This window comes from Parabacteroides goldsteinii DSM 19448 = WAL 12034 (assembly GCF_000969835.1).
In the GTDB taxonomy this organism is placed as follows: Bacteria; Bacteroidota; Bacteroidia; order Bacteroidales; family Tannerellaceae; genus Parabacteroides; species Parabacteroides goldsteinii.
Genome location: NZ_KQ033912.1, coordinates 1353961 through 1411631, shown reverse-complemented (window position 1 = coordinate 1411631; position 57671 = coordinate 1353961). Strand labels below are relative to the sequence as shown.

The window sequence follows — 57671 nt, the reverse complement described above, 5'->3', positions numbered from 1 at the left end:
AGATAAATCCGGTCGGCATCTTTGTGAAATGAGTCATAAGTCATTTCATAATGAATCCATAGAGTCCCTAAGGCAAAACAGGTAAACCCGATTGCCAGACCGAGGATACTGATAAACGATTGTGACCGGTATTTCAGCAAATTGCGTATTGCTATTTTGAGATAATGTTTTAACATACCTATTTTATTCCGATTTAATAACTTCCGCCGGATTCTGATTGGCTGCTCTCCATATTCTCCAACCTGTACATAAAGTGATGAGTGCTGCTAATACCAGCCATATTACCGGATAAATCCAGAAGTCTATCCGGGTTTGAAGTACATAACTTTCCACCCACGGTTTCATGATGAGGTAACCGGTCGGGAAGGCAATGGCAGAGGCGACCAATAATAAAAGCATGTATTTCAACAGGAAAGACTGCATGATATGAGGTGTTACTGCGCCGTTCACTTTCCGGATGGCAATCTCTTTGCGGCGTTTCTCACAGTCGAGGGTGACGAGTGAGAAGACTCCGAACAGGGAGATCAATACACAGACCAGCGTCACGAAATCCAGCATCATCAGCAAAGCGTTTTCCGATTTCAGGAATTTACCGTATTCTTCTTCCATATTGTTGATCCGGCAACTTCTGACGTCCGGATTTAGTTTTCTCACTAATGCGTCCAGCCGTTGTTTGCAGTTAGTCCAGGTCCCTTCCTGATATTTGAACAGGATGGAACTGTCGTTAAATTCGGCTTTTTTCTTGAATACCATAAAGCCAGGCTTGCATGGTACTGTCGGAGGTGCAATATAGAAGTCTTTAATGACACCGGAGATTATCCAGGGATTGTCGCCTCCGATTGTTTTCCCGATCGGGTGATCCATATTCAACTCTTTGATTCCGGCCTGGTTGATTAATATATGATCGCTGTTCCCATCGGCAGGGATCTCTCCTTCAAGAAGTTGGAATTCATAAAATTTGAAGTATGCCTGGTTACAGTCGAACATCTCCAAGCTGACGGAAGCAGTGGAATCCTGGCGTCCATCCCATCTGTCTATTGTACTATAAGAACGGGCATAGCGAGGGAAGATGGCTGATATGCTATCGGGAAATATTTCGGTTATAAATGGGACTTTCGCCATTTCTTCTCTTAATCCGTCGATGGACGGATATGTATTAATGCAGGCCCGGTTTGTCCGTTCGAATCCAAAGTCGGCCTGGTTCAGATGGTGGATTTGTTTCATCAGGATTACCGCGCAGAAGATAAAACAGATACTGATCACGAATTGTGCTATCATGCTGACTTTCTGGAATATATTTTTGCTTTTGCTTCCGGTTGAACCTTTTAGCATGGCATTCAGTGTCTTTTGCCTGAAATAATAGATTGGGTATAAGGATAATAAGAAAGAAAGGGAGGCTACGATTGCGGTATATTTAATGGCAGCCAGGTAGATATCCATATTATCCAGTTTTATTTCTGATAACTCCCTGAATGTCGGCAATGCTAATTCTATCAGGATTAAACCGGTGAATAAAGCAAGCAATAAGGTGATCGAATATTCGACTCCAAATAAAACCATCTGGTTTTTATCAGACGATCCGCAAACTTTCCGTAAGGCAATTTCGCGGCTACGCATCCGGATCCGTGTAATAAATAGAGTCAGATAATTGAATAAGGCACATAATATGACCAATCCGCCTGCCGAGGCAAACAGGAGGATATGTTCGTATTTGACTGTTACAACCCGATTGGGACGGTCATAGCGCATGGAGGTAATAGGTGTCAGTACGATCTTATCGACAGAAAATGTTTGGCCGGGTTTCGTCTTATATTCATCGAGTTTTTTTCTGAATGCCTGAATATCGGCACCTTCCCGCAGTCTGATAAATGTTTGCCAGGCAGAGGCATTCCATTCTTTTCCGAAACTGTTTGATTCAAGAAAATCGAACGGCAGATTACTATGCGTATCCCAGGGCTTAACGACTGCACAAATGACCTTATCTCCATAGATATCGATTTCTTTTCCGATAGGATCTTCTGCGCCGAACAATTGTTTGGCAAACCGGTCGGTGATAGCCAGTTTATTATTATTCTGAAGCATAAAATCCCGACTACCGCTGATTAGCTGAAAATCGAACATGTTTACTGTCGCAGAATCGACTCCGATCTTAAATGAAGTATATTCTTTTCCTTTATATTTGAATGCCATCCCCCAGGCTTGCATATTGCAGGCATCTTCCACTTCCGGAAATGTCGCTTTCAGGAAACCGGCTAACGGATAAGGCGTAATTTCCGATATGCCGCTGCTGGACATATATGATTCAACGCGTACCAGATAAATCCGGTCGGCCCCTTTATGAAAAGTGTCGTAAGTCAGTTCGTATCGTATCCACAAGGTAGACAGGGCAAAACAGGTAAAACCGATAGCCAGGCCGATGATGCTGATAACGGATTGCGATTTGTACTTTATCAGATTACGGAATGCGAGTTTGATATAATGTTGTAACATGCTCATAATATAATCGTTGAATTTATTCGGATTTAATCACTTCTGCCGGATTCCTGCCTGCGGCTTTCCATATGCGCCAACTTATGCACAAGGTAATAATAAATATGAGACAGATCAAAAGAACCGGATAAATCCAGGCGCTTATCTCTGTTTGTATCACATAATTCTCCAGCCAGGGCTTCATGATGAGGTAACCGACTGGCAAGGCGATACATGCTGCCAGGCAAAGCAACAACATATACTCCTTAAAGAACATGCGTATAATCATTCGGGCAGTAGCACCGTTTACTTTGCGGACGGCTATTTCCCTACGGCGTTGTTCGCAGTTGAGGGTTACCAGGGAGAAAATACCGAACACAGAGATGAGGATGCAGACTACCGTAACGAAGTCGAGCAACTTGATCAGGGCATTTTCCGATTGGAGGAATTTGTTATACTCTTCTTCGGCGCTGTCTAAACTGTAGAAGGTAAATTCCGGGTGCTTTTCTTTGATCAACGCGTCGATCCGTCGTTTGCATTCCGGCCATTGTCCTTCATGGAATTTGAAAAGCAGCACTCCGCTGGAACTGATCGAATAATAGTATTCCTGAACGGTGAACATAATCGGTTTCACCGGTATGGTAGGCGATTCTTTACAGAAGTCGCGTATAACACCGATAACCTGTAAACGGGTTGAATCGAACTTTTGGAAATATTTACCGATCGGGTCCCGCCATCCGAACTCCCGGACTGCTGCTTCGTTGATCATCACTTTGTCCTTTTGATCGTCGTCCTTTAGCATTTTACCACTCAGAAGTTTCAGGTTATAGTAATTGCATATTTGTTCGCCACTGGGGATAAGTTCCAGGCGTATTTCATTTGTTGATGCCGGTTTTTCATCCCATTCCTTCGTTGTCATATATTGTTTTCCTGTGAAAGGTATGAATGCATTATGATTGCCCGGGAGAATAGTTGTAATCATAGGTATTTGTTTCAGTTCCTCCCGCAGACTGGCTTCGGACGATTTGGTACTGAATACGAAAGATGCCCTTCCGGCCCGTTCCACGACACGGTCGGAATGTGAAAGGAAATGTATCTGTTTAATCATTACGACCGTACAGAAGATAAATCCGATACTGATGATAAACTGGAATACCAGGAAGAACTTCTGGAAATAATTCTTTCCGTTCCCTTTCTCCGTCCCCTTGATTGCAGCGTTCAACGACTGGCGGCGGAAATATTGGATCGGGAATAAAGAGATAAAGAATGACAGTACTGCCACAAAAAGCGAATAAAGGATAGCTTCCAGGTAGATTCCGTTGGTGGCCGTATGGATTTCGGATAATTCCCGGAAAGTCGGTAGTATCAGTTCGATCAGCAACATGCCGATGAAAATGGCGGCTAGCAAGGTCAGTAGATACTCTATGGAGAATAAACCCATCAGATGCCGGTCTGAGGAGCCGCACACTTTACGTAAGGCAATCTCTTTTCCGCGCATTCGTATCCGGCTGACGAACAATGTCAGATAGTTGAACAGCGAACAGAGGATAACCAGGCCGCCCGATAATGCAAACAGCAGGATATGATTGAATTTAACGGTCGCTTCCTCTATCGGATGATCGTAACGCAGCCGGGTGATCGGTGTCAATACTAAATGTTCCAGTAGCGTATGATCTTGTTCAATCGTATGTTCATATAGTTTTTTGCTGAAAGCCTTGATGTCTGTCCCTTCCCTGACTTTGATATAAGTAGACCAGTTGAGAGCGCCCCAATATGCATATTGATGATTGGCTTCTATTATATCAAAGGGGATATTGGTATGTGTTCCCCATGATTGGACGACTGCACAGACCGGTCTTTTCTCATTATAGATCATCAATTCTTTTCCGATCGGATTCTCTTTACCGAATAGTTTTTCGGCAAGTTCTTCGGTGATGGCTATTTCTTTATTATCAGGTAACAGGAAATTGGTGTTTCCGCTTATCAACCGGACCGGAAATGTTTTCATCAGGGCGGAGTCCATATCTATTATACAGGATGGATGGGTAATTCCCTCATATTTGAATTCAAAATCGCCACCCCGTGTATTGCCGGCCTGTTCTATCTCTGGAAATGTCTCTTGCAGGTAAGCCGCCAGCGGGGAGGGGGTGACTGTCGATAAACCGTCTTTGCTGTTTTTGTCTTCGTTCCTGACAAGGAAGATACGTTCGGCTCCTTCACGGAAGTTGTCGTAAGTCATTTCATATCGTATCCATAATGTTGCCAGTGCAAAACAGGTAAATCCCATCGCCAGGCCGATAATGCTGACGATCGATTGCGTTTTGTATTTTAATAGGTTGCGTATAGCAATCAGTAGGTAATGTTTTAACATGGTTTCAATTGTAATTGTATATTGAAAAATACAAAAGATGTGCCAAACGGGTAACTTCTTAGTAACTATGCTGTTATCGGATGTGGGGCGTTGGGGACTGTGTGTGTATCCGCACGAATTACGTTCGTTTGCGCACGGTGTTGTGCGAATGGTACGGAATAATTAACGTATCCTTCCATCTACTTTGCCGTAGAAAATGTAAAGCGGATTGGTTATATTTTATAGTTTTGTGGTTTATAACTCTATAAGTATGCAGATACCCGTATCACGATATATCTTTTTAGTGGCTTTTTGTTTGTTTGCCAGCCTTCATATGCAGGCTCAGTTTCTGGATTACGGCTCCGATCCGGCACGGTTCAAATGGAACATTGTCAAGTTGCCCCATTATAACCTGGTGTATCCGCAGGGTAACGATTCGATGGCTTATAACTACGCCCTCTATCTGGAAAATGCTTATCCGCATTTGCAGAAGACGATCGGGACAGGGATGCAGAAGAAATTTCCGGTGATTCTCCATCCGGCTAATATGTCGTCCAACGGATTGGTATCGTGGGCGCCTCGCCGTATGGAACTGATCACGACACCTTCCTCCAAACTCGATGGGGTGAGTTGGGACAAACATCTGGTGCTGCACGAGTCGCGGCATGTCCTCCAGACCAGCAAGGTGATGCGTGGCTGGTTCAAACCTTTATACTATATAATCGGTGAGCAGGCGGCGGGTGTTGCTGCCTTTTTCATGCCGAGCTGGTTTCTGGAAGGGGATGCTGTCGGAACAGAGACTTCCATGTCGAACGGCGGGAGAGGGCGGTTGCCGGAATTCAGTATGCCTTACCGTGCCCAGATGCTGGGAGAAGGAAAGAATTACTCATTCGATAAATGGTACCTGGGTTCTTATAAAGATTATACGGGCGATTATTATGCATTGGGTTATAACCTGACTTCTTTTGCCCGCCACCGTTTCGGGGCGGATATATGGGATAAGACGACCACCCGGTATGTGAACCGTTTCTTTGCGATCCCGATGTTCAGCAATGCCTTTAAACATAATGCCGGGATAAGTATTGACGGACTGTATAATGAGACGTTCGACTTTTTGCGTAAAGAATGGAGGAAGATGGACACTGCTGCCGTTATTCCTGATTATCTTTCGCCGAAACCCGGAAAATATACTTCTTACCGTTATCCGCAGGCGGTGAACGACTCGACGGTTATTGCCATTAAATCAGGTTTGCAGGATATCAATTCGCTGGTTTCGGTAACAAACGGAAAGGAAAAGCGATTGTGTTATCTCGGAACGATCAACAGCCGTTTGAACCTGGCCGGCAACAAGGTGTACTGGACAGAAATTGTCCCGGGCCTGCGTTGGACACATGAAAATTATTCCGTTATAAAACAATATGATTTAGAAACGGGAAAGGTGACGATACTTACTCCCCGTGGGCGTTATCTGGCTCCGGCTATCGACAAGGACAACCGGACGGCAGCCGTTTCCCGTTTTACGGTAAGCGGTGAAAACCAGTTGGTGCTGGTCGACCTGGCAACGGGAAAGGAACAGCGTTATTTTACTGTTCCGGATAATGCCTTCATCAAAGAGTTAACCTACGATGATAATGGAACGATTACTGCCGTAGCCGTAACCGCTACCGGTATAAGTCTGCTGCAACTGGATACGCAGACCGGTGCATGGAGTGAAATGCTGGCAACCACTTCCGTAAATATTACCGCCCCGCTTTGGAGCAACGGCAAACTGTTTTTTGAATCGGGAGCCAACGGAACCAATAATATCTATTATCTGAATCCGTCGGATACGGCCACTTACCGGTTGACATCTGCCCGTTTCGGGGCTTTCGATCCGGCTTTTACTCCCGGTAAAGACAAACTGCTTTATTCGGATTACCAGGCAGACGGGTATCGTATCGGTTCTTTGGCGGTGGATAGCCTGGAAGCGGAAAAGGCGGACTTGGGCGATCCTTATCATTCTCCGCTGGTTACTTCGCTGGTTGAACAGGAGCAGTTCAATCTGGATTCAGCCAAACTGACTCCTATCGAGTTTAATCCGCGTCCTTACCGCAAAGGAGCGCATACGTTTAAGTTACATAGTTGGGCCCCCTTCTATTATGATGTGGCGGAAGCGATGAATACGGGGGCTGACGATCTGAGTACGATCGTGAAACCGGGCGTTATGGTCCTTTCGCAAAACACGTTGAACACGGCTATCATGCAAGCTGGATGGTATTACAATAAGGGTGAACATCATGGCAAATTATCATTTACCTATAAAGGTTGGTTTCCGGTCATCGATATCGCTGCCGATTATGGCGGTAAAGCATTCGATGTAACCTGGGTGATCAACGACAAGGATAAGGAAGTGGCACAGGCGGCAACCGTAAGACGTACCTTGCTGGAGGCCGAGGCGCGTGTCTACCTCCCTTTCAATCTTACCCGCAACCATTATATCCGGGGAATACAACCGGCGGTTGCCTATTATTTTACCAACGACAGGTATCAGCAATATGAAAGCCGTACATACAGCAATTTCCAGTATATCCTGCCGGAAGTATTGTTTTACAGTTACCGCCGGAAAGCCCAGCGTGATATCCTGCCCCGCTGGGGATATCAGTTGCGGTTGCAGTATCTCCAGTCTCCTTTCAATAAGGAAAACTACGGAAGCCTGTATGCCGGACGCCTGACGACTTATTGGCCGGGTATCCTGCGTAATCACGGATTGATGTTGCGTATGGGATACCAATACCAGAGTGTGGACAATAAAACCCTGTATTTACCCAAACATTTGATAGATAAGCCTCGCGGATATAATTTCATGTATCAGACCCGTCAGCAGATTGCCTTTAAGGCTGATTATGCTTTTTCTGTCTTTTCACCGGATCTCAGTCTCGGGCAACTAGCTTATATCCGCCGCCTGCGTGCCAACCTATTCTACGACCTGAACCGTAACCAGGCTGCCAAAGGGCGTGACTGGACAACACAAAGTTCATTCGGTACCGACCTGATCTTCGACTGGAATGTCTTCCGGATGAGCTTCCCGCTGACAACTGGTGTGCGGTTGATACAACCGATCGATTATGGCAAGTTCCAGGTCGAGGCACTGTTTTCTATAACATTTTAGGAAATAATCGTTCACCCTTCACCCTGATTGGTGTAAGTTGTTGTTTATTTGTTATTTGTGTTGTTGTAAATCGGGTGAATGGTTTGCCTGAAAGGTGAATGGTTTATCCGAACCCTTCACCTAGCTTCCTACCGAGGTTTTATTTGTTAATTGGAAATAGGCTTTCGCGGTCATATTAGAAATAATTGAGCTATAAACTAATAGCTCACATCTGATAAATTCTGAACTATACCTTTATATCCTACTATCATTCATGTAATAGGGAACTAATCGGAAAGTAATATATAACTAATGGAAAACATACTATCCGGTCGTTTTTTGACTGCCATCGTTAAGCTTGCCGACGTAGGTGGTTAAGCTTAACGACGGTGGTCGAAAAGCTTACCGGGCGTGGTCGTTAAGCTATTGGGTTATTTCTTTTGTGTTAATACACTATTGTTGGCGGGTTAATGGGTTATATGATAATTGGTAGTAGTTCAGGGTGAAGGGTTTGTAGTAACCATTCACCCTTTTGCTAAACCGTTCACCTGGATATTGTATTGTAATTGTCATTATATTAGTTATATACGACAGAAAGGTGAATGGTGAACGCTTTTTACCCGAATTATATAGGTGTGCTTGTTTGTCTCCCTGATTTATTCCGTCTTGATAGCTTTTGCCGGGTTTGTCCGTGCCGCTTTTCGGATTTGCCAGATCAGGGTGAGCAGGGAAATACCTGCGGTGATCAGGAAAGCAATAGCGAAAATCCACCAGGATAACGGAGCTTTATTGGCAAAGTTTTCCAGATATCTCGTGATTGCCAGCCAGGAAAGAGGAGTGGCTATCAGGAAAGAGAAACCGAGTAGCTTGTAATATTTCCGCAATAACAAATTCATGATGGCTCCTGTCGTTGCCCCGTTCACTTTGCGGATCGCTATCTCTTTGTAACGCTGTTGAATGTCGAAAAGGGAAAGGCTGAATAATCCCATCGAAGAGATCAAGATGGAGACGAGGGTAAAAACGGAATAGATCCGGGCAACCAACCGGTCCTTTTCGTACATGGCACTGATCTCGTCTTCTACAAAAGTGTATTCAAATTCTCCTCCGATAGTCTTGTCATGGAGTTCTTTCAGAAGTTTGATCGCTTCCGGTCGGCGTCCGGGGACAATGGATGCCATGAGTTTCCCAGGATAGTATAGTTCATTCTGCACATCTTTGAAAGTCATGATGACGGGAAGATTACGCTGGGAGAGATGCACTACCTGAAATTCGGGAGTAAAACCTTTTACCAGAAGCGAACTGATGCCATCATACGAATCTTTTTCCAGTTCCGTAGGAGGGATTCCTCCTTTACTGAATAATTTTTTAGCCGTTTCATTCATCAGGATTTCTTTTTCGCTCTTCGGAAAGCCGTCTGCGAAAACTGGTATTTGGTATAAATCAAAGAAACTTTTATATAGTTTGACATGAAGCACCTCCTGCCATTCTCCTCCGGGGATGCGCATACTGACCTTATCGTAGTTATCAGTTGGTAATTCATACGGACTTTCTCCATAAGAGAACGACTGGAACAGAGGGGATGCTTTGAGTGTTTCCTGTATGGCGGAGGAAACGCTTTCAGTCTGTTTCTGTTCTTCTTCACCATAGAACATCTTTGAAGAAGGACGTATAAACCAGGCTTTTATAATGTCTTTAGTCCGGTATCCCAGGTCTGCATGCAACATGAAGTGCAGTTGCTTCATAAAGAAGATGGATGATATGATCAGGCAACAGGTGATAACGTATTGCACGACCAGAAACAACGAACGGGTAGCCATCTTGTTTTTTCCGGGGGGGACTCCCTGAAGTGAACGGATGGTTTGCCGGAAGCTATAGTTGAAAAATGGATATAACGTAATAATCAGTGGAAGTCCCAGCAAAAGAATAACGGTTAATATCATATTGAAAGAAGAGCCGACGGTGGCAGTGATACCTAACTGGTTTTCTTGTATAGGTAGGGTGATTTCGATAATCATCCAACTGAGAAAAAGGGAGATAGTTGTCAGTACCAGATTCTCTGCGTATAGCTGGATGAATAATTGTGCGGGTCTTGCCCCGAATACCTTTTTCATTCCCAGTTCCCGGCCTCGTTTAATGATAACGACCGAATTGATATGGATAAAGTTGAACAGTCCGATCAATAAAAGCAAGATCGCAACGAAGGAAAGGATTTTCAGGCTGTCCGGGTTTCCTTGGCGGAATGTATTTACTCCTTTGTCGACAGCTTTGTCCATGTATAGTTTATCCAGCGGGATGACCCGGAAAGAGAACGTTTTTTGGGCGGCTTTATGGTTTTCTGCTTTGAGTTTTTCGTTAATGCGATCCGCATCGATACCGGGATAGGCTAAAGCAACACTAAAGTAATTAACCGGCGGCCAACGCCATTGCAGTTCTTTAGATATCAACAGGTCGAAGGTCAAAGAACTGGGTGTCTCCGTTTCTCCGATAATTCCCTGGATAGTCAGTATATTTCCGTTATAGTCGACGTTCTTACCGATCGGATTTTCTTTACCGAACAGTTTCCGGGCGAATCGGTTTGTGATAACGGCTCCTTTAGGGTCGGCCAACAGTTGTGTACGGTTCCCTTCTACCAGCGGAAAATCCAGTATCTGAAGGAAAGCGGTGTCTGTAGCCAATACATGTGCTTTGAATTTGTTCTCATCTACCTGTATTTCGACATTACTGAGGGAGACAAAGGAGGTTCTTTTCTCTATTTCCGGTATATCCAGCGGATTGATATAGTTCTTTTTCAGGACCACATTATCTGTTGTAAATAAAAGAGGTATCCGTTCACCGCTTTCCCACTGACGTACACTCAGATATATCCGCTCATGATGGGTATTGAAATGGTCTGTTGTCGCCTCACTATAGACATACCGGCTGATAATGATCACACAGGCCAGGCTTAGCGCCAAGCCAAGGACATTAATAACGGTGTATAAACGGAAACGCATCAGTGAGCGTATGGCTAGTAGGATGATTTTCATATACATTGCTTTTATTGTTTACGATCCCTAAACAAGCTTGTTTGCGATGCCTAAACACCTTTGTTTGTGATGGGCAAACAGGTGTGTTTAGGCATCGCAAACAGATTGTCTTATTCTGCTTTTATCGCCTCCGCCGGATTGGTCCGTGCTGCTTTCCGTATCTGCCAGATCAAGGTTGCCAGCGATATTCCGGCAGTTATGAGCAGGGCGACGGCGAATATCCACCAGGATATAGGGGCTTTGTTGGCAAAGTTTTCCAGGTATTTGAAAATAGCCAATAATGAAACCGGAAGAGAAATGATGAAAGCTAATCCCAATAGTTTGAAATATTTGCGTAGCATCATTTGCATAACTGTACGGGTGGTTGCTCCGTTCACCTTGCGTATGGCAATTTCACGGTATCGCTGCTGAACATCGAAGAGAGACAGACTGAATAACCCCAGTGAAGAGATCAGAATGGCTATGATTGTAAATAAGGAATAGATGTAAGCCGCCTTTTTATCATCTTTGTAAAGAGCACTGACTTCGTCTTCGACAAATGAATATTCGAATTCGCCGCCAACGGTATCGTTGTGGAGTTTCTTCAGAAAGGCGATCGCTTCCTGTTTCTTCCCAGGGACAATCGAGGCCATTAGCTTTTGGCTGTTGTAACTTCCGGAGTTGGAAATGACCAGCGGGGCGTTGGGCTTGGACAAGTGTGTGAACTTGAAATCCTTTACTACTCCGATAATATGGTAGGGAGGATTTGTTTTCCTGTCATCCCGGCTGGTAAACCATAAACGGCTATCCGGCTGTAATAATGCTGTTTCTATATTGGTTATGCCAAACAGTTTTTGTGCCGTCTCGTTAATGATGAACTGGTAACCATATGTATTATCAATGGAGTCGTTCCAGAACCGTCCTTCTTTTAACTGCAAACCGTACATCTGTATATTTTCTGCGGACATGTAGGCTGAGCAAACCTCTTTATATTCCCCTTCCGTAGTTTTCAGGCGGATACCGCTTTCCTGTATCGTGTGAGGGCTGTCTCCATATACCCATTGAAGGAAAAGGGGACTGGCATTCATTTTCTGCTTTATCTCACCATCCAGCCGGTTAATGTTATTGAAGTATTTGGTCCGGTCTTCATCCGGCATGCTCCATACGTTGCTGGGGTGCTTGATGAACTGAGCTTTTATAATATCTTTGGTTTTATATCCCAAGTCTGCATTCAGCATAAAATGAAGCTGTTTCATAAAAAACAGAGAAACAATGATCAGGCAGCAGGTGATAATATACTGAAAAACGATGAAGACAGCACGTGAAACCACTGAATTACCGCTGGTATTTACAGAGCGAAGTGAGGTTATGGGCGGTGTGTAATTATATTTGATAAAAGGATACACGGAGGTTATGGCCGGTAAGAGTAACAGGATACCTATTGAAAGCAAAAGATCGAATGTCAGGTTATTTACCTGCGAGATACCCAGGGTCGATTCGATAGCTCCTCCGCTTATCTCGATTAATATCCAGGCAATAAAGAGGGCACAGCCTATCATTACAATGTTTTCACCGACGAGTTGAACCAGCATTTGGAAGGCTCTTGCTCCAAATACTTTTTTCATCCCCAGTTCGCGTGCCCGTTTCAGCATCAGGACAGTGTAGATATTGATAAAATTGAAGATGCCGATAAGTAAAATTAAAAAAGCGACGCCGGAGAGCACCAGGACATTGTTATAGTTTCCTCGCAGGTAAGTATCATCAAACATATTGACGGTCTTGTCGAAGTACGATTTGCTGAGGGGAAGCAGTTGGTTGGGTGTTTCCTTATTTCCTTCTTCCCTGCTACTGATAAATTCCTTATTCAGTTTATCGATATCAGTACCGGGAGCCAGTAATACGAGAGCGTTGAAAGCGCGTCCCCATCTTTCTTGCAGTTGCAAGGAAACGAGCAGGTCAAACTGGATAGAACTTTTATCGACAGGTTCGTCGAGAACCGTGGTGATCGTAATTGTTTTACCGTTGGAATGCTGTATGCTTTTTCCTACTATATCTTTGTCTGTGCCGAACAGTTTACGGGCAAAGTTTCGCGTAATAACAGCTCCTTGCGGGTCTTGCAGCGGAATTTGTTTATTGTCGGATACTACCGGATAATCCAGAATCTGCAAAAAGGCAGTATCGGCAACCAGGATACGTGCATTGTATTTTTTATCATCGACTGTTATATAGTCTTCTGTAAAAGAAGAGAACGGGGCCACTTTCTCGACAGACGGATTATTTACCAACCGAGCGTCTCCTATGCCTGTTCCGGGATTGAAATTGTAATAAAAACGAGGCATTATTTCTTGTTCGAAATGCTGTGTGACCAGACATATACGATCCAGGTTTTTATTGAAATGGTCTACTGTCAATTCCCTGTACACGTGCCGTGATATGATCATGACACATGTCAGGCTCATTGCCAGCCCTAATATGTTGATGACTGTATAGAGCCGGAAACGTGAAAGGGACCGGATAGCAAGTAGTAATATTTTCATGGTAGTTCTTCTTCTGTCTTTTTTATTTCAAAATCAACTCTTCCGCGTCGCCAAAAGTACTGTATCCGGTGACAATAACCTTATCGCCTGCTTGTAATCCGCCGGTGATCTCATACTGCTGTGGGTTCTGTCGGCCGATGCTGATGTTTACTTTGCGGGCTTTTGTCCCGGTCTCGTTCAGCTTATAGATCCATTGGCCGCCGGTCGTCTGGAAGAAGTCGCCGCGCGGGATGACCAGTGCCTCTTCGGGTTGTCCCAGTTCGACCTGTACGCGGAAGCTCTTTCCGATGCGGACATTCTCGGGTGATTCTTCGGTAAAGACAAGATCCACATCGAAGTTACGATCTTTTACTTCCGGTACGACCTTGGTGATGCGTAGCGGATATTTCTTTCCCTGCCAGGTGATGGTGGCGGGAAGGCCGGTTGTGATACGGTCGATATAATATTCGCTGAGTGACGTATGTATCTTGAACTGGTCGAGTACCTTGATCTCGGCGATGGCTTCGGTGCTTTGCACCTGCTGGCCCGGAGTTACCTTGACAAAACTGAGTTGTCCTGCCAATGGGGCGCGGACGATCAGGTTCTCCATGCGTTCCTGGGCGCGGTCGTATTTCTTCCGTTCACGTTCCAGGTCATTCTTCATCAACTCACGGCGGAGGATGGTGGCAGCGCTGTCGTGGCGCAGACCTTCCAGTTGCAGGGCGGTGCTTTGCGTTTTATATTCGAATTCATCCCGCTGTACTTCCAGTTGCGCCTTGCTCTTTACACCCATGCGGAACTCCTCTTCATCGAGGGCGAAGCTCTTTTTCAGGCGGTTGAGTTCATAGGTTGTCTGTAATGTTTGTTTTTGCAGGTCCAGGCTTTTCTGTTCCATTTCGATCTCTTTTTCCTGGAAGGAGATCAATTGTTTTTCCCACTCGTCTCGCTGGTCGTCGATGGTACGTATCAGGTCCGGATTGGTCAGGGTAAGGATGGTGTCGCCCTTCTCCATCATCGTTCCTTCTTCAGCTACGATACGTTCGACGCTACCGGCTTCACGTGCGTTTATTTTGATGGTGAGGATGGGTTGAACCACACCTTCCACATCCACATATTCCATGAATTTATCGGCTTGTGCTTCGCCGATGATGAGGTTGTCCGCTTCGGTGCGCAGTTTGCGTCCGCCTGATGCAACGATCGATACATACACCAGAAGGATGACAAAAGCGATACATCCGGCGATATGCCAGCGGTAACGGTAATATACGGGTTTCTTTTCAATAGGTCTGTCCATTATTTATTTCATTAATTGTTCATAATCGAATGTCAGTTCACGGTTCCGTTCGAAGTCGTAGCCGGTCATGCTGCGCAGACCGTAGTACAGGCTCCAATAATTATATAAGGCTGTTATATATTCTCTTCGTGCCCGGTCCTTTTCGCTGATGGAGGCATTGAGGTCGAGGATAGTCGATTTACCCAGCAGGTACAGTTTTTGGGCAACATCGTTCCTGCGTTGGGCAGTCTGGTCGGTTTTCTGTGCGATCATCACTTTATCAGCCTGCAGGTTGAACTGTTTGACCATTTTGATGACATTCAGTTCGAAGTCGTTGCGTGACTGCTCCACCTCGGTATATACTTTGTCGCGGTTGCTGAGGGCAACTTTTACCTTCCCTTTACCGACACCCCAGTCCAGGATCGGGATGCGTATGCCAAGGCTGACTAATTGTTGATCCAAAGGGTCCCGGTAAGCCTCTTTCAGTTTTTCGTTTGTCTGCGTCAAGCCGAATTGCATATAGAGGTCGGCTTTGAAGCCGCGGGATGCTTTCGCCTGTGCTACGGCACTTTCGCTTTCCAACCGGCGGCGCTGGAGGTATTCCGGTTCCGGATTATTCTCGTAAGCCAGCTCGAGCGCTTGCTTTACTTCCACATTGAAACGGGGGATTTCTTCGTTTAAACTGGCGATCAGTTCTGAAGCATTGGTGATACCCAGGTAGCTACGCAATGATTGAATACAGTCGTCTACTTCAATACGCGCGTTCATCATATTAGTCTGTTCGGTCAGGAGGTTCAGTTCCAGTTGTAGCATTTCATTTTCAGTGATCGTCCCGATATTATACCGTCCCTGGGCATATTGATAGAGGGTATCGGCATTTGCGTAATTATATTGTGCGATTTCCCAGTTGGTCTGTGCGGTGGCCAATTGGAAAAACTGTTGGGTTGCCTGTGCGGCGACCAGTTCGAGTGTTTCTGTCAGGTTCTTTTTTGATTCGGTATAACGGAGAGGTTCGATTTTCCGATCCCATTTGAACTGGTTGTATCCGAACAAGTTTTGTTCGTAGCCGAGCACGATGGGAGTGGTGTTATACGAACTTGTCTTTTCCGAAAACAAATCGAGTCTTTGCAAGGCTGTTTTCACGAAAAGGCTTCCTCCGGTGAATGGTATATTCTGATTGATCGTGAGTCCGGCATCCACCATCAACTGGTTGCGGTGTACGAAACTTTCGCCTCCGTCGGGCAAGGTCACCGAACTGATCGACCGGTTCAGTGAAGGACTGGAGGTGAAAGTCAGACTGGGTAGCATGTTTGCACGATAGGAACGCCAGTTCCAGTAAGCCGCCCTGAAAGAATGTCGGGCAGCGATGGCCTGTGGAGATTGTTCCTGGGCCATGCGTACGGTCTCAGATAAGGTGAGGCGTAACGTATCCTGCGAGTAAGCCGGGAAAGCGGCCAGTGCAGCAAGGATTATCGATAATATGTGACTTCTCGTATGTTTCATATATTATTAAAAACAAATAGTATGCCATGTTTTTAATGTCTTGAATATTAGATAGTAAGTAGTGTGTTCGTTTTTGTGGTCAGTGCGTCAGCGCACAAAAAACGTTCGTATTCGCACGCCCTGTTTATTGTTTTAATGCTTATCTTTACCCCCACATATTTAATATACGCATACGATATGAAACAAGGGAAAATACTGATCATCGACGATAATGAAGATGTGCTTTTTGCACTGAATCTGCTGTTGGAACCTTATGTAGAGCAAATCCGTGTGACCACACAGCCGGAGCGTATCGAGCATTTTATGGAAAGTTATGTGCCGGATGTGATCCTGCTGGATATGAATTTCCGGAGGGATGCCATTAGCGGACAGGAAGGTTTTTTCTGGTTGGAGAAGATAAAGAAGGCGGATCCGGATGCCGTTGTCCTTTTTATAACAGCTTATGCCGATACGGAAAAAGCCGTGCGTGCCATCAAAGCCGGTGCGACGGATTTTATCCCTAAACCCTGGGAGAAAGAGAAGTTGCTGGCCACCTTATCTGCCGCCTTGAAACTTCGTGAAAGCCGTACGGAAGTGCGGTCGCTGAAACGCCAGGTAGCGGCTCTGGAGAGTTCGGATGAGGAAGGTTTCGAGATTATCGGTGAGAGTAATGCCATGCAGGAAATCTTTGCAACGATCGAGAAGTTACGTCATACGGATGCCAATATCCTGATCCTGGGGGAGAACGGAACAGGTAAGGATCTTGTTGCCCGTGCCCTGTATCATCATTCGCCGCGTAATGGACAGGTCTTTGTGGGTATCGACCTGGGAAGTATTCCCGAATCGCTTTTTGAAAGTGAACTGTTCGGTTATGAAAAGGGGGCCTTTACGGATGCTCGTCGTGATAAGCCGGGGCGTATGGAGGTGGCAACCGGCGGGACTTTGTTTCTGGACGAGATAGGGAACCTGAGTATGCCGATGCAGGCCAAACTGCTTACTGCGATAGAGAAGCAGCAGATCACCCGGCTGGGGGCTACCCGTCCGGTTTCGATAGATGTCCGCCTGATCTCCGCTACCAATATGAATATTCGTGCAATGGTGGAGGAGGGGACTTTCCGCCAGGACTTGCTTTACCGTATCAACACCATCGAACTGCATATTCCTCCTCTTCGGGAGCGTGGGAATGATATCCAGTTGCTGGCGGATTATTTCCTGATACGCTATGCCCGTAAATATAAGAAAGAGATAAAAGGTTTATCCCGCGAAGCCCGGAGCAAACTGCAAAACTATAACTGGCCGGGGAATGTCAGGGAGTTGCAACATGCCATCGAGCGGGCAGTGATCCTTTCCGACGGATTGATGCTGAAACCGGAGAATTTTATGCTCCAGCCTTCCGTTACCAAAAAGAAAGCGGAACTGGAAGAACTCAACCTCAGCATTCTGGAGAAAGAAGCGATTGAACGTGCTTTGCGGCGTGCCGACGGGAATGTGACCCGTGCCGCCGAGTTACTGGGTATTACCCGTTTTGCCCTTTATCGGAAATTGGATAAGTTGGGCCTATGAAACGGTATACCATCCTGATAAAGATCGTCCTGATCGTTATATTGTCGCTGACAATTGCGTTCCTGATACTGAAAAGCCTCTATTTTACTTCGGTAATGATGAGCGCTATCCTGATCGTATTGGCTTTCTCATTGTATCTGGACCAACGTAAAACGATTCGCCGGATGGAACATCTGATTGCGAATATTCATTACGGAGACCTGAATCTGTCTTTTCCGGTTCCTACTTCCGGAGGGGCGGAAGCCGAGTTGACCCGTTCGATGAATGAGGCCCTGAATGCTTTTCGTTCCCGGCTTTATAATTCGGTGGTGGCGGAGGCTGAGACAGAAGCCTGGCAGAAACTGATCCGCGTATTGACGCATGAGATTATGAACTCGATAGCCCCTATTATTTCCCTGTCGGAAACGGTGACGGAGCGTGCCGAATTAAACGGAATGAACGAGCGTGACTACGCAATCATGTTGCAAGCCATACAAACGATTCACCGTCGGAGCAAAGGGTTGCTCGACTTTATCGAAAACTACCGGAAGTTGACCCGTATCCCAACGCCGGCCATGCGGATATTTCCTGTTTCGGCCTTATTTGACGATTTGCAGAAGCTGGTTCCAATGGATGGAGTCAATGTTGTTTATTCTATCAGGCCGTCCGAATTAAGATTATATGCAGACCGGGGGATGATTGAACAGGTACTGATTAATCTATTGAAGAATGCGGTAGAAGCCTGTGGCGACAGTATCCGTCCCGAAGTGCGTGTAGAGGCTTTCAGACAAGATGGGATACCGGTGATAACCGTATCGGACAATGGTAGCGGGATTGTACCCGAAGCATTGGATAAAGTATTTGTCCCATTTTTCACCACTAAACCGAAAGGCTCAGGGATTGGACTTAGTGTATGTCGTCAAATCATGAACCGTCATGGAGGAAATATTATGGTCGCTTCCGAAATCGAGAAAGGGACGACTTTTACTCTTCAGTTTCTTGATACGCGTATTCTTTAAAAGTTTTTTTGATATTCCAAATATTAACAAATATCCGCGTAGTTCCCGTAGGACTATGGTTTAAAATGTTTTCAAAGGGAGAGAAATAATAACATATATTACTAATAGAAATAAGTATATTCCACATGATAGATAGTTCCTCGCCGGAAAGTAGATAGGCTAAAAGTGCCTGGATAACACTAACAATCTATTATCTCTATTCATTTAGTTAGCTAACAGAATCGGCAATTTTTCATTAAGTTTTATCCGTGAGAATACTAGGATCTGCACCAGCTGTGAATTCGTTTAGAATCAGTTTGTACCATCGTAAACATCGGGAATAAAGTATCGGATATGCGTTGTCTAACCCCTTCTTAGTTAGATTGTGTAAATGTATTTTAAACGAACTTACAACTTGTGCAGATGCTAGGCATCTAGGAAGTAAATGTGAATGAACAAGTGCTCATTTTGTTTATTTTCCCATAGTGTACACACAATTGGTTGTAATTTTTATTCATGCACTTTAAGTCTATATACTATCCGTCAAAGACTTATTTAATATGTGATATATACTGGTTATTAAAATTAATATATGTTATTATTTCTCTATCTTTGCAACCTCTTGTTACCATAGTCCTACGGGAACTACGATTTCTAGTGTTAATATTATTATCTGATTTAATACATAGTGTCTATGAAGAAGAAGCTAACATTTATCTTGCTGTACCTGGTTATAGGTATCTGTACAGCAATGGCTCAGTACACGAAAGTGACGGGTACCGTCACTTCGGCGGACGATGGAGAGCCGATTATCGGCGCCTCTGTTATGGTTAAGGGTACGACTATCGGTACTGTGACCGATATAGACGGTAAATTTACTCTTAACGTTCCGCAAGAAGGGAAAATCCTACAAATCTCTTATGTAGGTATGAATTCACAGGAAGTAGCCGTAAAGCCGGTCGTGAATGTTTTTTTACAAACCGATACGCAGAATCTGGATGAAGTGGTTGTTACCGCCATGGGTATCTCGCGTTCGGAAAAAACGCTGGGTTATTCGGCAACAACCGTAAAAAGCGATGAAATTATCAGTTCGCGTACTACTAACGTAGCAGATGCTTTGTCCGGAAAAGTGGCCGGTCTACAGGTTAGTTCTACATCTGCTGATCCGGGTGCCGTAAGTAATATTACGATTCGCGGATTTAGCTCCATTAATGGTGACAACCAGCCGCTTTACGTAGTAGACGGTGTGCCTTTGCAGAACAGTATGGGTTCGGGAAGCGGTAAAAACGTAGCCCTGGGCGGTATCAGCAACGTGGCTTCCGAAGATATCGAGTCGATGACGGTTTTGAAAGGGGCGGCAGCAACTGCCTTGTATGGTAGCCGTGCGGCAAATGGTGTGATCGTAATCACTACCAAGTCGGGAAAAAGAGGCGACAACCGTAACTTCTCGATCAATTATAGCGGTAGCGTACAGGCTCGTATGGTGTCGCTTTTACCTGATTTCCAGAATACCTTCGGACAGGGATGGAACGGCGCACAGACCTTCATCGAGAACGGTTCGTGGGGTCCTGCAATGGATGGCTCTATGCAAGTCTACGGTCCGGTATGGAACAATCAGCAGCTTATCCACGAATACAGTGCAAAGAAAGATAATGTGAAAGAATTCTTCGAACCGGGGTGGTCACAGAATCATACACTTTCTTTAAGTGGTGTGACGAACGATGCGAAGATGGATTATTATCTGTCTTATTCATATACGAATGATGATGGTATCATGCCTTATGATTATGATACGTATGAACGTAATACGATCGCTTTCCGCGGCAGCTATAAAGCAAACGATTGGTTGAAGGTTTCTTCTTCTGTTAACTTCGCACGGAGTAGCACGGATGCCGTAGGTAGTTTCCAGGGTACTTCCGTAATTGACGGTGTGCTCGAATTGCCGCGCGACGTCTCTGTTGTGGATATGAAGAATACAAGCTCGGCATTCAATACGCCGGAGGCTTATTTCACTCCTTATGGCATCACCAACCCTTATTGGGCATTGGAAAACAATTATAACCATACGGCTTCAAAACAGGTATACGGAAAGGTTCAGTTGGATGTAAATCCGATCAAAGACCTGCGCCTGTCTTATCGTATGGGATTCGACTATACGGATTACGACCGTAAGGTGGGCAGTCCCCAGATCGCTCTTGACGATGCTTTGATTAATAACGATTATGGATATGCCCCGTCGAATATGAACCAAAGCGGTTATGTGTATGCTGCATACGGACGCCGTTATGAGTTCAATCATGATTTCCTGGCAAACTATGCCAAACGTTTCCTTGATAACCGTCTGGATGTAAACGTGAATGCGGGTGTCAATATGAATGAACGCAGCGCAACTTCTATGACCGGTCAGACCGACGACTTGACTTTCTACAGCGGGTTCTGGGATCTGAGCAACGGTGCGACAAAGACAACTTTGTCCGAGAGCCAGAGCAAACGCCGCCTGGTAGGTCTTTTCGGTGATGTTACCCTGGGATGGGATGATATGATTTATTTGAACGTGACAGCCCGCAACGACTGGTCGTCTACATTGCCTATCGACAACAATAGTTTCTTCTATCCGGGAGCTACGTTGAGCTGGATTTTCACGCAATTGATTCCTGAAAACAAGATATTGACTTTCGGTAAGGCTCGTCTGGCGTATGGTAAAACCGGTAATGACGCCTCTCCGTATCGTACGGGTGTGACTTATGTACAGGGTACGGCTCATGGATATTATGGTAGCGATGTGGCTAAGTTCCCCATGAACGGAGTGAATGCCTTCATGTCGTCCAACACAAAGGGTAGCAATACGTTGAAACCTGAAATGACTTCGGAGTTTGAAGTCGGTTTGAACTTGCAGTTCTTCAACGGACGTTTCGGAGTGGATGCCGCTTATTATAACCGTAATACGAAGGATCAGATCTTTACCCTGCCGACCGATCCGTCGACGGGTTATAGCTATATGGTAACCAACTTCGGTGAAGTAAGTAACAAGGGAGTCGAATTGGTGATCAATACGGTACCCGTACAGACGAGAGATTTCCGTTGGGATTTGAGCTTCAACTTCTCAAAGAATAAGAATGAAGTAATTTCATTGCCTGAAAGCCTGGAAGGTGGTAAAGTCTCCATATATGATTTCTCAGCAGGAAATGATGCTGTTTATATGTATGCCGAACAGGGTAAACCGATGGGACAGTTCTATACTTATTTGCCTAAATATACAGCCGATGGCAAGCCTATCGTGGATACAAACGGTCAGCCCGTTTTAGGTACAACGGTTGAAGATACCGGAAAGAATATGAATTTCGACTGGACAGGCGGTATTAATACGGCTTTCACGTATAAAGATTTCACGCTGAGTGCTGCTTTCGATATCCGTAAGGGTGGCTACATGTTCTCCCGTACGAAAAACCTGATGCAGTTTACCGGTAACGGTATCGTGACTTCTTATAACGAACGTCGTCCTTTCATCATTCCTAATTCGGTGCGCGAAAATGCCGATGGTACTTATACGGAAAACTCCACCCCGATTTATTTGGGCAACGGAAGTTATCAAACTTATTTTAATGATTACGGTTACGGTTTTGGTGGCGAGGCTTATTTGCTGGATCGTTCGTTTGTCAAGTTGCGTAATATCAGCCTGACTTGGAACGTGCCTAAGAAATGGGTTCGTAAGATGTCGTTGAGCAATCTTTCCGTGACGGCATTCTGTAACAATGTCTTTACTTGGACTGCCTCAGATAACTATTATGTGGATCCGGAGTCGACTACAGTGTCTCAGGCTTCTTACGGTGATTTGGCAACGCAATTCGGTGAGCTTTATACCAATCCGTCTTGCCGTGTATTTGGCTGTAACCTGAGTGTTAAATTCTAAAATTAAGGAGAAAGAAGATATGAAAAAAATAATAGTAGCATCTGCCCTGGCATTGGGGTTGGGTTTCAGCTCTTGTAACAGTTATTTGGATATCAATACCGATCCGAATTCGCCGGCCGAAGAGAATATCGAAACCTATATGTTGATGCCTGTCATCGAGATGAACATGGCTTCGAGCTATGGTAACTTTTTGCGGATTGCCGGCGGTTTCCATGCACAGCAGTATGCCCACCTGTTCGGTACCAGCAACTATGTGGATTATTCACAGTTCAATATGTCGGCTACGCGTAGCAGCGGTACCTACACACAGTTCAATCAGAAGGCCCTCTCTAACTTGAAAACGCTAATGAATAAGTCGGCCGCCGAAGAAGATTGGGGAACTTATCTTGCCGGTACTGTATTGAAGGCTTTTGTCTATGAAGCTTTGGTAGACTGTTATGGCGAAGTGCCTTATACGGAGGCCATGGACTTGGATAACTACCCTACGCCCAAGTACGATGACGGACAGACGGTGTATGAGGGGGTGATTGCAGAGATCAACGCAGCTTTGGAAAATGTGGTTGCTTCGAGTCCTGTTTGTACGAACTTCCTTTTCCCGTCGGCAACGGCTGGCAAGTGGATTCAGTTTGCGAATGCATTGAAATTAAAAATGCTGATGCGTATGTCTACGGTGAAGGATGTGAAGTCTGAAGTGGCTGCTCTGATCGCGGAAAATAATTTTCCTGACGAGGATGTTAGTTATAAAGATTGCTGGAATAATGTGCCGGGAGCCATGAATCCGTTTTATTCGGAAGAATTTGCTACGACTTGGGGATCTACTCAGACTAATATTGCGGCCAACCTGGCTATCATCGGTACTATGCGTATAGAAGACAGCGAAGGTAATGTTGTGTATGAAGACCCTCGTTTGCCTAAATTCTTCGATAAAAACAAGGCCGGACAATATATGGGCGGTATCTCGGGTACTAACTATCCGAAATCGACTACTAAGTTACAAGATTGGTGCCGTCCGGTGGCCAGCTACGATATGCCGGTTTATTTGATTACGTTGGCAGAGATCGAGTTTTTCAAGGCTGAGTATTATGCCCGCTACGGTTCGGCCGTTGAGGCTGCTTCGCATTATGCAGCTGCCGTTGAGGCTTCTTTTGCTTCGGCTGGTGTAGGAGGGGCAGCTGAGTATGTGGCCCGTTATCCTTATAATGCAAGCAATATGGAACAGAGTCTGGGTATTGCCAAATGGGTAGCACTGTCTGGTGTGAATCCTTTCGAAGCCTGGTGTGAAATGCGCCGTCTGAATTATCCGGCATTTGGAAAGGCGAAGGGTAGCGATTTCTATACTGAAGGTGATCAGGATTCTTATAATGTGTCGGCTTATGTTCCCGGTACGTTGTATACTCCGATCCTAGTATTCGGACAAGTGGGAGAAAATAAGCTGTTGGAACGTTATCCGTATGCAGAAAGTTCTTCTTCGCGTAATGAAAACACGCCCGATTTCCCGGGTTATACATCACCTGTGTTCTGGGGTAAATAAGTAATCATTCAATATAGAGAAATATGACGATGAAAAGTAAATTAACATATATGATAATATCCGTACTGGCTGTTTTTTCGTTGGCCGGTTGCGGGGATGATAGTACGGAGGGAATGACCTTTATAACCTACTATCCGGAGTTGACTTTGGAAAATTCGGCGGATGGAGGTACAACACTTTATTGTGCCAAGGGAGGTACGTTTACCGATCCCGGTTATACAGCGATTCTGAATGGTGAAGATGTGACCGATCAGGTGCAGGTGGATTCTAATGTAAATATGGACAAGTCAGGCATATATACAGTGGCTTACTCGATTGTGAATGCCGACGGATTCGTTACAACTGCCAGCCGTAAGGTGATCGTGACAGATCAGAATGATCCGGTAGAAGGCGTATACTACGTTGATCCGGCAAGTTATCGTGTCAGCAGTGCCGGCGAAACGCCTTATGGTGCCAGCTACGAAATGACTGTGTTCAACAATGGCAACGGTACGTATGCAGTGAGCGACTTGCTGGGCGGTTGGTACGACAAGCGTGCTAATTACGGTATCGCCTATTCCATGCCGGGCGATATTAAAGTCTCTGAAGATGGTTCTATAGAGATGCTTTCAAGTTCAGTTGCCGGCTGGGGCGATTCGGCCGACTATATGAAAGAGGGTAAGTTCGATTCGGCTACAAATACGCTTTCCTGGCAAGTTGGATATGCCGGTTCCATGGATTTCTATGTAACAATGACTAAACGATAAGGATATGAAGAAAGTAATATATTTATTGATGATGTGTGCAGGAGTCTTGCTGTTTTCCTGCGAGAAAGACGAAATCGGCGGGACAGCTACCGAGGCCCTTGCCGGTGAATGGACTGTAACGGTGGATGCTGTCGACGGAAGCGGTAATGTGGTTGAAGAGGATTTCTTCGGATTGGGACGCGTTATGCTGAATACTTACAATACAGCAGCTAATCTGCCTACAGAAATGTATGTGGATGATCTGGGGAACTTCTGGGAATATAAAGTAAAGGTTCAGTCAGATGTAAATACGTTGACTTTTGCCACATCGGGAGCTGCAACAAATGAGGTCGGCGATCCGATCAATGTAACGATCGACGGTGGCAAGATTTTGCCGGGAGCAGCTACGACGCCTCATGGTACGCCAGCTGACAGTATCGTATATTACGTCTCATTCAGTGACGACGAGTATCCGGCTCAATACGGCTATGCCAAATACAAAGTGTCCGGATATCGTTATACAGGACTTGCCGTTGATGATTAATAGGGACATATACAATATATCAAGCTAACCGAAATTTTTTACTAGACACACAAGTTGGCCGGAGTGAGTAGGGATACTCGTTCCGGCCTTGTTTTTAATTGTACTATTCATTGTGTCTGATTATAATTACCCTGCAATTTCCGGGTACACGTTCCATATAACAATAGTCTACAAAAGCTCTGTTATCTTCTTTTTCAGATCGTTGGGTTTGATCGGTTTGGCTACATAATCGTTGAAGCCGCTCTGTTTCACCCGTTGTTCGTCTTCGGCAAAGGCAAAAGCGGTCACGGCTATGATGGGGATAACAGTATTATCTTTGCGTATCTCTTTCGTTGCCTGGTATCCGTCCATAAGCGGCATTTTTAGATCCATGAGGATCATGTCCGGATGATATTTTCTGTATAAGTCTACTGCTTCCTGACCGTTCCAGGCATGTACCAGGTTATATTCCTTGAGGATTGCTTTTATATACGTGTAGTTGCTTTCGTTGTCTTCGGCAATCAGTAAGGTTGACTTTTTATTGTTATTCTCAGTAAAGGCATTATTCTGTATTTCTATTTGTACAGGTTCTGCCGCAGCAACGTGCGATTCTTCAATAACCGTATCGGGTAGGGTGAACCAGAAAGTCGAACCTTGTCCCAGTTCAGATTCCACGCCGATCTCTCCTCCCAGCTTCTGTACGATCATCTGGCTGATAGACAGTCCGAGCCCGGTTCCCTGAGCGAAACTGTCTAACTTGACAAAGCGCTGGAAAACGCTGTCTTTGATCTTTTTATCGATGCCGCATCCGGTATCGGAGACAAAGAATAGTAATTTGCCGTCCTTATGTTGATAGCCGAAACGTATTCCGCCTTCTTTGGTGAACTTGATGGCATTGTTGATAAAGTTGGTTATTACCTGCGACAAGCGGTTCTTGTCTGTCCGGATGATACAATGAGACATCTTTTCGACAAATGAAACCTGCACGCCTTCTGCCGCTTTCAGGCGGGAGGTCTGTTCTATATCACATAATAACTGATTGATATCGACATCTGAATAAACAAATTCGAGCGTATTGGCCTCGATCTTGGACAGGTCCAGAATATCATTGATCAATTGCAACAGGAGTTCATTATTGTTATTGATAATATTGATGTATTCTTCGCGTTCCTCCAATTCTTCGGTCATGGCAAGCAGGCCGGAGAAACCGACAATCGCATTAAGCGGCGTACGTATCTCATGGCTCATATTTGCAAGGAAGGCCGATTTCAGGTGATCCGATTCTTCTGCTTTTTCCTTAGCCAGTCTCAATTCGTTCTCAGCTAGTTTCTGCTTGGTGACATTTTCTTTCTTGAATACTACACCCAAAAGATTTTCCTTTGCATCGAGTATTGGGTTGGCAAATACATGTGTATATTCACCCGGGGCACATTGCTTGACAAGCTCGAAAGGCTTCCGGCTTTCCATGGCGGAAATCAGCGCACATTCATCGCAGAATGGTTTCAGCCCGTTTTTAACCAGGCAGCAGTTTCTAGGACCATATTGCGGACTGCAAGGCATTTTTATCTGATTCTCCCATTTGACCGAATAGTCCGGTTTTATGAAACGGATAGAAGACTGAATGTTATTCATAATAATAACATTGTCTTTCTGCAGGTCCATCAGTTCGTCTTTCAACCGGTTGGTTCTGAACAGGAAGAACAGGATCATTATCAGGAAAAGTAACAATACGCATGCAACGATCAGCAAGATCTCAAATCTGTATTTGATAAACAGATTGCCCTCCACATTGATCAACGTGGAATCGGCAGGCAGACAGTCTCTTTCTATATTGAACTCTCTTAGTTTTTTGGCATCGAAAGTATATCCGTTGGGAATACTTACTGCCTTCATCTCTTTTTGGAGTACTTTCTTTGTTTGGATATCGATAGCCTGTTTGGCAAGATCTTTACCGATGGAACGGTATTTAGGCATGTAACCGCCTATTGCCCAATGGCTAAGTCCGATAGAAGTCAGTGTGATAGCCGGAAGATTCGGGTTGCCTGCCATCATGGTGTAGGTTGCGTTACCTACATAATACCCGTCGTTTACATCTACACGCCAGGTTCCCAGTAGGATTACGGTTTCCTTTGGAAGTCTCTTTATTTGTTCGACAATGGTGTAGATATTATTTTTCCGGCCGTCCAGCAGTATGAGATTCTGGTCCGGGAACTTTTTCATTTCCTTTTTTACCAGTGCCTGCAAAGAGATACCTCCGTAGCTGTTATCTGTTATTAAAGCAAAATGCTTTGTTGCGGGATAAAGATTCAAAGCCAGTTCTATATTCTTTTTTATATCATAATTATAGATAAAACCAGACAGATAGAATCCGTTGTCTATGTAACTTTGGATATCAATACTCTCCGGGTCCCAGTCTGCCATTACGGTATTGGAGTCCGGCAGAATGACCGCATTTCGGCTAACCATCCCACACAGGATAGGAATATCTTTTAGGATCGGTTCATCCTGCGACAGGTAAGAAGACCATCCTTCCTGGCCTAGAATGACTATGGCCTGCGGAGTGTTCTCGTTGTTATATTTTTTTAGCAAGGTTGCCATTTTTCCTTTCCATAAAGGAGCCTCCGGCAAACTTTTACAGTTCATGTTTTCTATGATGACCGGAGCTGTACCTCCCAGACGTTTGTACTCCTCCATGAATTCGGAGATATTTTGCGTGGTATTACGGGTATCCGGGTTATAGGAGCTGATAATAAGGATCGGATGGGTGTCTTCAGCATGGGCCGGGATAGACATAATAATACATACAAGTATGAATAGTATTTGTATGTGGCATATAATATTTCTTAGAATCACTTTCAACATTGATATCTTCTCTGTTACTGTCTGTTTCCCGGCTACAAAAATAGGAATTATTTGTGATCTATGTAGAACTATGGTCAATAAAAACAGAAGAAAATCAAGGGTATTATATTTCTATCATGATTCCTATACTGGGCAACATCGTTCCGGTCATGCGTTCTACCGGTTTCAATTCATATCGTTGTTCTCCTTTTGGGGCATCGGGGTTCAGTATTTTACCTGTTTTTATATAGACGTCCTGTTCTTTGTATTTCGAATTAAGTACGTTCTGAAGATCGATATAGAACCCGAGCATTACTTTTTTCAGATAAAATGTTTTATCTATGCGCAGGTCCAGCTGGGTGAATGGTTTCAGGCGTTCGCTGTTGAAGCGGCTGTAGTCGTAGTAAAGGCTGCCGCTGGCATCCCAGGCTTCCACATAACTGCTTTTCTCCACATCGTAAGGTGTGTATGGTGCGCCGCCTACTACCCGGAGTTTGGCGCCTATATCCCAGTTTTTGGGGAGTGAATAGGTACCGCTGAAGGTGAACAGATGTTTGTTATCCCAGGCGGAAGGAAGGTATTTACCTGTATTTCTTCCGTCTTTATATTCACTGCGGACATAAGTGTAGGAAGCGATGAAAGTGAGCCCTTTGTAATTATACCAGCGCCCCATCAGTTCCATACCGTAAGCTCGTCCGGTAGCGGTGGAGGTGACGGCTTCATTTCCCAGAACACCGTAGTCGGTTCCTTTCGAGGCCAAAGGAATGCTGTCGATGACCGACATCGGATAGCGGTTATAATGTTTGTAGAACCCTTCGGCTGTGAATTTAAGGAAAGAGGAGGGACGATATTCCAGTCCCAGTCCGGCCTGGTCGCTACGGATATATTGAAGGGCGTTTCCCTTGTTGACATAATTCCCGTCGTTATCCTTAAACCCCATAACGGTGTACGGAGGTAACTCATAGTAACGCCCGGCGTTGGCGTTCAGGTAGATATCGCCGGCTATCCGGTAAGACAACGAAAGGCGTGGCGAGAGTTGGTCAAGCATATTCTTCATTTTAGATGAATAATTGTTGGCATCGGCACGAAGTCCCAGCGAGGCGGTAAAACGCTCATTGTCGCTTTCGTAGATGGCGGTGGCATACAATCCCCATTTCCAGATTCCCAGGTCGGTCTGATAGGTGATCTCCCGGGGAATAGTGGTAAATTGTTTCTGGAATGTATGGTTTGTGTATTCCGAATAATCGATGTTGCCACCTGTCTGGAGTTGTATGTAAGGGAGGCGGAAGATATTTTCGCTACGGAGTTTGTTCTCTATCTCGTCCGAGCGGTAATTGAGCGTAAGATTTTCCGGCATGCTTTCGTCGTTATCCCGGTATTTGATGTTTTTGTTGTTCATCTGGCTACGGCTGACGATAACTGAATAGATGTTTTTCCCGGTATAATGCTTGTAGACGGCTCCCAGGGTATAGGTCTTTTGTTTTACAACCGGCAGGTAAGCCAGGATATATTGGTTCTTTTCGCTCATATCTTTCATCCCGGTATTCAGTTTCATATCGTCTATGGCTCCTAATCCGAGAAAAGTGAGTTCGTTTTTCTTGTTGAAAGCATGTTTGATCTTGAACTGGGCATCGGTGAAAGTCGGTAGGAACGGCAGTCCGATCATGTCGAACAGAAATTGCAGATATGAACGCCTGATGGAGACCTGGTAGGTTGTTTTGTCGCCCATCGGTCCGTTAACCGACAGTCCGACATCGGAGGCTCCGACCACTCCGCGCAGGGAGAACTTTTCTTTATTCCCGTCCTGTAGTTTGAAATCCAGCACGGAGCTTAATGCATTCCCTCTGGCAGCGGGAAATGCTGCCGAATAGAAGTTTACTTCGCGTATGAAATCAGGATTAATGATTCCGACCGGTCCGCCCGAAGCGCCTTGTGTTGAAAAGTGATTGATATTCGGAATTTCTACTCCATCCAGGAAGAAACGGTTCTCGGAAGGACCGCCGCCTCTTACCATCAGGTCGTTCCGGAATGCAGCCGTGGAAGCGACTCCGGGAAAAGATTGTACGACACGCGATATGTCACGGTTACCTCCGGCACTCTTTTCTATCTCTTTGAAGCCTATAACGCGCAGTCCGAGCGGACTTTCGGCTGTTTTACGAAACGGGGAAGCCACAACACTGACTTCCTGCAGGTTTTCGCTACCCGGCTCCAACTCGATCGGGAAAAATATATCTTTATTGGCAACGCGGAACTCGGCGGTTACTTCCGGCTTATATCCCAGGAAGGAGGCCTGAAGACGATAACTGCCGGGGGCGACTCCGGTGATCTCGAAATTGCCGACGGAATCGGTTGCTGTTCCTTGTGTTGTGTTCCAGATCACCACTGTTGCGTAAGGCACCGGTTCACCACTTGCAGCTTCCTTTACGATCCCTTTTATGGAATAGCTTTTCTGGGCCTGCATGAACTGGATGCAGACAATAAATAATACCAGGAAGATATATGCTCTTTTATACATCGCTATCGGTTTTTTGGCAAAGATACTATAATATTAGGGAAGGATTGGTTCTAATAGGATATGAACTGTAATTATTGCATCATTACCGGGCGCATACTAGGATTCCCCAAGTTCTTATCTGGTGAAGGATGGAAATATCATATATTATGATACTGTATTTTCATATATTATGCGAATAGAGTATTATAATATATGAGAAAGTAATATCATAATATATGATACTAATGTTCTCAGTATAGGGTTGACTTTGCCTGAAATAGGGGTAATGCATGTCTCTGCCTAACTCTGTTTAATTTTCCTTACCTTTGCGGTCAAATGCAAGTATAGTAGTGCAGAATCAGATGAAACGAGAATTACAGCAGACGGCTGACGGTAGCCATACATTATTTATTCCGGAGATGGATGAACATTACCATTCGGTAAACGGGGCGGTACAGGAATCGCGCCATGTATTTATTGAAGCCGGATTGCATCATCAGGTAAAAAAGGATATTACAGTTTTTGAGATTGGTTTCGGGACGGGGTTGAATGCTTTCCTTACTTTATTGGATGCAGAAGAGAATAATCGCTCTGTGAACTATTATTCCATAGAACTTTATCCGCTTGGAGCCGAACTGGTCCGGGCGCTGAATTACGGCGACGTGATCTGTCCGGAAAAGAAAGAATGGTTTGAGGCCCTGCATGTTGCCACCTGGAATGAAGCTGTAAGAATAACCGATCGTTTCATTTTGCATAAAATACAGGGAGATAGTAATCACTGTGAATTGCCGGAAGGAATAGACCTCGTTTATTTCGATGCTTTTGCTCCGGATAAGCAACCGGAAATGTGGAGTCAGGAGATATTTGATAAATTATATGCGCATATGGCGGAAGGAGGAATCCTTACCACCTATTGTGCCAAAGGAGTAGTCCGCCGTATGATGCAGAAGGCCGGGTATTCCGTTGAAAGAATACCCGGCCCTCCGGGAAAACGCGAAATGCTCCGCGCTATAAAGTCTTCATTATAGAAGTGCGTCGATTTTAGCAACGAAAGCCGATTTCTGTGCTGCACCTACCTGTTTGTCTACTAATTTCCCGTCTTTAAAGAAAAGAACGGTCGGAATATTGCGGATACCGAACTGGGCAACGACATCGTTGTTGTTGTCTACGTCCATTTTACCGATTGTAACCTTACCTTCGTATTCGGTTGCCAGTTCGTCGATGATCGGACTTACCATGCGGCAGGGGCCACACCATTCAGCCCAAAAGTCAAGGACCATAGGCTTGCCTGCGTTTACTAACTCTTCAAAATTTGCATCTGTAACTTCTAGTGCCATAATTATATATCTAATTTAAATTGTTCCCTTTTGAGGTGCCAAAAGTAGTAATTCTTTCCACACCGTACAACTTTACCCGTTAATTTTGAAATCAATAGTTGAATTCTCCTGCAGGAACTCAATCAGCTTGCCTGTTACGTTTAACCGGATATTCTGTGAGAAGAAATTTTGTGAAATATTATGTTCGCCATCTACCACTTTGAAATATAACAAGCTCTGTCCCGGATTGTTTTTGATGAGCACAGATAATTCATTGACTGTAGGCTCGTCGAGATCGTGGATCGGCAGAGTGATACTGATTTTTTCGATCAGCTTATCCTTTTCGTCTTGCAACAGGCGGATGGAACCGATATTGAAATCGAGTTCGTTTTCGTTCCAGCGGCGAGGCTCTACGCGGGCTGTGATGAGCAGGTACATACCGGGTTTGCAATATTTGCTGTATTCGATATAGTTATTACCGAACAAAGCGATCTCTCCACTGCCGGTGAAATCTTCTATTTTAACTACTCCGTAAGGCTTTCCTGTCTTGGTCATTCCCTCACGGAAATCGGTTACGATTCCGCCTAACAACATTTCGCGCCCTTTCAAGCTTTCCCGGTCGTTGATCTCTGCCATGCCCGTATTGCATACGTATGTCAGAACGATACGATATTCATCCAGCGGATGGGCGGAGAGGTAAATACCTATCAGTTCCTTTTCTTTATTCAGGCGTTCCAGATCACTCCAACGCTGGCAAACCGGAATTTCGGGTTTGGCGATGGCTACAAGCAGGTCATCTCCACCGAACAGGGAGTTTGCTGCTGAGTTTTTATCCATCTGGAACTTATTGCCATAACGCACCAGCGTATCCAGAAAGACTTCGCCTTTGCCTGTCTCGGCAAAGAACTGTTCGCGTTGGATACCGAAATTATCGAAGGCACCGGCCAATGCAAGCGATTCGATGTTTTTCTTATTACATGCTGTCAGGTTGACGCGTTCCACAAAGTCGAAGATATTTTTATACGGACCGTTTTTCTTCCGTTCCTCGATGATATTCAGTACGGCCGATTCGCCTACGCCTTTCACGGCGCCTAGCCCGAAACGGATGTTCTTGTTTTTGTCTACGCTGAACTTCAGGATGGATTCGTTGACGTCCGGTCCTAATACCTGCATACCCATTGCTTTGCATTCGTCCATAAACTTCGTGATATCGACGATGTTGGACAAACTTCGGCTCAGAACGGCTGCCATATATTCGGACGGATAGTTCGCTTTCAGGAAGGCCGTCTGATAAGCAACCCACGAATAGCAGGTGGCGTGGCTCTTGTTGAAGGCGTAGGAAGCAAACTTTTCCCAGTCGGACCAAATCTTTTCAAGCGTTTTTGCCTCGTATCCATTATCCTGTCCACCTTTCATGAACTTCGATTTCAGGTGGTTCATCTTGTCGATCAACTTCTTACCCATCGCCTTACGCAGAGCGTCACTCTCACCACGGGTAAAGTTTGCCAGCAAACGCGACAGAAGCATGACCTGTTCCTGGTAGACGGTAATACCGTAGGTGTCTTTCAGGTATTTCTCCATGACCGGTATATCATATTCGATCGGCTTGCGTCCGTGTTTACGGTCGATAAAGTCGGGGATATAATCCATTGGTCCCGGACGATACAGGGCATTCATGGCGATCAGGTCTTCGAATTTGGAGGGTTGAAGCTCCTTCAGGTATTTTTGCATACCTGCCGATTCAAACTGGAATGTACCGGTCGTTTTACCGTCGCAATATAATTTATAGGTTGCCGGATCTTCCAGGCTGATATGGTCGATATCGAGTTCGTGTCCGGTAGTCAGGCGGATGTTTTCAATAGCCTCTTTGATGATGGACAACGTTTTCAGTCCCAAAAAGTCCATTTTGATCAATCCGGTTTCTTCGATCACCGAACCTTCGTATTGAGTAACCAGCATTTCCTCGCCGGTTTCTTTATCTTTTGCCGTACTGACAGGCACGACGTCCGAAATATCATATCGTCCGATAATGACACCACAGGCATGTACACCGGTGTTACGCACGTTGCCTTCCAGCATTTGTGCATATTTTAATGTATCGCGTGCCAACGGATCGTTACCGGTCGCTGCTTCTTTCAGTTCAGGAACGTAGTTGATCGCATCTTTCAGTTTGAACTTCTTCATATCCGGTATCTTATCCGGTACCAGCTTAGCCAGACGGTTTGATTCGGAAAGCGGAAGTTTCTGTACACGGGCAACGTCCTTGATGGCCGATTTGGTAGCCATTGTACCGTAGGTAATAATATGTGCCACACGGTCAGCTCCGTATTTTTCCGTTACCCAACGCAATACTTCGCCACGACCGTCATCGTCGAAGTCGGTATCGATATCGGGGAGGGAGATACGGTCCGGATTCAGGAAACGTTCGAACAGCAGGTCATACTTAATCGGGTCGATCTTGGTGATTCCTAGGCAGTATGCAACTGCCGATCCGGCAGCCGATCCACGTCCCGGTCCCACCGATACGCCCAATTCTTCGCGGGCAGCGGCGATAAAGTCTTGCACGATAAGGAAGTATCCGGGAAAACCCATTGTTTTCATGATGTGTAACTCAAAGTCCAGACGTTCCCTGACTTCATCATTCAGGTTGTCTCCATAACAAATCTTTGCACCGTCGTATGTCAGTTTTCTCAGGTAGTCGGCTTCCAGCTTGATACGGTATAATTTATCGTATCCGCCGAGTTTCTTTATTTTGTCTTTGGCATCTTCTTCGCTTAATACTACGTTGCCGTTTTCATCACGGGTGAACTCTTCGAACAAGTCCTGTTCCGAGAATTTTTCGCGATATGACTCTTCTGTCCCGAAATCTTCAGGGATGGCGAAGGTTGGCATGATAGGACCACTGTCGATGGAGTAGAAATCTACTTTGTCTGCTATTTCAAGCGTGTTGCTGAGTGCTTCCGGGATGTCTGCAAAGATGGCATTCATCTCGGCTGTCGTTTTCATCCATTCCTGCTTGGAATAACGCATACGTGTCGGGTCGTCCAGATCCTTTCCGGTACTGAGGCAGATCAGGCGGTCGTGTGCTTCGGCATCTTCCTGATTAACGAAATGGACGTCGTTGGTAGCGATCAGCTTGACATTATGTTTGCGGGCGAGTTCGATCAGGACCTTGTTCACTTCCTGCTGTTTGGGATACGTGGTGCAATCGGCGTTCGGGTCGTGTGTTTCGTGCCGTTGCATTTCCAGGTAATAATCTTCTCCGAACAGTTTTTTGAACCACAGGATGGATTCTTCTGCTTTATCTATCCGATCATGCATAATATGCTGCGGTATTTCGCCACCCAAACAAGCGGAACAGACAATCAGGTCTTCGTGATATTTCTCCAGTAATTCATGGTCGATACGCGGACGGCCGTAAAAACCTTCTGTCCAAGAGATGGAAACCATCTTGATCAGGTTTTTGTAGCCTTTTAGGTTTTTAGCCAGTATGATCAGGTGGTAACCGCTACGGTCTTCCTTCGCTGTTTTGTTATGCCTTCCGTTGCGGGCGCAATAGCACTCGCAGCCGATAATCGGTTTGAATATCTTTTTCTTTTCTGCTTCTATCAGGGATGGAATCTCCTGCAGGCGTGCCTGCTCTTCGGTGGAAAGAGCTTCTTTCCCTTTGAGGGCTTTCTGTTCTTTTTCCAGGTCTTTGATGGCTCCAAGCGGTTTCCCGTTCTTCTTGGAGACCTTGTTGAAGAACTCCTTTATACCGAACATATTACCGTGATCGGTAACAGCAATGGCGTTCATGCCGTCTTTTTGTGCCTTGTCAATCAGTGCATCGATCGAGGCTTGTCCGTCCAGCAGCGAGTACTGGGTGTGGACGTGTAGATGTATAAATGGTTCCATATATAATTGAAAAAGCTTTTATATTTTATCAAACAAAGGTACAGCTTTTGTTTGAATAATGTGAATGTTTAGAAATCTGTTTATGAGGGTATCCTCTAAAATAAAATACCATACAGGAAAACATCTGTTAAAATCATAGAATAAGTATCATCATTAGAAAAAAAAACTATCTTTGCTCATGGAAAAGAGGATATAATATGAAAAAGATAGGATTGGTAATAATATGGGTGATGTTGATGATTGTGCCGGCTACAGCACAGATCACTTGGGGTGTGCGTGGTGGTTTGGCTTATTCGTCGCTGGTGCAGAAAATAGACAACAATTATCAATCGGGCGCCCGTTTCGGATTTAGTGTGGCGGGACTGGCTCAGATACCTTTATATAAAAGATTGTCGCTTCAGCCGGAAGTCGCTTTTGTGCATCAGGGTGGTAATTACCTGTCAAAAATCTCAGAAGGAGACGGTACGGATTTAGCTTATCCGAAAACAAAATGTAACTATTATTCTATTCTTGTGCCTGTAAATCTGGTATATACCTTTCAGTTTACCGATGTTTATTTCAGTGTGATGGCCGGTCCGGCTGTCGATTTCTCTCTGTTTGGAAAAATGCGTACTAAGAATGTGGATAGCGATATCGTTTTCGGACAGTCAGGCGAAGCCGATCTTAAAACTTTCGACTTGGGGGTAAACCTTGGGTTACAGGTAGAATATTCGAATTTCTTCTTCTCCGTATCTGCCCTGTGCGGAACACTCGACCGCCGTACCACCAAACACGACGGCGAATCATCCCTTTATCAGAATAATGTAACATTCTCGTTGGGGTATTATTTCCGCCGGTAAATTTTTTCAATTAAAATAGGAATTAGGGAAAAGCATAACTCTCCGGCTATTCCCTTTTGTTGTATATCTTCTGCTCATAATCGTTTGGATGCGAAAAAGATGTACAAATGTTTTGTATTTCGAAGAAAAGCCGTACCTTTGCAAGCCGAATATTATCAAATTGTACTAAGGGTTTAGTTTCTAGCACATTATTGCGTCAAGTGTCCGTAGTGATAATGATAGCGAAAAACTAGGCGCTTGTTTTTTAGAGTTATTAATTAATTAATTTATTAAGCAGTGGATACTTTAAGTTTTAAGACCATTTCTGCAAACAAAGCAACTGTAAACAAAGAGTGGGTCATCGTTGACGCTGATGGACAGACTTTGGGACGCCTTTGTGCAAAAGTAGCAAAGCTTTTGCGCGGCAAGTACAAACCCAACTTCACTCCTCATGTTGATTGTGGTGATAATGTAATCATTATCAATGCAGATAAAATCGTTCTGACAGGAAACAAATGGAACGATCGTATTTATTTGAGATATACCGGATATCCCGGTGGACAGATCGAGTACACACCTAACGACTTGATGAAGAAAGGTGCCAGCCATCTGTTCAGAAAAGTAGTAAAGGGTATGTTGCCTAAAAACCGTCTGGGTGCTAAGTTACTTGCTAACTTATATGTATATGAAGGAACAGAGCACAAACACGAAGCTCAACAGCCTAAGTCAATCGATATAAACTCACTTAAATAATAACTATGGAAGTAGTAAATGCAATAGGAAGACGTAAAGCAGCAGTTGCTCGCGTATTCGTTAGCGAAGGAACGGGAAAGATAACTATCAACAAACGTGATCTTGCAAATTACTTTCCTTCTACAATCCTTCAGTTCATTGTTAAGCAGCCGCTTGCAAAGCTGAATGTTGAAGAACAATATGATATCAAGATCAACCTTGATGGTGGTGGATTCAAAGGTCAGTCAGAAGCTGCACGTTTGGCTATCGCTCGTGCTTTGATCAAGATTAATCCGGAAGATAAGTCTGTCTTGAGAGCAGAAGGATTCGTAACTCGCGATCCTCGTTCTGTTGAACGTAAGAAACCGGGTCAGCCAAAAGCTCGTAAGAGATTCCAGTTCAGCAAACGTTAATGTTATTTGTGAGTTTCTTACAAGGACAAAGCGTTTAGTATCTAAATTGTCGGGATTTCTTTTGCATGCAGACATGCCGGGGAACTACCTGATAGTTGAAAATTAAACAGAAAGTAAACGATTTAAAAAGAAAAAAATGTCAAGAGTTAATTTTGATCAGTTATTAGAAGCTGGTGTACACTTCGGACACTTAAAAAGAAAGTGGAATCCCGCTATGGCTCCTTATATCTTTATGGAGCGCAATGGTATTCATATCATTGATTTATATAAAACAGTTGCTAAAGTAGACGAAGCAGCAGAAGTAATGAAAAACCTGGCAAAACAGGGCAAGAAAGTACTTTTCGTTGCTACTAAAAAACAAGCAAAACAAGTTGTCGCTGATAAGGCTGCTTCAGTAGGTATGCCTTACGTTATCGAACGCTGGCCGGGTGGTATGTTGACTAACTTCCCGACTATCCGTAAAGCCATCAAAAAGATGACTACTATCGATAAGATGACAAAAGACGGTACATTTGATAACCTGTCAAAAAGAGAAAAACTTCAGATCACTCGTCAGCGTGCTAAGCTGGAAAAGACATTAGGTTCTATCGTAGACCTGACTCGTCTTCCGTCTGCTTTGTTCGTTGTTGACGTGATGAAAGAACATATCGCAGTTCGCGAAGCCAACCGTCTGGGTATCCCTGTTTTCGGTATGGTTGATACTAACTCAAACCCGAACAACATCGACTACGTGATCCCGGCTAACGACGACGCTACTAAATCAGTAGAAGTTATCTTAGGCGCTATCTGCGAAGCTATGAACGAAGGTTTGCAGGAACGCAAAGCTGAAAAGATCGATACAGAAGCAGCAGGTGAAGGCGAAGGCGCTAAAAGAGAACGCAAAGCTAAAGCTGCTGTAAAGAAAGAACGTACTAAGAAGGAAGACGAAGAAGCTTTGAACGCTAAAGTTGCCGACAAGTACGCTAAGGATATCGAAGAATAATTCAGTTGACAATTGCCGGTTGACAATTGACAATTAGAATATAAATACAATGGGTAATTGGCTTTTGACAGTAAGAGATTGTCAATAGGTAATTGTCCATTGTTCGTTAATAAAGAAGTAGAAAGAGTATAAACATTAAATAAGAAGGAAATAAGATTATGGCTGTAACTATGGCTGATATTACCAAGCTGCGCAAGATGAGTGGAGCTGGTATGATGGACTGCAAGAAAGCGTTGACCGAATCTGATGGCGACATCGAAAAGGCAATGGAAATTATCCGTAAAAAAGGACAGGCTATCGCCGCTAAGCGTTCAGACCGTGACGCTGCAGAAGGTTGTGTGTTAGCAAAGAAAGATGGCGGGTTCGCCGCTGTTATCGCTTTGAAATGCGAAACAGACTTTGTTGCTAAGAACGAAGATTTCGTTGCTTTGACTCAGGCTATCCTGGATGCTGCTGTGGCTAACAAATGTCAGACTTTGGATGAAGTAAAGGCTTTGCCTATGGGTAAAGGTACTATTCAGGACGCTGTTACTGACCGTAGCGGTATCACTGGCGAAAAGATGGAACTGGACGGTTATAATGTGGTAGAAGGTGCTTACACTACTGTTTATAACCATATGGGTAAAAATCAGCTTTGTACGATCGTTGCTTTCAACAAAGAATCAGAAGAAGCTGCTCACAACATCGCTATGCAGATCGCTGCCATGAATCCTATCGCTATCGATGAAGCTGGTGTTCCTGAATCAGTAAAAGAAGCTGAAATACAGGTGGCAATTGAAAAGACAAAGGCTGAACAGGTACAGAAGGCTGTTGAAGTTGCTTTGAAGAAGGCAGGTATCAATCCTTCACATGTAGATAGCGAAGACCATATGGAAAGCAATATGGCTAAGGGCTGGATTACTGCTGAAGACGTAGCTAAGGCTAAGGAAATTATCGCAACTGTTTCTGCTGAAAAAGCTGCTAATTTACCGGAACAAATGATTCAGAACATCGCTAAAGGTCGTCTTAGCAAATTCTTGAAAGAAGTTTGCTTGCTGAACCAAGAAGATATCATGGATGGCAAAAAGACTGTAAAAGAAACAATGAAGGAAGCAGATCCTGAATTGCAGATTCTTGCATTCAAACGCTTCACTTTGCGCGCTGAATAATTTTGCGTTAGCAGAATAAAATAAAAAAGGGGCTTCGATTATTTCGGAGTCCCTTTTTCTATATATAAAAGTTTACTTTCTCTTATTTCAGTTCAGCCAAAGCCTCTTTGATACGTTTGATGGCTTCCACGATGTTTTCATCGCTGGTAGCATAACTCATACGGATACATTCGGGAGCACCGAATGAAGTACCGCCTACGCAGGCAACGTGTGCCTTTTCCAGCAGATACATAGCCAGGTCGTCAGCATCTTTGATTGTGTTGTTTCCGTCAGCTTTACCATAATAGTAGCTACATTTCGGGAACAGGTAGAAAGCGCCTTCCGGCTTATTTACTTCGAATCCCGGAACTTCTTTAGCCAGATTAACGATCAGGTCACGACGGCGTTCGAATGCTTTACGCATTTCTTCAACCGGTTCCTGTGAGCCTGTGTAAGCAGCTTCGGCAGCTTTCTGGGAGACAGAGCAAGGACCTGAGGTGTATTGACCTTGTAATTTGTTTACAGCCTTCACGATCCATTCCGGTCCGGCAATGAAACCGATACGCCAGCCTGTCATTGCATATGCTTTGGATACGCCGTTTACAATAACGGTGCGATCTTTCATGCCGTCGACAGAAGCGATACTGTGATGTTTGCCGATATAGTTGATGTGTTCGTAGATCTCGTCAGCAATAACGATGATATCCGGATGTTTTTTCAATACTTCAGCCAAACCTGCCAGTTCTTCTGCACTGTAAACAGAACCAGTCGGATTGGACGGAGAGCAGAGGATCAACGCCTTTGTCTTCGGTGTGATAGCTGCTTCCAGCTGTGCCGGAGTGATCTTGAAATCCTGTTCGATACCTGCTGTAACGATTACCGGTTTACCTTCAGCCAGTTTGACCATTTCAGGATAGCTTACCCAGAACGGTGCCGGAATGATAACTTCGTCTCCGGGATTAACCAACACCAGAATTGTGTTACAAACGGATTGTTTAGCTCCGTTCGCGCAGGAAATCTGTGTAGCTGCGTATTCCAACCCGTTTTCATTCTTCAGCTTGGTAACGATAGCATTGCGTAATGCCGGATAACCGGGAACCGGAGAATAGCGAGAGAAATTGTCGTCTACCGCTTGCTTGGCTGCTTCCTTGATGTGATCAGGTGTGTTGAAATCAGGTTCTCCCACACTCAGGTTGATAACATCGATACCTTGTGCTTTGAGCTCATTGCTCTTCTGAGACATCGCCAACGTAGCGGAAGGCGATAAACTTGCTAAACGATCTGAAACTTGTGTCATAACAATGCTGTTTGTATAGGTTATTTTAAATAGTTGCGACAAAAGTAATTAATAATCGGATTCTTTGCAACAAATTGCTAATTATTTGATGTTATGGAGAACATGTCCCATACGCTCCTTTTTTGTCTTCATATAAAATTCATTATATTTGTTCGGAGTGACTTCGATAGGAACGTTTTCCACAATTGTTAAACCATAAGCTTCCAGGCCTACACGCTTGATCGGATTGTTTGTCATCAGGCGCATTTTGGTAATGCCGATGTGCTTCAGGATCTGTGCTCCGACGCCATAATCGCGTTCATCAGCCTGGTGTCCCAGATGCAGGTTGGCGTCTACCGTATCCAATCCTTCTTCCTGAAGTTTGTAAGCTTTCATTTTATCCATCAGGCCGATGCCGCGTCCTTCCTGGTTCAGGTAGACGATAGCTCCGCGTCCTTCTTTTTCAATCATTTGCATGGCTTTGTGCAACTGTTCGCCGCATTCGCAACGCATAGAACCGAAAATATCACCGGTTGCACAAGATGAATGTACGCGAACCAATACCGGTTCCTCTCCGGATATATCGCCTTTTATCAGAGCGATATGCTCCAATCCGTTACTTTTCTGTCGGAAAGGGATCAGGTGGAAATGACCGTACTGGGTCGGCATATCGACTTCTACACCTTTGTCAACAATGGACTCTGTTTTCAGGCGGTAGGCAATCAGATCCTTAATACAAATGATCTTGATATCGAACTTTTTAGCTACTTCCACTAATTGCGGCAGACGTGCCATTGTTCCGTCTTCATTGATGATCTCGATCAATGCCCCGGCAGGATAGAGGCCGGCCAGGCGGGCCAGGTCGACAGCTGCTTCGGTATGTCCGGCACGACGGAGTACACCGCGTGAACGGGCTCGCAGCGGGTTCACATGTCCCGGACGTCCCAGGTCAGAAGGCTTTGTCTGTGTATCAGCCAGTGCACGGATCGTTTCGGCACGGTCGAACATGGATACACCGGTCGTGCAACCGCCACCCAGTTTATCGACAGTTACGGTGAACGGTGTCTCGAGCATAGAGGTGTTTCTGGCAACCTGCATATCCAGGTCCAGCTCCTGGCAACGTTCTTCGGTGATCGGGGCGCATAATACACCACGACCGTATGTCATCATGAAATTTACTTTTTCGGGCGTTATCTTTTCCGCAGCAACAATGAAGTCCCCTTCGTTTTCACGATCTTCGTCGTCAACAACGATCAGGAATTTACCTTCACGAAAATCTTCGATTGCTTCTTCGATGGTGTTTAATTTGATCTCACTCATATCTGTTTTAATTTTTAATTTCTAAGTTCCGGATCATATCTTCCAATTCGCGGCTTGTTTTTTGTACTACTTGTATATCATGGCGTAATAATTTACGCTGGTATGTAGCAAGCAAATAGACCGGAAGTCCGATCGGGAAAAATATACCGAATGCCAGTCCGATCTTTCCGTTGAGATTTGCATTCAGTTGGTTGTATCCGCCGATAACAGGATAATCCATCAGTTTGTTTAGTACTAGATTCTGATCGGAGTTACCCAGTTCTTCAATGATACCTTCCATTTCTGTAGCCAGCTGTTCTGCCGTATGATCCTTTCCGCCTTGTTTCCAGAAAGTGAAATAGTTCAACCAACGTTTATGGCTTTTGAGATATTCGGCGCAGTTTTCCGCCAGCTTATCCAGGCGCGGCAACATAGCTGCATAGTCCGGATTAAAAATGATTACCTCTTTTTTCTCCACCTTACGTCCGGCCCGTTTACCAATAAAATTCTTTATGGCGTTCAGATAGGTGTCTGCATTCAATATGACACTGTCATTAACAGCCTTATAAGTCAGGAAAATCCCTAGTGGTGCCAGAATAGCGGAACTCAGCCACATTCCTTCCCAGGCTTCCCATATACCGTCGCGTGCCATTTTAAATCCGATATTGTCTATAATATAATAGAATATAAACAGGATTACGGAAATAACGACCGGCATTCCCAGTCCTCCTTTACGGATAATCGCTCCCAGTGGGGCACCGATAAAGAAGAAGACCATACAAGCGAAAGATAAGGTGAATTTCTTATGCCATTCAGTCAGGTGGCGGCGTACTTTGTAAGCCTCGTCTCCTAATGTTGCAGCTTTGAAATAATAATCGGCCTTTACACTTTCAATGTTTGATTTGGCACGGACCAATAAGGCGGCTTGCCCGCTTGGTGCTTCGGCTTTATACAAACTGTCGAAATTGATTATTTTGACCGGTTCGTTTGATATTTTGGTGAGAGAATCAGCGTCGTTTGCTGTTGCAGTATTGCCGGTTCCCGTTTCTGCCTGTTGGGATAACTCCCTTTTGGGTTTGGAGAATGTCTTTTTATAAGACATGTCATACACATTTTTGGAATTGATCGCCTTGATGCTGTCGAGCCGTACGGTCATGGAGTCAATAGAGGTCTGTAAATCCTTCAGCTGCTTACCCATATATTGGTTTTGCATAAAAGATTCATCCGTGCGGGTGAAGTTTGCATCGAAATCTATCAGAATATCTTTGGTGCTGAATGTCTCCCTGCGGTAAGGAACAGCTGTTTTCCGGTTGTTGCTGCCTGTCTGGCCTTCGGACAGGTTTTCAAACGACTCCCCATTGAAAAGGGATAAGACCAGAAACAGCTTGTCCGCAGATGTTTTCAGTCTGCCGGAGTCTGCAAGGATCACACGTGCGTTATTGAAACCTTTGGAATAGTCATAGATCATGACATCTTTCAGTAATCCGGTCTGATTGTTTTTTTCTTTTACATATACATTATATCCCGTAATTTCCCCATAGAATACACCTTCCGGAATATCCAGTTCCGGCGACTTCTGGCGCATGGAGTAGAGAAGGGAATATAGTTTCACCTGTACGACAGGCATTGCATTGTTCTGGAAAAAGAAAGCGCCGATACTGATAATCCCGATTGTGATGATCAACGGCCGCATGATATGTATCAGCGATACTCCGGCAGATTTCATCGCCAGCAATTCCAGGCGTTCGCCCAGGTTGCCGAAAGTCATCAGAGATGCAAGCAAAATGGCCAAAGGTAAAGCCATGGGGAGGAGGAATAAAGCAGCATAAAAAAACATTTCGCCGAGCACAGGAATCCCCAGTCCCTTTCCCACCATGTCGTCTATGTACCTCCAAAGGAACTGCATGAGTACAATAAACAGACAGATACCGAAGGTCATAATGAACAACGGCAGGAAAGTCTGCAGCATAAATGTATATAATCGTTTTATCTTCAACATTGCCTATCCGGGTTGACGGGGCAAAAGTAGTGTAAAAAACGATAAGAACATTACATAATTCTCTAAAACAACCTAAATCCCGAGTGTACGTTTCAATTCATAGACTTGTGAGTCCCATAAATTGATTGAATCTTTCTTTTCATCCGGCTCGGCAAAGTCGGTTATTTCAAGAGCAGTTGCTCCGGTAAGTTCAACCGTGTGAATTAAAAATTCGAAGTAAACATTATCTTCTTCCTCGTCTGTCCACCGGTAGCGGATACTAATTTCCGGTTTTACCGACAAAACTTCTGCCTCCTGCTCATCCCTGTTCCACTTAAAAACATACGTGTTGTCATTGATCGTTACGTCATCAGCAAACCAGGCAGACAATCCTGGAGGGGTAGTGAGGTGATTCCATAAACTTCGTCGCGAAACTTTATCGAAAATGTATTCGATATGAAACTTCTCTTTTTTCATCTTTCATACAATTATTTGCGCAGCAAGTTACTCAAAAGATTCATATTTCCCAATATTATTAGAGTAAAAAAGCATCTAATTTTTAACGCCTTAGCTGAAAGCCCTGAAAAATAAAAGATTTTTTTTCGCAAAAGTGTTGCATAATATAAAAATAACCTCTACTTTTGCAGCGTCAATAAGAAAAGTTGACGATATGATGGCGAGATAGCTCAGCTGGTTAGAGCGCATGATTCATAATCATGAGGTCCCCGGTTCAATCCCGGGTCTCGCTACTGAAAGGCTTACAAGAAATTGTAAGCCTTTTTTGTTTGTATCTCCTCTGTTTCTAATCTCTCCATTTAAGCTATTATCCGGATAAATCCTGCGAAATGTACTTTTTTTGAAAAAATATTGCTAAAAAGTTTGGTGGAGTGATTTTTCTTGTATCTTTGTCATATAATAATAGTACAATGTTTCTATAATATAATATACATCTATATGATTAAGTTTTTATTGGATTATTCCAGCGGCGTACCGGTGTACCGTCAGATTATCGACCAGATCATATTTGGCATAGCATCCGGACAACTTAAATTGGGTGAACAGCTTCCTACAGTCAGGGCACTTGCTGTGGAACTGAAGGTAAACCTGAATACGGTATCCAAAGCGTATAAAGAATTGGAGATCAAAAATATTCTGGAGACTCAGCAAGGTACCGGCACTTTTATCAACAAAACAGAAAATGTGGTGTCGGAAAAGGAAAGGGAAGATAAGCTGAAAGAGATTTGCATGCAGTTTTCTTCTGTAGCGTTTAGTTATGGCTTTAATCTGGATGAAGTCATGCGGGAATTGAAAGACATTGAAACCTCTAAAAAATAATAGTTATGACAACAAATGTAATTAACAAGGGATGGTTTAATCCAATTTCTCTTACAGTATTGCTGGTATTGATTTCTGTATCGATCATTCTGTCTGTTTTACAGATTGTAAATGTTCAGGTCTTTGTGCTCTTAATCCTCTTTTCCGGATTATTGGCTACTTCTATCCGCATTGCCGACCAGTGGGAGCGGGCAGTGGTGTTACGAATGGGTAAATTCAAAGGTTTAAGAGGTCCTGGTCCATTCATGATTATTCCTATTATTGACAGTGTCTCTGCCTATATCGACCAACGTGTGAGAGTAAGCGCCTTTAAGGCAGAGCAGACCCTGACCAAAGATACGGTACCGGTGAATGTGGATGCTGTTGTGTACTGGACGGTTTGGGACGTTGAAAAAGCGGCTCTGGAAGTTCAGGAATATCAAAGAGCCATTGAGCATATTGCACAGACCGGTTTAAGAGATACGATCGGTAAACATGAATTATCTACTCTCTTGCAGGAACGTGATAAAATAGCCGAAGACTTGCAACATGTTCTGGATCGGAACACAAATCCTTGGGGAATCACTTGTCAAACCGTTGGTATTAACGACATCGCCATACCTCAGGATCTGGCCGACGCCATGAGTAAAGAGGCACAAGCCGAGCGTGAAAGAAGAGCACGTGTCATCCTGGGAACGGCGGAGACTGAAATTGCCGAAAAGTTTGAACTAGCCAGTCGAAAGTACACGAATAATCCGGTAGCCCTGCATCTCAGGGGAATGAATATGTTGTTTGAAGGCTTGAAAGAAAAAGGCTCTATGGTTATTGTCCCCAGTTCGGCGCTCGATTCCATGAACCTGGGTGCCATGGGAGGATTGGTTTCGTTGGCAAAAAGCAACGAGGCGTTTGCACACGAATGATATTTGTCTTAAAAATAGCGATTATGCGAGTTTACCTTTTTATTCTAGTATTATGTTGCTGTTTATTAGCCTCATGTAGTTCGATTGGTTCCGGTTTTCCCCTCGAAGAAACATTGACACAGGAATTAATGCCTTTGCAGGGGATAACCAATCCTATGCTGGTAGAAATAAAGTCTCCTTTTCTTATTTTAAAAAATTGGAAGATGCATGATAGTATATTTCATATATATGATCTTACCAGCCATGAATTGAAATGGGTTTTTGGTACAGAAGGACAAGGGCCGGGAGAGTTTATATCTCCGTCATTATTTCAAACGCAGCTCCCGGGTATTCTTATAGGTGATTTTGGAAAAAATGAGGTTATTCGTTTCGATATAGATCGAAACGGACAACCTGTGTTCAAAGAATCCCAGAAACTGGTTTATGACAATGCCCTCTATGATGCTGTCTTTATTAATGATTCTTTATATATTGCAGATCCTAAGTATATGCTTATTCCCAGTCTGTATCTTTTAGCTAGGGGAGATTCATTGCCACGGAAGATATGGACATACAGAAATCCGAACATACTGGATTATTCGTTAGATCCTGATAAAGGTGAGGTATATGCGAGTGAAAACCATATTGTTTTTTGTTACAGTTATAAGAAGCAGATTGATTTTATGGATACTGCCTTTAACCTTGTCAAAAGAGTGAAATTTGAGTATGATGATCCGACTGATATTACAGGAGATAATTATGATGATGTCAAAATTAGTTATACTAGAGGATATTTAGGTAAGCGTTATTTCTATGCTATGTTTTTGGGAAGATCATGGAAGAAACATCGCGAAAATTTTACTAAGGGAACTTTTCTTGAAGTATTTGATTTGGACGGTAATCCAATAATCCGATATTATTTGGAAGGAAAGTGTCCGAGTAACTTTGCTGTGGACGAAGAAACTTTCACTCTTTATGGAGCAACAGAAGACGGAGAACCGGAAGATTATTTATTAATGTACAAATTAAAAGGACTGTCATAGTTTTATGAATATGTGCCATCGGCAGTGGGAAAGAATATTTTAAACCGGGTATAACCCTCTTCTGTCGACAGGCTGAATCGGCATCGATGGTTTGTCAGTACCTCTCTGACAAACATCAGGCCGATCCCCTGTCCGGAAGATTTGGTGGTGAAGAAGGGGGTGAAAAGTTTTTGTTTGGCCTCCTCGCTTATTCCGGGACCATTGTCTTCTATGATAATGGATAAAGGGGAATGGTGGGTACTGATTTTTATCCTGCCGTTTTCCCCGATTGCCTCGTAAGCATTTTTGATGATATTGACCAGAACCTGTTCAAACTGGATGCCGTCTACGTGGATATATTGATCATTATCGGTCAGGGATAAAGACAATTCTATATTTCTTTGCCGGCATTCGATGCTGGTCAGTGAATACACCGAACGGGCCTGCTCATTCAGGGAGATCAGGGAAAAAGTCGGTTCGGGTATGCGGATAACCTGCGCCAGGTTACTGATAAAACTGGCCAGATGTCCGCAACGGTCGAAAGAGGCCTCGATAGCCGGCAACACATATTCCCATTTGTTGCTCCCGTCCTGCTTGAAAATATCGGCGACAACATTCAGCGTGGAACCGATCGCCCCGACCGAATTATTTACCTCGTGAGACATCATACGGATGATGCGTTCGTATGAATCTTTCTCTATTTTAAGCAGTTCATGCGTGATCTCTTCAATCAATATAAAAGGATGGTTGAATCCCTGGTCAATAAAAGACGAACGGATACAACGGTACACTTTGTTTACCGAATTGCGGACCATCATATCGTCGCCCTGTTTTAATTGCCCTAAAGCAGGGGCCAGTTCGAATGTGGAATCGTTGAAAGTCTTCCCTTTAATTTCTGAAATATCGGAAATGTTTAATAGTTTCAACCCCGAAGGGTTTACTTCTACGATCTGTTTATCAAAGTTCAGAATAATAATCCCCTGTGGCGATGCGTGGATAAGCAGGTCAAGGAACTGGTTTTTTTCGCGTACTGCCAGCCGTTCACTCCGTAACTGTGAGATCATCCGGTTGAAAATCCCGATCAGTTCGTTGGCATCTTTATTTTTGACCAGACGTAAATGGGTTGAGAAATCCTGGTCTTTGAGTAATTGCATTCCGCTAAGCAGAATGTGATAGGGCTTGACCAGTTTATGATAGATAAAGGTCGCCAGCAGGAGCGATAAAATGGCAATGCACTGTATCACCCAGAAAGGAATCGGTTCATTCCGGAACAAAACGAACCCTATACCACTCGATATACAAGCGATAAAGGCCGTGATCGTCCAGAATATCCATTTCGATTTCATTCGGGAAGTTTAATGTCGTATTTTTCGAGGCGGCGGTATAAAGTCTGTCTGCTCAGTCCCAATGCCGCAGCTATCCTGGAATGATTGCAACCATACAATTCGACCGCTTTTTGTATCATGTTCCTTTCCACCATTTCCAGGGAGAGGATTGTATTCCCGCCGGCAGGTTGGCTGGCAGGAACTTCAATATATTGCTGTTTGAAATCAATATCTGTGATGACATCCTTTCCTGAGATAAGAATTGTTCGTTCCACCAGGTTTTTCAGCTCGCGGATATTTCCGTGGAAAGGCAGTTTTTTCAGATATCCGAATGCTTCCTGCGATATTTCCGCTTCAGGCAGATTGTTTTGTTCAGCCTGTTTGCGGGCAAAATATTCAACCAACAGGGGAATGTCTTCGGGACGTTCGCGTAAAGCTGGCATCTGTATGGTGATCAGGTTGATCCGGTAGAACAGGTCTTCGCGGAATGTACCTTGCGCCACCATCTCCGGGAGATTCTTGTTTGTCGCACAGATGATACGGGTATCCACCTGCCTGGGCTTGCTCTCGCCCAGCGGTTCGAAGGTCTGGTCCTGTAAAACTTTCAATAGTTTTACCTGGCAAACCAGATCCAGTTCCCCGATCTCATCCAGAAAGATCGTCCCTTTGTCCGCCAGCTCGAACCGTCCGGTCCGGTCGTGGCGGGCATCGGTGAAAGCTCCCTGTTTATGACCGAACATTTCACTTTCGAACAGCGACTGAGAAATGCCTCCCAGATTGACTTTGATAAACGGTTTGCCTTGCCGGCCGCTGTTTTCGTGGATTGCTTCGGCTATCAGTTCCTTACCTGTGCCGCTTTCGCCGGTGATCAGCACAGGGGCATTCGTCTGGCTGATGCGTGAGATTGTATTTAAAACCTGTTGCAGAAGGGGAGATCTGCCGATGATCTTGTCAAAACGGTCCGTTCTTTCCGTTTTCCCGTTTTTCGGGTCCGGATTTTTTTCTTCGCTGTCCCTGAGTTGTATGGCTGTTTCTATTGTTTTCAGCAAAGCCAGGTTGTTCCACGGTTTCGTGATAAAATCGAAAGCACCGGCACGTATGCCCTGGACAGCGAGGTTGATGGAACCCCAGGCCGTGATCAGGATAACCGGGACTGCCGGGCAAAATACCCGTACTTTGGCAAGCAGTTCCAGTCCTTCTTCCCCGGTCGTTGTGTTGCTATAATTCATATCCATCAAGATCAATTGCGGACAGGTATGGCGCACGAAATCAATGGCCTCCTGCTGGTTTGCTGCCGTAGCCACCTCATATCCGGCCCGTTTCAGGACCAGGGTAAGCGAAGTCCGTACCGTTGTATCATCGTCGCAGATAAGTATCATATTCGTTTATTATTTATCAAAGTTACAAATTTTATTCATCCCGTAGGGCCTCTGCCGGAGGAATCTTTGCGGCTTGTCGGGCCGGGTACCATACGGCTATCAGGGATATCGTTGCCAACAGACCGAAAGTCAATACATAGTTGATAAACTCCTGTTCCATTCCTATGCCTGCCTCCATTCTGTTGGAGATAGGGATGTCCAGCAATTCCAGTAACTCCGTCTGGTTGATGTTAAGGCAGATATTTACACCTACCATACTGGCGATAAATAATATCAGTAATGTCTCCCCGAAAATCATCTGTTTTACTCCCTGCCGGGTTGCCCCGAGTGCCAGCCGCAGACCGACTTCGCTCCGGCGTGTCTGCGTCCGGTACCAGAATGTCCCGATAATCCCCAGGAATATATTCAGGATCAGAAAAGTGGTGATGGCATATATCCCGTTCAGGTCGCCTGTCGGCCAGTTCATTTCTCTTGCATTTTTCGTCGATGAAAAGACGGAAGCCAGAAAATAAGGCCCCAGCATCAGTTGGTCACGCATTTCCCGGGTAAACCGTTCCGCAAAATCATTGTCGACTCCCGGACTCACACGGATATATATCTGCATATTCGCCAGATCATATTCTTTTTTATCCAGCGGTTGTATCATATTGCTGTAAAAAGAATCGAAGTAACTGTCTTTCATCTTATCGGCAGTTCCGATAATAGTGTAGACCGCCTTGTCATGGGTAGCGGTTAATTGTTTTACGTCGGATAGCGGTACAGCATATTCCGAAGAACCGAACTCCCCGTTCCGGCTGGGGGTGATCACGATCATTCTTGTTCCCGGTATTCCCCAATCGCTGTGTTCTTTGACTGTATTTTTTATTTTGAACACATCGAAGAAACTGTCGCTGACCCATCTCATCCGTAGGGTTACCATGTTGGCTGTGTCTTCATTAATATAATAACTGCTCATATAATTCGACCAGGCAAAAGGAGCGCCCCATTTCGAAAAACTCACACTTTCCACTCCCGGATAGTTGTTTACACGATTCAGAAAAGTCATAGCCAGCGCTTGTTTGTCCGTCTCTTCCGTCGGCCCGTCTTCTGTCGGAAATGCGGCACTGTCTGCCGGCTTTCTCTGCATATTGATCTGATAGGTATGTTCTATGTCGAAACCATTCGGTTCAAAATAGCATTTTCCCATATAGAAAAGATAATCGACGCAAAACCAGAGTACGCAGAATACAAGTACATACTCCAGGGTGATCCACGCATTCGTTTTACGTTCGTTCCAGATGATTTTAAATATGTGGCGTATCATAATCAGTTATCATTTTGATTGAGTGAATTAATAATCTTCATCCGTGAAGCCCGGTAGGCCGGTATTCCTGCAGAAAGCAGGTTGATGACCAGGCAGACGGCAAATACCGCCAGCAGGACCGGAATGGAAATCAGCGTATTGACCGGTATTGTACTGCCGGACGGAATATCAAGCAGCCAGTCCCGCATCCGGAATACTATAACGTACGACAGGATCAGACCGATCACCCCACCGATCAGCGAAGTAATCAGGTTTTCAAAAAGCACCTGTATCAGGATCGTGTATCTTTTTGCACCGAACGCTTTCCGTATCCCGATTTCTTCCGTTCGTTTTTTCATGCGCGAAAGGCTTAGTCCTGAGAGGTTGATTGCCGGTATCAGCAAAAGTATCAGCAGGATGAAGATCATTTTCCTGTTCTGGATGGTGATCGATTTCGTAATATCCTCGACGCTGTTTCCCCGGATGTCTTTCTGATAGAATTGATTGTTCAACGGTCCTTTCATACAATACTTCGGTAAATTTTTACCGAAAAATTAAAAGTTAAACAATAGAACCGGCAAAAGCTGGTTCGAAAACACTAAAGAGGTCATTGAAATGTTGTCAAAAACGAATGGTTAAGCATGAAGAAATGTGCTGAAAAAAGAGTGCTAACCTGCTGATAATAAAGGTGAAAAGTATTGCATAATTCATTGGTTTTTAGTAAATTAGAAATCTTGCACTCATCTGATTATGACTAAAGAAACACTCCTTATGCAATACCAATTTGAGTGCCTCTCGGCTCTCAAATCAGTCGTGAATATACAAAAACCTTTTGAAAAAACGTTCATGGATGCAATGAAATTATTCATGGCTATCCCTGATCGTATAAACTTCCTCCAATTGGGCAGGTATGGACGTTTTTCGGAACAGACATACCGTAGCCTTTTTGAGAATGAAACTTTCGACTGGTTTGCGTTCAATGATTCTATCATCAGCAAGCATCTCACAGGTAAAAGAAAAGCCATCGCCATCGATCCTTCCTATATCCCCAAATCAGGCAAGAAGACACCTTGGATAGGTTACTTCTGGTCTGGTTGTGCAGGAGATTATAAGCGAGGATTGGAAATCTTGGGCATCGGGGTCATTGACATCGACAACCATGATTGCATGACTTTAGGTTCCATTCAGACGCCGGATTGTAAGACCTTGGATAATATGGGCAAAAACCTCGTTGACTGGTACAGCAGCTATCTTATCAGCAAAAAAGACAAGATACAGAGCATATCCAGAACGGTGGTTGCAGACGCATTCTTTTCCAAGGAAACTTTCATAACGCCTATGTGTGAGAACGATTTCCATGTCATCAGCCGCTTTAGGAATGATGTAATCCTGTACTATCCGACATTGGAAAAGAAAACAGGGAAACGTGGTCATCCCAAGTGGTTTGACGGCAGGATTGACTTTGCCAATCTGGATCTGACCCGGTGCAAGGAATACGAGGTGAACAAGGGAAAACTATACGGATTGAGGGTATATGCAAAAGCTCTCAAAAGGTATGTTTCCTTATCCGTCTGGTATCCGATGGACGGAAGGACAGACAAGTGGCAACTTTACTTCTCTACAGACGATTCGATGGATGGACGTGAGGTTCTGGATTATTACAGAACCAGGTTCCAGCTGGAATTTTGCTTTAGAGATGGCAAGCAGCATGCGGGAATCACCAACTGTCAGTCAACCGACTTCAGAAAGTTGGATTTTCACTTCAATGCGTCGCTTGCAGCTGTCAACTTGGCCAAAGCCGCATGTAAGAGGCTCGGAATAACCTATTCCATATCCTCCTGCAAGTCTTTCATACACAATGCTTATATGCTTGAACGATTTATTTGCGTGTTCGGGATTAACCCAGACATGCAAGTTATTGACAAACTTTTCAAAGAACTCATTTTATTTACTGCCAGAGCCGCTTAGGCGTGGCGAATTTTTAACGAACTATTGTTCATATAAAGCGTCCAGGGAGCATTCTCTGTGTTGTATTTTTTCTCCATGTTTCTCACCTCTGCGGTTATTGCCGCAAAATCGCTGGTTTTTTCAGCCATTATAACCACATCGAAATATAGGTATTCTTTTTTCAGGGATGAATAGGGTACCCATAGATCTCCGTAAGCCCGTTTGAATACCGGCGATACATCCTTCACGATTCCTATGATCCGGTACGGTTTGAAGTTAACCAGAATCGTTTGTCCGAGTGCTGTTTCTCCTTTGAATGCTTTTTTTGCCAGCGTTTCAGAAACGACTGCGACAGATATTCCGGAATTAAATTCCCCTTCGTTGAACGGACGTCCCTTTATAAAAGAAAAAGAAAATATTTTCCAGTAAGTGGCATCGGTGAGCCTTTGGTCTGCACTTATAATCTCGCTGGATCCTTCCCGGCTGACCAGTGTGGACGGACGTTTGGGATGTATTGATGTAACGGCCGAAACATATCGGGGAGTTTTCAACGGGTACAGGTAATCTTTTACGATATCATACGATAGACTGCCCGATTGCCAGCTGTTTTTTGTCGTGTCTTTTTTTACCTGGTAGTTGATATGTAAGGTTCGCTCCCTGTTTATTTCCGGTTGGGCGCTGATACCTTTTATTTCATCGGCCACGATGATTGTCATGATCATCATGATTGCCAGTGCCGTTCCTATAATTGCGATGGCGCTGATAAACTTGTTTTGTTTCAGCATCAGCAGCGCCTGTTTGAAATATATCCTGTACATAGTGGTTCCTTTATAAAATTATTCAACTCGTCTTCCATCGAAAAAACGGACAATGCGTTGCGTTGACTCGGCAATATGCTCGTCATGCGTGACCATTACTATGGTGGTACCATCCTCATTCAACTGAAACAGAAGTTCCATAATCTCCGACCCCATTTTACTATCCAGGTTTCCGGTTGGTTCATCCGCCAGAATGATCTGCGGATTCCCGACAATGGCCCGTGCCAAAGCTACACGCTGGCATTGTCCACCCGATAACTGTGTAGGTAAATGTCTCATCCGGTGTGATAGTCCTACCTTCTCCAATACTTTTTCAGCAGCTTCCCGTCGGCTTTTAGCTGTTGAATTACGGTAGAGCAGGGGCAGTTCTACGTTATCCAGTACATTCAGTGAATTGATCAGGTGAAAACTCTGAAAAACGAATCCCAGCATTTTGTTCCTGAACTCAGCCATTTCTCCGTCTTTCATCTGTGTGGTTTCCGTCTCGTTGATCAGGATTTTTCCCTGATCCGGCAGATCCAGCAATCCCATTAGATTGAGCAGGGTACTCTTTCCGCATCCCGATGGCCCCATAATAGAAAGAAACTCACCTTTTCTGACTGTGAGATTTACATTTTCAAGTGCTGTGGTCTCTACTTCCGTTGTGCGGTATACTTTTGTTATACCTTCCAGTTTGATTATTTCCATATTATCCTCAGTTTATCTGTCTCTATAGTAACAATGTATATGCCAAAACCCTATTGTGTTGAAAATGAGTGTTCGCTTTATGGGGAGGGTGTCCGAATACGGACAAATTTGTCCATAAACCGGAATAAAAAAAGCCCGCATTCTCAGATTGTCGTTTATAAACAACTTGAGAATGCGGGCTTATTAATTATGTAACCTCACGGTTATATTAATTAAGGTTTGCTTGCGGAATTAAGGGTTCACACAAGCAGAGTATAGGGTAAAATTTCACAAATTGTATTGTGTCTACAAATGTACTATGTTTAGTTGTATTTGTAGCATGTGTATTTCTATCATACGTGAGAGGCGTACCTGTCAATCTTTGCTTTGATTTATTGTGTGGGCGGTAAACATGTCAATTGTGATCTGTTTGCCTATGTTGTGAATATAGTCTTTGTAAATCAATACTTTTGTTGTAAAAATTAACATGTGTGTTACTATCACAAAGGGCGGTAAAGCTATCACGGAGAATCGCATGTATGAAAAAAAACGGCGCACACGCGGAACTATCCGAATGTGCGCCCTTATGCATATAAAAAATTGAGGGTCAAATTTTAACCAATTGTAACATGTTGAATAACTGTACCCCAGTCTGTTACAACAATATTGCAATTGTTTTTTGAGAGGTCAAAAGTGATTTCTGACTGTTCTCCTTCGTTTACAGACACTTTCTCCGAATTTTCGACATTTTTTGAAGAAAGGATCATGTTATCATCTTTATAAAGCTCTATAGTCACGTCGGAAGCCGGTAAAATAGCTGTGTTGTCAGCAACAACGTTACCTTTTGCGTCCATGGTTGCAGGGATGATATATTCAATTTCTTCGCCTGTCAATTCACCGTTGTGATCAAAAGAAGCTTTTGTTTTCTTTACTTTGTAATAAAAATTACCTTCTCTGGAATCAAGCATTTTAATAACGCCTTTTGTAATCAGGGAAATAGAAGAAACTTTACGTTCGATTTTTAGAGTTTCAACACCAGCCTTGGTAGCAGTGTTCTTTAAAGTAATCTGTCCGTAGAATAAATCTCCCGGTAAAGCGGCTGCAACGCCGTTATTCTGCTTCAGGCTAACCTGCAAATCAGAAATAATATTCGCTTTGCTCATGGCGCTGATATTTTCGCTATCGGAAGAAAGACCTGCCCATGCAACAACTGTGATCTGTTTTGAACCCGGACAGCTGATCTCAACCGGTTTTGCCTGTAGCAAATAAGTTTTGTCAAGAGACACTTGTGTGTAGTAGTCACCATTCTGATCAAAAACGAACAGAGTAGTCTGGTCTACGTCACCCTTAACAGTAATATCTTTGTTATCGGAATAAGCTTTCAGTACAACAGAGAAAGGAGCCTCGGTCTGAGAATCAGCGTTTTCGATTACGCTTTCATCAATACCTGAGTAAGAAGAATCGCTATCAGCGGAACAACTAGTGAAAGAAATTGCTGCCATCAGTGTGCAAACAATAAACAAACAATTTGTGAAAATTCTACCCTTTTTCATGACCTTAATTTTTTATATGCTTAAATTACCCTATACTGTCCGAGAGATTTTCTATCCGGTTAAGACCCTCATCAAAACCTTTTGTCTCTCGTTGACATTGCAAATATAGATACAAAAAACGGTATGATTATCAAATGTATTGACAATAAAAGTTAAAACGATCAAGGAAGTTGCTGAAAGTATCACATTGAGTGGTGTAAAACTCTCAAAAGGTGGTAAAAGCATCATTTTATACTCTTAAAATGAAAATGTATCAGATTAAAATATATTGGATGGCGTGATATGAATACATGTTATATGATAGGAATACAACCTGTGTGGGGCGGGGATTTGTTGATTTGGCGATGGCGTTGTTGGTTTTTCTATATAATAATGTGTATATCTGTTTTTTTGGGGATATTTCTATTCTTATCAGAATTGAGCTATTTATAGTGACTGGTTGTACCTGTCTCCCCTCTCAAGAGGGGAATTGGTTACTCCCGTCGCTATAAACTGATAGCTCAATTATTTCTAATATCTCTTCTTTTGGTGGGGATGGATTGAATGATATGGATTGGTTATTTTAAGAAGGATGGTAAATCTGTCATGTGTGATATATTTACCGCTGTTGTTGATGTAAGTGTGGTAAATCAATGCTAATGTTGTAAAAATTAACATATGTATTACTCTCACAAGGGGTGGTAAAGCTATCACGGAGAATCGCATATATGAAAAAAAGCGGCGCACACGCGGAACAATCCGGATGTACGCCTTTATGCATATAAAAAATTGAGGGTCAAATTTTAACCAATTGTAACATGCGTGATAACTGTACCCCAGTCAGCAACAACAATATTGCAATT

At 44.2% G+C, this 57671-nt stretch carries 39 protein-coding genes and 1 tRNA gene (1 of these 40 running past the window's edge); 18 read left to right on the top strand and 22 right to left on the bottom strand.

The window, feature by feature from the left end:
- The 3 genes in view from HMPREF1535_RS05390 to HMPREF1535_RS05380 are tightly spaced (at most 16 nt apart) and all read right to left on the bottom strand, a layout consistent with a single transcriptional unit that may run on beyond the window.
- Positions 1 to 176, bottom strand: the start of a protein-coding gene (locus HMPREF1535_RS05390) for an ABC transporter permease (RefSeq protein ID WP_046145512.1). The gene continues 2143 nt to the left of window position 1, outside the view; 176 of the gene's 2319 nt are visible here — the first part of the coding sequence; the start codon lies at positions 174 to 176; the stop codon falls past the left edge of the window.
- Between the two features lie 7 nt (positions 177 to 183).
- Positions 184 to 2496, bottom strand: coding sequence for an ABC transporter permease (locus HMPREF1535_RS05385; protein ID WP_082207498.1), 2313 nt, complete (start codon positions 2494 to 2496; stop codon positions 184 to 186).
- 16 nt (positions 2497 to 2512) lie between these two features.
- Positions 2513 to 4840, bottom strand: a complete 2328-nt coding sequence (locus HMPREF1535_RS05380) for an ABC transporter permease (RefSeq protein ID WP_046145511.1) — start codon at positions 4838 to 4840, stop codon at positions 2513 to 2515.
- Positions 4841 to 5090: 250 nt separating this feature from the next.
- Between HMPREF1535_RS05380 and HMPREF1535_RS05375 the strand changes: the two genes are divergently transcribed.
- Positions 5091 to 7967, top strand: a complete 2877-nt coding sequence (locus HMPREF1535_RS05375; RefSeq protein ID WP_046145510.1) for a TolB family protein — start codon at positions 5091 to 5093, stop codon at positions 7965 to 7967.
- Positions 7968 to 8602: 635 nt separating this feature from the next.
- Here HMPREF1535_RS05375 and HMPREF1535_RS05370 read toward each other — a convergent pair.
- The 4 genes from HMPREF1535_RS05370 to HMPREF1535_RS05355 all read right to left on the bottom strand — a co-directional run bounded on the left by HMPREF1535_RS05370 (position 8603) and on the right by HMPREF1535_RS05355 (position 16243).
- Positions 8603 to 10972, bottom strand: a complete 2370-nt coding sequence (locus HMPREF1535_RS05370) for an ABC transporter permease (protein WP_046146418.1) — start codon at positions 10970 to 10972, stop codon at positions 8603 to 8605.
- Positions 10973 to 11082: 110 nt separating this feature from the next.
- Positions 11083 to 13488, bottom strand: coding sequence for an ABC transporter permease (locus tag HMPREF1535_RS05365; RefSeq protein WP_046145509.1), 2406 nt, complete (start codon positions 13486 to 13488; stop codon positions 11083 to 11085).
- Between the two features lie 22 nt (positions 13489 to 13510).
- Positions 13511 to 14761 carry an efflux RND transporter periplasmic adaptor subunit gene (locus HMPREF1535_RS05360; protein WP_010801685.1) on the bottom strand — a complete coding sequence of 417 codons (1251 nt, stop codon included), beginning with the start codon at positions 14759 to 14761 and terminating at the stop codon, positions 13511 to 13513.
- Between the two features lie 3 nt (positions 14762 to 14764).
- Positions 14765 to 16243 carry a TolC family protein gene (locus tag HMPREF1535_RS05355; protein WP_046145508.1) on the bottom strand — a complete coding sequence of 493 codons (1479 nt, stop codon included), beginning with the start codon at positions 16241 to 16243 and terminating at the stop codon, positions 14765 to 14767.
- Between the two features lie 177 nt (positions 16244 to 16420).
- Here HMPREF1535_RS05355 and HMPREF1535_RS05350 point away from each other — a divergent pair, with 177 nt between their 5' ends.
- The 6 genes from HMPREF1535_RS05350 to HMPREF1535_RS05325 all read left to right on the top strand — a co-directional run bounded on the left by HMPREF1535_RS05350 (position 16421) and on the right by HMPREF1535_RS05325 (position 25472).
- Entirely contained in the window at positions 16421 to 17785 is a 1365-nt protein-coding gene (locus HMPREF1535_RS05350; protein ID WP_007655351.1) for a sigma-54-dependent transcriptional regulator, read from the top strand.
- Positions 17782 to 18783, top strand: a complete 1002-nt coding sequence (locus HMPREF1535_RS05345) for a sensor histidine kinase (RefSeq protein ID WP_046145507.1) — start codon at positions 17782 to 17784, stop codon at positions 18781 to 18783. Before HMPREF1535_RS05350 ends, HMPREF1535_RS05345 begins: the two co-directional genes overlap by 4 nt.
- A 673-nt stretch (positions 18784 to 19456) precedes the next feature.
- A complete protein-coding gene (locus HMPREF1535_RS05340) occupies positions 19457 to 22672 on the top strand; it encodes a SusC/RagA family TonB-linked outer membrane protein (protein WP_046145506.1) in 3216 nt (1071 codons plus the stop codon).
- A gap of 19 nt (positions 22673 to 22691) precedes the next feature.
- The gene (locus HMPREF1535_RS05335) at positions 22692 to 24203 is read left to right on the top strand and encodes a SusD/RagB family nutrient-binding outer membrane lipoprotein (protein WP_046145505.1); all 1512 of its coding nucleotides are present in this window, start codon (positions 22692 to 22694) and stop codon (positions 24201 to 24203) included.
- 29 nt (positions 24204 to 24232) lie between these two features.
- Positions 24233 to 24949 carry a BT_2262 family domain-containing protein gene (locus HMPREF1535_RS05330; protein WP_046146417.1) on the top strand — a complete coding sequence of 239 codons (717 nt, stop codon included), beginning with the start codon at positions 24233 to 24235 and terminating at the stop codon, positions 24947 to 24949.
- Between the two features lie 4 nt (positions 24950 to 24953).
- A complete protein-coding gene (locus HMPREF1535_RS05325) occupies positions 24954 to 25472 on the top strand; it encodes a lipid-binding protein (protein WP_046145504.1) in 519 nt (172 codons plus the stop codon).
- 168 nt (positions 25473 to 25640) lie between these two features.
- Here HMPREF1535_RS05325 and HMPREF1535_RS05320 read toward each other — a convergent pair whose 3' ends face one another.
- Both HMPREF1535_RS05320 and HMPREF1535_RS05315 read right to left on the bottom strand, forming a co-directional pair.
- Positions 25641 to 28313 (bottom strand): ATP-binding protein, encoded by a 2673-nt coding sequence (locus HMPREF1535_RS05320; protein ID WP_046145503.1) that lies wholly within the window; start codon positions 28311 to 28313, stop codon positions 25641 to 25643.
- A gap of 103 nt (positions 28314 to 28416) precedes the next feature.
- Positions 28417 to 30753: a TonB-dependent receptor gene (locus tag HMPREF1535_RS05315; RefSeq protein WP_392391958.1), complete on the bottom strand. Its 2337-nt coding sequence runs from the start codon at positions 30751 to 30753 to the stop codon at positions 28417 to 28419.
- Positions 30754 to 31148: 395 nt separating this feature from the next.
- On the opposite strand from HMPREF1535_RS05315, the gene mnmC2 reads away from it, so the two are divergent.
- Complete coding sequence (gene mnmC2, locus HMPREF1535_RS05310) at positions 31149 to 31814, top strand: tRNA (5-methylaminomethyl-2-thiouridine)(34)-methyltransferase MnmC2 (protein WP_046145501.1); 666 nt, start codon at positions 31149 to 31151, stop codon at positions 31812 to 31814.
- Here the strand turns inward: mnmC2 and trxA are convergent.
- On the bottom strand, positions 31809 to 32123 hold the full coding sequence (gene trxA / locus HMPREF1535_RS05305) for a thioredoxin (protein WP_007655346.1): 315 nt from the start codon (positions 32121 to 32123) through the stop codon (positions 31809 to 31811). The two genes, mnmC2 and trxA, sit on opposite strands and share 6 nt — an antisense overlap.
- Before the next feature lie 72 nt (positions 32124 to 32195).
- The gene (gene dnaE, locus HMPREF1535_RS05300; protein ID WP_046145500.1) at positions 32196 to 35999 is read right to left on the bottom strand and encodes a DNA polymerase III subunit alpha; all 3804 of its coding nucleotides are present in this window, start codon (positions 35997 to 35999) and stop codon (positions 32196 to 32198) included.
- Positions 36000 to 36196: 197 nt separating this feature from the next.
- Here dnaE and HMPREF1535_RS05295 point away from each other — a divergent pair, with 197 nt between their 5' ends.
- From HMPREF1535_RS05295 to tsf, 5 genes are all read left to right on the top strand, one after another.
- Positions 36197 to 36838, top strand: a complete 642-nt coding sequence (locus HMPREF1535_RS05295) for a porin family protein (protein WP_046145499.1) — start codon at positions 36197 to 36199, stop codon at positions 36836 to 36838.
- A 276-nt stretch (positions 36839 to 37114) separates the two neighbouring features.
- The gene (rplM, locus tag HMPREF1535_RS05290; protein WP_007655343.1) at positions 37115 to 37570 is read left to right on the top strand and encodes a 50S ribosomal protein L13; all 456 of its coding nucleotides are present in this window, start codon (positions 37115 to 37117) and stop codon (positions 37568 to 37570) included.
- A gap of 5 nt (positions 37571 to 37575) precedes the next feature.
- Positions 37576 to 37962, top strand: a complete 387-nt coding sequence (gene rpsI / locus HMPREF1535_RS05285) for a 30S ribosomal protein S9 (RefSeq protein ID WP_046145498.1) — start codon at positions 37576 to 37578, stop codon at positions 37960 to 37962.
- 136 nt (positions 37963 to 38098) lie between these two features.
- Complete coding sequence (gene rpsB / locus HMPREF1535_RS05280) at positions 38099 to 38944, top strand: 30S ribosomal protein S2 (protein ID WP_007655339.1); 846 nt, start codon at positions 38099 to 38101, stop codon at positions 38942 to 38944.
- Positions 38945 to 39102: 158 nt separating this feature from the next.
- Positions 39103 to 40092 carry a translation elongation factor Ts gene (tsf, locus tag HMPREF1535_RS05275; RefSeq protein ID WP_007655337.1) on the top strand — a complete coding sequence of 330 codons (990 nt, stop codon included), beginning with the start codon at positions 39103 to 39105 and terminating at the stop codon, positions 40090 to 40092.
- Positions 40093 to 40174: 82 nt separating this feature from the next.
- Here the strand turns inward: tsf and HMPREF1535_RS05270 are convergent, their stop codons facing one another.
- The 4 genes from HMPREF1535_RS05270 to HMPREF1535_RS05255 all read right to left on the bottom strand — a co-directional run bounded on the left by HMPREF1535_RS05270 (position 40175) and on the right by HMPREF1535_RS05255 (position 45101).
- A complete protein-coding gene (locus tag HMPREF1535_RS05270) occupies positions 40175 to 41368 on the bottom strand; it encodes a pyridoxal phosphate-dependent aminotransferase (protein WP_010801692.1) in 1194 nt (397 codons plus the stop codon).
- A gap of 81 nt (positions 41369 to 41449) precedes the next feature.
- On the bottom strand, positions 41450 to 42667 hold the full coding sequence (locus tag HMPREF1535_RS05265; protein WP_007655333.1) for a bifunctional 3,4-dihydroxy-2-butanone-4-phosphate synthase/GTP cyclohydrolase II: 1218 nt from the start codon (positions 42665 to 42667) through the stop codon (positions 41450 to 41452).
- Positions 42668 to 42674: 7 nt separating this feature from the next.
- Complete coding sequence (locus HMPREF1535_RS05260) at positions 42675 to 44615, bottom strand: LptF/LptG family permease (RefSeq protein WP_046145497.1); 1941 nt, start codon at positions 44613 to 44615, stop codon at positions 42675 to 42677.
- A gap of 102 nt (positions 44616 to 44717) precedes the next feature.
- A complete protein-coding gene (locus HMPREF1535_RS05255) occupies positions 44718 to 45101 on the bottom strand; it encodes an START-like domain-containing protein (protein ID WP_007655330.1) in 384 nt (127 codons plus the stop codon).
- A 198-nt stretch (positions 45102 to 45299) separates the two neighbouring features.
- On the opposite strand from HMPREF1535_RS05255, the gene HMPREF1535_RS05250 reads away from it, so the two are divergent.
- The 4 genes from HMPREF1535_RS05250 (at position 45300) to HMPREF1535_RS05235 (ending at position 47880) form a co-directional block, all read left to right on the top strand.
- A tRNA-Met gene (locus HMPREF1535_RS05250) sits at positions 45300 to 45373 on the top strand.
- A 205-nt stretch (positions 45374 to 45578) separates the two neighbouring features.
- Entirely contained in the window at positions 45579 to 45959 is a 381-nt protein-coding gene (locus HMPREF1535_RS05245) for a GntR family transcriptional regulator (protein ID WP_007655329.1), read from the top strand.
- A gap of 5 nt (positions 45960 to 45964) precedes the next feature.
- Positions 45965 to 46858 carry a slipin family protein gene (locus HMPREF1535_RS05240; RefSeq protein WP_046145496.1) on the top strand — a complete coding sequence of 298 codons (894 nt, stop codon included), beginning with the start codon at positions 45965 to 45967 and terminating at the stop codon, positions 46856 to 46858.
- A 23-nt stretch (positions 46859 to 46881) separates the two neighbouring features.
- Positions 46882 to 47880: a BF3164 family lipoprotein gene (locus HMPREF1535_RS05235; protein WP_161799501.1), complete on the top strand. Its 999-nt coding sequence runs from the start codon at positions 46882 to 46884 to the stop codon at positions 47878 to 47880.
- A gap of 2 nt (positions 47881 to 47882) precedes the next feature.
- Here the strand turns inward: HMPREF1535_RS05235 and HMPREF1535_RS05230 are convergent, their stop codons facing one another.
- From HMPREF1535_RS05230 to HMPREF1535_RS05215, 4 genes are read right to left on the bottom strand one after another with little or no spacing between them, the layout of a single operon-like run.
- Positions 47883 to 49205: a sensor histidine kinase gene (locus HMPREF1535_RS05230; RefSeq protein ID WP_010801718.1), complete on the bottom strand. Its 1323-nt coding sequence runs from the start codon at positions 49203 to 49205 to the stop codon at positions 47883 to 47885.
- Positions 49202 to 50563, bottom strand: a complete 1362-nt coding sequence (locus tag HMPREF1535_RS05225) for a sigma-54-dependent transcriptional regulator (RefSeq protein WP_046145494.1) — start codon at positions 50561 to 50563, stop codon at positions 49202 to 49204. Before HMPREF1535_RS05225 ends, HMPREF1535_RS05230 begins: the two co-directional genes overlap by 4 nt.
- Positions 50564 to 50594: 31 nt before the next feature.
- Positions 50595 to 51866 (bottom strand): ABC transporter permease, encoded by a 1272-nt coding sequence (locus HMPREF1535_RS05220; protein WP_046145493.1) that lies wholly within the window; start codon positions 51864 to 51866, stop codon positions 50595 to 50597.
- Positions 51867 to 51868: 2 nt separating this feature from the next.
- Entirely contained in the window at positions 51869 to 52369 is a 501-nt protein-coding gene (locus HMPREF1535_RS05215; RefSeq protein WP_244275571.1) for an ABC transporter permease, read from the bottom strand.
- Positions 52370 to 52595: 226 nt separating this feature from the next.
- Here HMPREF1535_RS05215 and HMPREF1535_RS05210 point away from each other — a divergent pair, with 226 nt between their 5' ends.
- Positions 52596 to 53813, top strand: coding sequence for a transposase (locus tag HMPREF1535_RS05210; protein ID WP_046145492.1), 1218 nt, complete (start codon positions 52596 to 52598; stop codon positions 53811 to 53813).
- Here HMPREF1535_RS05210 and HMPREF1535_RS05205 read toward each other — a convergent pair.
- The 3 genes from HMPREF1535_RS05205 to HMPREF1535_RS05195 all read right to left on the bottom strand — a co-directional run bounded on the left by HMPREF1535_RS05205 (position 53810) and on the right by HMPREF1535_RS05195 (position 56829).
- Complete coding sequence (locus tag HMPREF1535_RS05205; RefSeq protein ID WP_244275570.1) at positions 53810 to 54610, bottom strand: ABC transporter permease; 801 nt, start codon at positions 54608 to 54610, stop codon at positions 53810 to 53812. The two genes, HMPREF1535_RS05210 and HMPREF1535_RS05205, sit on opposite strands and share 4 nt — an antisense overlap.
- A gap of 18 nt (positions 54611 to 54628) precedes the next feature.
- Positions 54629 to 55297, bottom strand: a complete 669-nt coding sequence (locus HMPREF1535_RS05200) for an ABC transporter ATP-binding protein (protein WP_007655317.1) — start codon at positions 55295 to 55297, stop codon at positions 54629 to 54631.
- A gap of 593 nt (positions 55298 to 55890) precedes the next feature.
- Complete coding sequence (locus HMPREF1535_RS05195; RefSeq protein ID WP_046145491.1) at positions 55891 to 56829, bottom strand: FimB/Mfa2 family fimbrial subunit; 939 nt, start codon at positions 56827 to 56829, stop codon at positions 55891 to 55893.
- Positions 56830 to 57671 lie beyond the last annotated feature (842 nt).

What these genes read in the sequence shown, in the direction of transcription:
- HMPREF1535_RS05385 (WP_082207498.1), bottom strand. Translation starts at nt 2,496, where the DNA reads ATGAGCATGTTACAACATTATATCAAACTCGCATTCCGTAATCTGATA.
- HMPREF1535_RS05380 (WP_046145511.1), bottom strand. Translation starts at nt 4,840, where the DNA reads ATGTTAAAACATTACCTACTGATTGCTATACGCAACCTATTAAAATAC.
- HMPREF1535_RS05375 (WP_046145510.1), top strand. Translation starts at nt 5,091, where the DNA reads ATGCAGATACCCGTATCACGATATATCTTTTTAGTGGCTTTTTGTTTG.
- HMPREF1535_RS05370 (WP_046146418.1), bottom strand. Translation starts at nt 10,972, where the DNA reads ATGAAAATCATCCTACTAGCCATACGCTCACTGATGCGTTTCCGTTTA.
- HMPREF1535_RS05365 (WP_046145509.1), bottom strand. Translation starts at nt 13,488, where the DNA reads ATGAAAATATTACTACTTGCTATCCGGTCCCTTTCACGTTTCCGGCTC.
- HMPREF1535_RS05360 (WP_010801685.1), bottom strand. Translation starts at nt 14,761, where the DNA reads ATGGACAGACCTATTGAAAAGAAACCCGTATATTACCGTTACCGCTGG.
- HMPREF1535_RS05355 (WP_046145508.1), bottom strand. Translation starts at nt 16,243, where the DNA reads ATGAAACATACGAGAAGTCACATATTATCGATAATCCTTGCTGCACTG.
- HMPREF1535_RS05350 (WP_007655351.1), top strand. Translation starts at nt 16,421, where the DNA reads ATGAAACAAGGGAAAATACTGATCATCGACGATAATGAAGATGTGCTT.
- HMPREF1535_RS05345 (WP_046145507.1), top strand. Translation starts at nt 17,782, where the DNA reads ATGAAACGGTATACCATCCTGATAAAGATCGTCCTGATCGTTATATTG.
- HMPREF1535_RS05340 (WP_046145506.1), top strand. Translation starts at nt 19,457, where the DNA reads ATGAAGAAGAAGCTAACATTTATCTTGCTGTACCTGGTTATAGGTATC.
- HMPREF1535_RS05335 (WP_046145505.1), top strand. Translation starts at nt 22,692, where the DNA reads ATGAAAAAAATAATAGTAGCATCTGCCCTGGCATTGGGGTTGGGTTTC.
- HMPREF1535_RS05330 (WP_046146417.1), top strand. Translation starts at nt 24,233, where the DNA reads ATGAAAAGTAAATTAACATATATGATAATATCCGTACTGGCTGTTTTT.
- HMPREF1535_RS05325 (WP_046145504.1), top strand. Translation starts at nt 24,954, where the DNA reads ATGAAGAAAGTAATATATTTATTGATGATGTGTGCAGGAGTCTTGCTG.
- HMPREF1535_RS05320 (WP_046145503.1), bottom strand. Translation starts at nt 28,313, where the DNA reads ATGTTGAAAGTGATTCTAAGAAATATTATATGCCACATACAAATACTA.
- HMPREF1535_RS05315 (WP_392391958.1), bottom strand. Translation starts at nt 30,753, where the DNA reads ATGCAGGCCCAGAAAAGCTATTCCATAAAAGGGATCGTAAAGGAAGCT.
- mnmC2 (WP_046145501.1), top strand. Translation starts at nt 31,149, where the DNA reads ATGAAACGAGAATTACAGCAGACGGCTGACGGTAGCCATACATTATTT.
- trxA (WP_007655346.1), bottom strand. Translation starts at nt 32,123, where the DNA reads ATGGCACTAGAAGTTACAGATGCAAATTTTGAAGAGTTAGTAAACGCA.
- dnaE (WP_046145500.1), bottom strand. Translation starts at nt 35,999, where the DNA reads ATGGAACCATTTATACATCTACACGTCCACACCCAGTACTCGCTGCTG.
- HMPREF1535_RS05295 (WP_046145499.1), top strand. Translation starts at nt 36,197, where the DNA reads ATGAAAAAGATAGGATTGGTAATAATATGGGTGATGTTGATGATTGTG.
- rpsI (WP_046145498.1), top strand. Translation starts at nt 37,576, where the DNA reads ATGGAAGTAGTAAATGCAATAGGAAGACGTAAAGCAGCAGTTGCTCGC.
- rpsB (WP_007655339.1), top strand. Translation starts at nt 38,099, where the DNA reads ATGTCAAGAGTTAATTTTGATCAGTTATTAGAAGCTGGTGTACACTTC.
- tsf (WP_007655337.1), top strand. Translation starts at nt 39,103, where the DNA reads ATGGCTGTAACTATGGCTGATATTACCAAGCTGCGCAAGATGAGTGGA.
- HMPREF1535_RS05270 (WP_010801692.1), bottom strand. Translation starts at nt 41,368, where the DNA reads ATGACACAAGTTTCAGATCGTTTAGCAAGTTTATCGCCTTCCGCTACG.
- HMPREF1535_RS05265 (WP_007655333.1), bottom strand. Translation starts at nt 42,667, where the DNA reads ATGAGTGAGATCAAATTAAACACCATCGAAGAAGCAATCGAAGATTTT.
- HMPREF1535_RS05260 (WP_046145497.1), bottom strand. Translation starts at nt 44,615, where the DNA reads ATGCTGCAGACTTTCCTGCCGTTGTTCATTATGACCTTCGGTATCTGT.
- HMPREF1535_RS05255 (WP_007655330.1), bottom strand. Translation starts at nt 45,101, where the DNA reads ATGAAAAAAGAGAAGTTTCATATCGAATACATTTTCGATAAAGTTTCG.
- HMPREF1535_RS05245 (WP_007655329.1), top strand. Translation starts at nt 45,579, where the DNA reads ATGATTAAGTTTTTATTGGATTATTCCAGCGGCGTACCGGTGTACCGT.
- HMPREF1535_RS05240 (WP_046145496.1), top strand. Translation starts at nt 45,965, where the DNA reads ATGACAACAAATGTAATTAACAAGGGATGGTTTAATCCAATTTCTCTT.
- HMPREF1535_RS05235 (WP_161799501.1), top strand. Translation starts at nt 46,882, where the DNA reads ATGCGAGTTTACCTTTTTATTCTAGTATTATGTTGCTGTTTATTAGCC.
- HMPREF1535_RS05230 (WP_010801718.1), bottom strand. Translation starts at nt 49,205, where the DNA reads ATGAAATCGAAATGGATATTCTGGACGATCACGGCCTTTATCGCTTGT.
- HMPREF1535_RS05225 (WP_046145494.1), bottom strand. Translation starts at nt 50,563, where the DNA reads ATGATACTTATCTGCGACGATGATACAACGGTACGGACTTCGCTTACC.
- HMPREF1535_RS05220 (WP_046145493.1), bottom strand. Translation starts at nt 51,866, where the DNA reads ATGATACGCCACATATTTAAAATCATCTGGAACGAACGTAAAACGAAT.
- HMPREF1535_RS05215 (WP_244275571.1), bottom strand. Translation starts at nt 52,369, where the DNA reads ATGAAAGGACCGTTGAACAATCAATTCTATCAGAAAGACATCCGGGGA.
- HMPREF1535_RS05210 (WP_046145492.1), top strand. Translation starts at nt 52,596, where the DNA reads ATGACTAAAGAAACACTCCTTATGCAATACCAATTTGAGTGCCTCTCG.
- HMPREF1535_RS05205 (WP_244275570.1), bottom strand. Translation starts at nt 54,610, where the DNA reads ATGTACAGGATATATTTCAAACAGGCGCTGCTGATGCTGAAACAAAAC.
- HMPREF1535_RS05200 (WP_007655317.1), bottom strand. Translation starts at nt 55,297, where the DNA reads ATGGAAATAATCAAACTGGAAGGTATAACAAAAGTATACCGCACAACG.
- HMPREF1535_RS05195 (WP_046145491.1), bottom strand. Translation starts at nt 56,829, where the DNA reads ATGAAAAAGGGTAGAATTTTCACAAATTGTTTGTTTATTGTTTGCACA.